47 protein-coding genes are annotated in these 50,398 nt (G+C 64.6%); 33 read left to right on the top strand and 14 right to left on the bottom strand.

Going from position 1 to position 50,398, the window contains the following annotated elements:
• Nucleotides 1–67: 67 nt before the first annotated feature.
• The 3 genes from ACE039_RS30555 to ACE039_RS30565 all read right to left on the bottom strand — a co-directional run bounded on the left by ACE039_RS30555 (nt 68) and on the right by ACE039_RS30565 (nt 3,333).
• Nucleotides 68–1,054 (bottom strand): Bug family tripartite tricarboxylate transporter substrate binding protein, encoded by a 987-nt coding sequence (locus ACE039_RS30555; RefSeq protein WP_485824256.1) that lies wholly within the window; start codon nt 1,052–1,054, stop codon nt 68–70.
• 127 nt (nt 1,055–1,181) lie between these two features.
• A complete protein-coding gene (locus tag ACE039_RS30560; protein WP_485824221.1) occupies nt 1,182–2,666 on the bottom strand; it encodes a sensor histidine kinase in 1,485 nt (494 codons plus the stop codon).
• The gene (locus ACE039_RS30565; RefSeq protein ID WP_332008068.1) at nt 2,656–3,333 is read right to left on the bottom strand and encodes a response regulator; all 678 of its coding nucleotides are present in this window, start codon (nt 3,331–3,333) and stop codon (nt 2,656–2,658) included. Before ACE039_RS30565 ends, ACE039_RS30560 begins: the two co-directional genes overlap by 11 nt.
• Before the next feature lie 489 nt (nt 3,334–3,822).
• Between ACE039_RS30565 and ACE039_RS30570 the strand changes: the two genes are divergently transcribed.
• Complete coding sequence (locus ACE039_RS30570) at nt 3,823–5,190, top strand: ClcB-like voltage-gated chloride channel protein (RefSeq protein ID WP_485824222.1); 1,368 nt, start codon at nt 3,823–3,825, stop codon at nt 5,188–5,190.
• 37 nt (nt 5,191–5,227) lie between these two features.
• Here ACE039_RS30570 and ACE039_RS30575 read toward each other — a convergent pair whose 3' ends face one another.
• Entirely contained in the window at nt 5,228–5,671 is a 444-nt protein-coding gene (locus tag ACE039_RS30575) for a GNAT family N-acetyltransferase (RefSeq protein ID WP_485824223.1), read from the bottom strand.
• Between the two features lies 1 nt (nt 5,672).
• Nucleotides 5,673–7,025 (bottom strand): tRNA uridine-5-carboxymethylaminomethyl(34) synthesis GTPase MnmE, encoded by a 1,353-nt coding sequence (gene mnmE / locus ACE039_RS30580; protein WP_485824224.1) that lies wholly within the window; start codon nt 7,023–7,025, stop codon nt 5,673–5,675.
• 115 nt (nt 7,026–7,140) lie between these two features.
• On the opposite strand from mnmE, the gene ACE039_RS30585 reads away from it, so the two are divergent.
• The 10 genes from ACE039_RS30585 (at nt 7,141) to ACE039_RS30630 (ending at nt 17,923) form a co-directional block, all read left to right on the top strand.
• The gene (locus ACE039_RS30585) at nt 7,141–8,727 is read left to right on the top strand and encodes an ABC transporter substrate-binding protein (RefSeq protein ID WP_105555655.1); all 1,587 of its coding nucleotides are present in this window, start codon (nt 7,141–7,143) and stop codon (nt 8,725–8,727) included.
• A 22-nt stretch (nt 8,728–8,749) separates the two neighbouring features.
• Nucleotides 8,750–9,724, top strand: a complete 975-nt coding sequence (locus tag ACE039_RS30590; protein WP_310035404.1) for an ABC transporter permease — start codon at nt 8,750–8,752, stop codon at nt 9,722–9,724.
• Nucleotides 9,721–10,641, top strand: coding sequence for an ABC transporter permease (locus tag ACE039_RS30595; RefSeq protein WP_448711836.1), 921 nt, complete (start codon nt 9,721–9,723; stop codon nt 10,639–10,641). Before ACE039_RS30590 ends, ACE039_RS30595 begins: the two co-directional genes overlap by 4 nt.
• Before the next feature lie 11 nt (nt 10,642–10,652).
• Nucleotides 10,653–11,663 (top strand): ABC transporter ATP-binding protein, encoded by a 1,011-nt coding sequence (locus ACE039_RS30600; RefSeq protein WP_485824225.1) that lies wholly within the window; start codon nt 10,653–10,655, stop codon nt 11,661–11,663.
• Entirely contained in the window at nt 11,660–12,685 is a 1,026-nt protein-coding gene (locus tag ACE039_RS30605; protein WP_485824226.1) for an ABC transporter ATP-binding protein, read from the top strand. Before ACE039_RS30600 ends, ACE039_RS30605 begins: the two co-directional genes overlap by 4 nt.
• Before the next feature lie 78 nt (nt 12,686–12,763).
• Nucleotides 12,764–13,963: a M20 aminoacylase family protein gene (locus tag ACE039_RS30610; RefSeq protein WP_310035414.1), complete on the top strand. Its 1,200-nt coding sequence runs from the start codon at nt 12,764–12,766 to the stop codon at nt 13,961–13,963.
• A 204-nt stretch (nt 13,964–14,167) separates the two neighbouring features.
• The gene (locus ACE039_RS30615; RefSeq protein WP_485824227.1) at nt 14,168–15,076 is read left to right on the top strand and encodes a TauD/TfdA dioxygenase family protein; all 909 of its coding nucleotides are present in this window, start codon (nt 14,168–14,170) and stop codon (nt 15,074–15,076) included.
• Nucleotides 15,077–15,123: 47 nt separating this feature from the next.
• A complete protein-coding gene (locus ACE039_RS30620; RefSeq protein WP_313459491.1) occupies nt 15,124–16,167 on the top strand; it encodes an ABC transporter substrate-binding protein in 1,044 nt (347 codons plus the stop codon).
• Nucleotide 16,168: 1 nt separating this feature from the next.
• Nucleotides 16,169–16,996 carry an ABC transporter ATP-binding protein gene (locus ACE039_RS30625; protein WP_313459493.1) on the top strand — a complete coding sequence of 276 codons (828 nt, stop codon included), beginning with the start codon at nt 16,169–16,171 and terminating at the stop codon, nt 16,994–16,996.
• A gap of 48 nt (nt 16,997–17,044) precedes the next feature.
• Nucleotides 17,045–17,923: an ABC transporter permease gene (locus ACE039_RS30630; protein WP_448711829.1), complete on the top strand. Its 879-nt coding sequence runs from the start codon at nt 17,045–17,047 to the stop codon at nt 17,921–17,923.
• A 59-nt stretch (nt 17,924–17,982) separates the two neighbouring features.
• On the opposite strand, the gene ACE039_RS30635 is transcribed toward ACE039_RS30630, so the two are convergent.
• The 5 genes from ACE039_RS30635 to rpmH all read right to left on the bottom strand — a co-directional run bounded on the left by ACE039_RS30635 (nt 17,983) and on the right by rpmH (nt 22,328).
• Nucleotides 17,983–19,428 (bottom strand): catalase, encoded by a 1,446-nt coding sequence (locus tag ACE039_RS30635; protein ID WP_310035422.1) that lies wholly within the window; start codon nt 19,426–19,428, stop codon nt 17,983–17,985.
• 282 nt (nt 19,429–19,710) lie between these two features.
• Nucleotides 19,711–21,390: a membrane protein insertase YidC gene (yidC, locus tag ACE039_RS30640; RefSeq protein ID WP_313459498.1), complete on the bottom strand. Its 1,680-nt coding sequence runs from the start codon at nt 21,388–21,390 to the stop codon at nt 19,711–19,713.
• A 48-nt stretch (nt 21,391–21,438) separates the two neighbouring features.
• The gene (gene yidD / locus ACE039_RS30645; protein WP_233213807.1) at nt 21,439–21,711 is read right to left on the bottom strand and encodes a membrane protein insertion efficiency factor YidD; all 273 of its coding nucleotides are present in this window, start codon (nt 21,709–21,711) and stop codon (nt 21,439–21,441) included.
• The gene (locus ACE039_RS30650; protein ID WP_105555642.1) at nt 21,711–22,082 is read right to left on the bottom strand and encodes a ribonuclease P protein component; all 372 of its coding nucleotides are present in this window, start codon (nt 22,080–22,082) and stop codon (nt 21,711–21,713) included. Before ACE039_RS30650 ends, yidD begins: the two co-directional genes overlap by 1 nt.
• Before the next feature lie 111 nt (nt 22,083–22,193).
• On the bottom strand, nt 22,194–22,328 hold the full coding sequence (gene rpmH, locus ACE039_RS30655; RefSeq protein WP_006228069.1) for a 50S ribosomal protein L34: 135 nt from the start codon (nt 22,326–22,328) through the stop codon (nt 22,194–22,196).
• 404 nt (nt 22,329–22,732) lie between these two features.
• Between rpmH and dnaA the strand changes: the two genes are divergently transcribed.
• From dnaA to ACE039_RS30675, 4 genes are all read left to right on the top strand, one after another.
• Nucleotides 22,733–24,187: a chromosomal replication initiator protein DnaA gene (dnaA, locus tag ACE039_RS30660; protein ID WP_105555641.1), complete on the top strand. Its 1,455-nt coding sequence runs from the start codon at nt 22,733–22,735 to the stop codon at nt 24,185–24,187.
• A gap of 2 nt (nt 24,188–24,189) precedes the next feature.
• Complete coding sequence (gene dnaN / locus ACE039_RS30665; RefSeq protein ID WP_006227714.1) at nt 24,190–25,299, top strand: DNA polymerase III subunit beta; 1,110 nt, start codon at nt 24,190–24,192, stop codon at nt 25,297–25,299.
• Between the two features lie 95 nt (nt 25,300–25,394).
• Nucleotides 25,395–27,842, top strand: a complete 2,448-nt coding sequence (gene gyrB, locus ACE039_RS30670; RefSeq protein ID WP_105555640.1) for a DNA topoisomerase (ATP-hydrolyzing) subunit B — start codon at nt 25,395–25,397, stop codon at nt 27,840–27,842.
• A 75-nt stretch (nt 27,843–27,917) separates the two neighbouring features.
• The gene (locus ACE039_RS30675; RefSeq protein ID WP_485824228.1) at nt 27,918–29,750 is read left to right on the top strand and encodes a WG repeat-containing protein; all 1,833 of its coding nucleotides are present in this window, start codon (nt 27,918–27,920) and stop codon (nt 29,748–29,750) included.
• 7 nt (nt 29,751–29,757) lie between these two features.
• Here ACE039_RS30675 and ACE039_RS30680 read toward each other — a convergent pair whose 3' ends face one another.
• Nucleotides 29,758–30,663, bottom strand: coding sequence for a LysR family transcriptional regulator (locus ACE039_RS30680; protein WP_485824229.1), 906 nt, complete (start codon nt 30,661–30,663; stop codon nt 29,758–29,760).
• Nucleotides 30,664–30,825: 162 nt separating this feature from the next.
• Here ACE039_RS30680 and ACE039_RS30685 point away from each other — a divergent pair, with 162 nt between their 5' ends.
• Both ACE039_RS30685 and ACE039_RS30690 read left to right on the top strand, forming a co-directional pair.
• Nucleotides 30,826–31,314 (top strand): VOC family protein, encoded by a 489-nt coding sequence (locus tag ACE039_RS30685; protein WP_448708992.1) that lies wholly within the window; start codon nt 30,826–30,828, stop codon nt 31,312–31,314.
• 18 nt (nt 31,315–31,332) lie between these two features.
• Nucleotides 31,333–32,001 carry a flavin reductase family protein gene (locus ACE039_RS30690; protein ID WP_485824230.1) on the top strand — a complete coding sequence of 223 codons (669 nt, stop codon included), beginning with the start codon at nt 31,333–31,335 and terminating at the stop codon, nt 31,999–32,001.
• Between the two features lie 22 nt (nt 32,002–32,023).
• On the opposite strand, the gene ACE039_RS30695 is transcribed toward ACE039_RS30690, so the two are convergent.
• Nucleotides 32,024–32,956 carry a LysR substrate-binding domain-containing protein gene (locus ACE039_RS30695; RefSeq protein WP_448708990.1) on the bottom strand — a complete coding sequence of 311 codons (933 nt, stop codon included), beginning with the start codon at nt 32,954–32,956 and terminating at the stop codon, nt 32,024–32,026.
• A gap of 171 nt (nt 32,957–33,127) precedes the next feature.
• On the opposite strand from ACE039_RS30695, the gene ACE039_RS30700 reads away from it, so the two are divergent.
• The 6 genes from ACE039_RS30700 to ACE039_RS30725 all read left to right on the top strand — a co-directional run bounded on the left by ACE039_RS30700 (nt 33,128) and on the right by ACE039_RS30725 (nt 38,382).
• Nucleotides 33,128–34,039 carry an amino acid ABC transporter substrate-binding protein gene (locus ACE039_RS30700; protein WP_105555635.1) on the top strand — a complete coding sequence of 304 codons (912 nt, stop codon included), beginning with the start codon at nt 33,128–33,130 and terminating at the stop codon, nt 34,037–34,039.
• Between the two features lie 84 nt (nt 34,040–34,123).
• Entirely contained in the window at nt 34,124–34,873 is a 750-nt protein-coding gene (locus ACE039_RS30705; RefSeq protein ID WP_105555634.1) for an amino acid ABC transporter permease, read from the top strand.
• A gap of 9 nt (nt 34,874–34,882) precedes the next feature.
• Nucleotides 34,883–35,572: an amino acid ABC transporter permease gene (locus ACE039_RS30710; RefSeq protein WP_105555633.1), complete on the top strand. Its 690-nt coding sequence runs from the start codon at nt 34,883–34,885 to the stop codon at nt 35,570–35,572.
• Nucleotides 35,573–35,635: 63 nt separating this feature from the next.
• Nucleotides 35,636–36,370 carry an amino acid ABC transporter ATP-binding protein gene (locus ACE039_RS30715; RefSeq protein ID WP_105555632.1) on the top strand — a complete coding sequence of 245 codons (735 nt, stop codon included), beginning with the start codon at nt 35,636–35,638 and terminating at the stop codon, nt 36,368–36,370.
• Between the two features lie 5 nt (nt 36,371–36,375).
• Nucleotides 36,376–37,434, top strand: coding sequence for a threonine aldolase family protein (locus tag ACE039_RS30720; RefSeq protein ID WP_485824231.1), 1,059 nt, complete (start codon nt 36,376–36,378; stop codon nt 37,432–37,434).
• A 42-nt stretch (nt 37,435–37,476) separates the two neighbouring features.
• Nucleotides 37,477–38,382, top strand: a complete 906-nt coding sequence (locus ACE039_RS30725; protein WP_105555630.1) for an EamA family transporter — start codon at nt 37,477–37,479, stop codon at nt 38,380–38,382.
• An 85-nt stretch (nt 38,383–38,467) separates the two neighbouring features.
• Here ACE039_RS30725 and ACE039_RS30730 read toward each other — a convergent pair whose 3' ends face one another.
• Nucleotides 38,468–38,764 (bottom strand): acylphosphatase, encoded by a 297-nt coding sequence (locus ACE039_RS30730; RefSeq protein WP_105555629.1) that lies wholly within the window; start codon nt 38,762–38,764, stop codon nt 38,468–38,470.
• A gap of 163 nt (nt 38,765–38,927) precedes the next feature.
• On the opposite strand from ACE039_RS30730, the gene ACE039_RS30735 reads away from it, so the two are divergent.
• Both ACE039_RS30735 and ACE039_RS30740 read left to right on the top strand, forming a co-directional pair.
• A complete protein-coding gene (locus ACE039_RS30735; protein ID WP_313456544.1) occupies nt 38,928–39,824 on the top strand; it encodes a phytanoyl-CoA dioxygenase family protein in 897 nt (298 codons plus the stop codon).
• A gap of 206 nt (nt 39,825–40,030) precedes the next feature.
• The gene (locus tag ACE039_RS30740) at nt 40,031–41,194 is read left to right on the top strand and encodes an alpha-hydroxy acid oxidase (RefSeq protein WP_416026837.1); all 1,164 of its coding nucleotides are present in this window, start codon (nt 40,031–40,033) and stop codon (nt 41,192–41,194) included.
• Nucleotides 41,195–41,263: 69 nt separating this feature from the next.
• Here the strand turns inward: ACE039_RS30740 and ACE039_RS30745 are convergent, their stop codons facing one another.
• The gene (locus tag ACE039_RS30745; protein ID WP_485824232.1) at nt 41,264–42,106 is read right to left on the bottom strand and encodes an IclR family transcriptional regulator; all 843 of its coding nucleotides are present in this window, start codon (nt 42,104–42,106) and stop codon (nt 41,264–41,266) included.
• A gap of 216 nt (nt 42,107–42,322) precedes the next feature.
• On the opposite strand from ACE039_RS30745, the gene ACE039_RS30750 reads away from it, so the two are divergent.
• From ACE039_RS30750 to ACE039_RS30785, 8 genes are all read left to right on the top strand, one after another.
• Entirely contained in the window at nt 42,323–43,390 is a 1,068-nt protein-coding gene (locus ACE039_RS30750) for an ABC transporter ATP-binding protein (protein ID WP_485824233.1), read from the top strand.
• A gap of 1 nt (nt 43,391) precedes the next feature.
• Nucleotides 43,392–44,279: an ABC transporter permease gene (locus ACE039_RS30755; protein ID WP_105555625.1), complete on the top strand. Its 888-nt coding sequence runs from the start codon at nt 43,392–43,394 to the stop codon at nt 44,277–44,279.
• A gap of 18 nt (nt 44,280–44,297) precedes the next feature.
• Complete coding sequence (locus ACE039_RS30760) at nt 44,298–45,092, top strand: ABC transporter permease (RefSeq protein ID WP_105555624.1); 795 nt, start codon at nt 44,298–44,300, stop codon at nt 45,090–45,092.
• A 34-nt stretch (nt 45,093–45,126) separates the two neighbouring features.
• Entirely contained in the window at nt 45,127–45,465 is a 339-nt protein-coding gene (locus ACE039_RS30765; protein WP_310035442.1) for a (2Fe-2S)-binding protein, read from the top strand.
• On the top strand, nt 45,462–46,847 hold the full coding sequence (locus ACE039_RS30770) for an FAD/NAD(P)-dependent oxidoreductase (protein WP_485824234.1): 1,386 nt from the start codon (nt 45,462–45,464) through the stop codon (nt 46,845–46,847). The genes ACE039_RS30765 and ACE039_RS30770 overlap by 4 nt, the downstream gene beginning before the upstream one ends.
• On the top strand, nt 46,844–48,016 hold the full coding sequence (locus ACE039_RS30775; RefSeq protein ID WP_485824235.1) for an NAD(P)/FAD-dependent oxidoreductase: 1,173 nt from the start codon (nt 46,844–46,846) through the stop codon (nt 48,014–48,016). Before ACE039_RS30770 ends, ACE039_RS30775 begins: the two co-directional genes overlap by 4 nt.
• Nucleotides 48,013–49,083, top strand: coding sequence for an ABC transporter substrate-binding protein (locus ACE039_RS30780; protein WP_105555620.1), 1,071 nt, complete (start codon nt 48,013–48,015; stop codon nt 49,081–49,083). The genes ACE039_RS30775 and ACE039_RS30780 overlap by 4 nt, the downstream gene beginning before the upstream one ends.
• Nucleotides 49,084–49,174: 91 nt before the next feature.
• Nucleotides 49,175–50,110, top strand: a complete 936-nt coding sequence (locus tag ACE039_RS30785) for a 2-hydroxyacid dehydrogenase (protein WP_485824236.1) — start codon at nt 49,175–49,177, stop codon at nt 50,108–50,110.
• The last annotated feature ends 288 nt before the right edge of the window (nt 50,111–50,398 follow it).

The following is a 50,398-nucleotide window of genomic DNA, read 5'->3' on the forward strand; positions in this document are numbered from 1 at the left end:
CGCCGGAACCGTCCGGCGGCGAGGAGCCCGGGTGGGCGCGATCGGGAGGGAAAGCCTTGCGGCCCGCTTACTTCTTCAACAAGCCGAAGGAATCGGCCAGCTCGCCGTAGACCTTGACCTGGTTCTTCACGTAGGCGTCCAGTTCGGGGCCCGTTTTGTTGAACGGGAACAGGCCCTGTTGCTGGCGCAGCTTGTCGAACTCGGGCGACGCGGTCGCGGTGTTGAAGGCCTTGACCCAGAACTGATAGTCGTTGTCCGACACCTTCGGGCCGACGTAGAAGCCGCGGATGATCGGCCAGACGATGTCATAGCCCTGCTCTTTGGCGGTCGGCACGGTGCTCAGCTTGCCCGGCAGGCGCTGGTCATTGAACACTGCCAGCACGCGAATGGGCGCGCCGCCCTCCAGCATCGTGAAGGCTTCCGCCGCATCGCCCATGTAGGCCTGGATATGGCCGCCGCGCAATGCGGTGACGGCTTCGCCGCCGCCTTCGAACGCCACGAAGCGCATCTTCTTGAAATCCACGCCGGCGGCCTTGGCCGTCAGCGCTGCCTTCATCCAGTCCTGGCTACCCACGGTGCCGCCCGCGCCCAGCACGATCTTGGTCGGATCCTGCTTGAAGGCATCCATCAGGCTCTTCAGGTCGGTGTACGGGGAATCGTTGCGAACCACGGCAACGCCATAGTCGGTGCCGATGGCGGCCAGCCAGCGCACGTCGTCGACGTTGTACTTGCCGAACTTGCCCTGGGCCAGGTTCAGCAACGATCCACCCGAAAACGCGACGATGGTGCCGGGCTCGTTGGGGTGCTGGGCCACGATGTTGTTGTAGGCCACCGCGCCGATGCCGCCCGGCATGTAGACGGTGCGCATGGTGCTTTTGAGCGCCCCGCTCTGCTTCAACCCCTCGGTGGCCAGACGGCAGGTCAGGTCGAAACCGCCGCCGGGCTGCGCCGGCGCAATGCACTCGGGGCGACGCGGCTCGTCGGCCGCATGGGCGGCGCCCAGGGAAAGGGTGATCGCGCCAAGCGCCGCCAGGGCGGCCGTGCGCAGCTTCATGCTGGTCTGCATTCTTGTGTCTCCGAGATTTATAGGTCTTGGTATGGCTGGATGGCCGCGCGGTGTGGTGACGCCTGATCGGACCCAGCGGACGCTACCGTACAAAATCGAAGCTTTCCAACACCTTTCAAAAACTGCCGTTTTCGTGATGCGGCGCAGCATCGGCCGCCGCTTCAAGGGAAAACACCAAGGCTGCCCGCAAGCCGGGCAATGGGGCGCGGTTTTCCAGAACCAGCCGGGCCCCCAGGATATCGGCGATGGTTCCCACGATGGCCAGGCCCAATCCGGCCCCGGGCTTATTCTTGCCCGCCGCTCCTCGGCGAAAGCGCACGCAGGCGCGGGCGATGTCTTCGGCCGACATGCCGGGGCCATCGTCCTCGACAACCAGGCGGGCCAGGCCATCGCCGGCTTGCACGGTCACCGTGACCTCGCCAGACGGCGATGCGTAGCGGATCGCGTTATCGACGAGATTGACGGCGGCTTCGCGCAGCAGCCACTCGGTGCCGATGACTTGGATCGGGCGCTCGGCGGCCTCCAGGCCGATGTCCAGTTGGCGAGCACGAGCCGCCGGTAACAATCCACGGATCACGCCGTCCGCCAATTCCACCAGGTCGACGGTTTCGGCGGTGAACCCCCCTTCCGCCAGGGAAGCGTCCTTAGCGCGCGCCAGAGCCAACATCTGGTTGGTGGTGCGCACAGCCCTGTCCAGCCCCTCTTGCATCGCCAGAAGGGCTGTACGGACCTCCTGGGGGTCTGTTTCGCGCAGGGCGTATGCCGTCTGGGTCCGCAAAACCGACAACGGCGTGCGCAACTGGTGAGACGCGTCGTCCAGGAACTGACTCTGGACCCTCGCCTGGGCCGCAAAACGGGCCATGTGGAGGTTTACAGCCGCAACCAGGGGCAGGACCTCACCTGGCATCTCGGACGCGCTGACGGGGCTTAAATCGTCTCCAGAACGCCCTTCCACCTCTTGCCGAAGCCGGACCAGGGGGCGCAGCGCCATGAAAACCCCCAGGATGATCACCAGAACGCTGATGAGAATCACCGCCAGGTCCCGCTCCACCGAGCGCAGCAGCACCTTGTGCAAGAACGCCTGGCGGCTTTCCAGGCCTTCGGCGACCTGCACGATAACCCGTCCCCCTTTGTTGGCGTACAGCGGCGGATCCATCGGGCGCGCCAGCGCCGCAACCCTGACGGGGGCGCCCTGATAGTCCGCGTAGAAAAAGCGCGGTTCGCCAGATACCAGGGGCTCGTCCGGCAGCGGAAGGCCCGGATGGCCGATTTCTGCCAGCCCGTCCTCTGTCGCCACCCGGTAGAACACGCTGCCATTGGCCGTCAGCTCGAAAAATTCCAGCATCAGGTAAGGCTGCTCCATGGCTAATCCACCGCTAGCTGTGGATATGTTGTGGTCGATCGCGCGAAGCGCTCCGGAAAGCGATCGGTCGTAGGCAATGTCGACCTGGTTGCGCAACTGGTGGTTCGACAACCACAGCGCCGCCATCATCACGAACACCAGCGTGGGGATCAACCACCACAGCAACTGCGTTTTCAGGGTGCGATTACGTTTTTTTGCCGCAAAAAAAGCGATTTTTTTCGGACTTCTAGTTGTCAACAAGGTTCTCCAGGCAGTAGCCCATGCCGCGCATGGTCACGATCTGAACACCGGTTTCCGCCAATTTTTTGCGCAAACGGTGAACCAGGACCTCGATGGCCTCCAGGTTGATGTCCGCGTCGTCCGTGACGATGCGGTCAAGAATCTGCTGCTTGTTGATGGGTTCGCCGCTTTTCTGGATCAGTACCCGCAGAACGGCATGTTCACGTGGGGATAACTGCAAAGCGTGTCCCGAGGCCGTGAATTTTTGCGCTGCAGAGTCGAAAACCAGGTTTCCCAGCGCCAAACGCGGATGTTCGCGTCCACGGCTACGCCGAATCAGTGCGATCAAACGCGCTTCCAACTCTTCCACAACAAAGGGTTTCGGCAGGAAATCGTCCGCTCCCTGGTGCAAGGTGCCGATTTTTTCGGCTAGCGAATCGCGCGCGGTCAAGACCAGCACCGGCGTACGGTCGTCCCGCGCGCGAATTTTCGCCAGCAAAGCATGCCCGTCCATGCCCGGAAGTCCCAAGTCGAGGACGACGGCATCGAATTCTTCGATTGCCAACCTTCTTTCGGCGACCAATCCGTCGTCAGCCCATTCAACGACAAAGCCCGCATGTCTGGCCAGGCTTCTGGAAAGCCAACGGGCAAGTTCGGCTTCGTCTTCTATCAGGAGGATGCGCATGGACGGAGTCCGGGGGGGAGTGGCTGGGCGGAATGGGAAAGCATGTTTGGCTTTTCCTTTATTTCTCTTTATATAAAGACTAATGATTAATAAGGCCTGTGGATAACTACCTTAACCTTGAAAACCTCATTCTTTTCATCAGCTTGCAGCCGTTTTTGCCTGTGCAAGAACTCTGTGTGGGAAAAAAGTTGAAGTTGGACAACATTTCGGCCACCCCCAAAAACCCCCGCTTGTTCAACTTGCCTCCACACAATGTGCACAACCTGGCTACTTAGGAGTTATCCACAGGGCGATTTCTGGAAACGGGGTTGAAGAGGGGCACTTTTACCCCGAAAAACTGCCCGTTGCCTACCCGGTTTTTCGCCCTTGCAGCGGCCTCAAAACGGCCTCAGAGGCGTCCGCGAAACCCGGGATTCGAGGGGGTAGCCCGGCGTTTTGTTGACAGGGGACTGAACAAAAAGTGAGCAACTTCCGCCGTAGAATCCGGCTATGGCGACAGAAATCAGAATCAGGAAATGGGGCTGGGCGAACGCCCTTCGAGCCCGTTTATTGACCAATAATCTGCCCGCAACCTTGTTCGCGGCGGCATTGACGGGGCTGTTTGGCGCATTGGCCACGGTGGTGTTCCGGGAACTGCTGGGATGGCTGCAAATGCTGCTTACCGGTGAAGATGTTCCCCGCGGCATGGTGTCGTTAGCCCGTGGACTGGATTCCTGGCAACGCTTGCTGATGCCTGCCGCAGGCGGGGCGATCGCCGGCGCCATCTTGCAAATGGCCGCGCGATGGCTGCCTAAACGGGGCGCGGCGGACTATATGGAGGCCATTTCCGTTGGCCGGGGCGTCATTGGCCTGCGGCAGACGCTTGCCCGCAGCCTGTCGTCCATTTTTTCGATCGGATCGGGTGCTTCCATCGGCCGGGAGGGCCCCATGGTGCAGCTGGCGGCCATGTTTTCATCGCTGACCGGGCGATTCCTGCTGCTGCCGCCCCGGCATTTGCGTCTGCTGGTGGCTTGCGGGGCGACGGCAGGCATTACCTCGGCCTATAACGCGCCGATCGCCGGCGCGTTGTTCATCTCTGAAATCGTATTCGGCGTTATTTCGTCCGATACGTTAGTGCCGCTGGTGGTGTCGTCGGTGGTCGCCAACATCGTCACGCGGCAGATCCTGCATTACGACGCGGTGTTCCATCTGCCGCACTTTGAATTCGTGTCGGGCTGGGAGGTGGCCAACTATCTGGTGCTGGGCATCGTGGCCGGCCTGGTAGCGCCGCAATTTCTCCGGTTCCTGGACCTGTCGCGCGCCGCCTTTTCCCGCATGCCGTGCCCGCTGTGGATCCGCATGGCGCTTGGCGGGTTGCTGGTCGGCGCGCTGTCGGTGATCAACCCGGAGGTCTGGGGCAACGGCTACAGCGTCGTCAACAGCATGCTGCACACGCAATGGGCGTGGCAGGCCGTGGCGGCCATTTTGCTGATGAAAATGTTGGCAACCGGCGCCAGCGTGGGATCGGGGGCGGTGGGCGGCGTTTTCACGCCGACCTTGTTTGTGGGGGCGGCGCTGGGCGCGCTATATGCAAACGGACTGCAGGCTGTGCTGCCTGCGGGCGACGTGTCGGCGGTGTCCAGTTATGCCGTCGTGGGCATGGGCGCACTGCTGGCTGCCACGACGCATGCGCCGTTGATGTCGATTCTGATGATTTTCGAGATGACGCTGAGCTATGAAGTGATGCTGCCGCTGATGCTGGCTTGTATTACCGGCTACGTGGTCGCGCATCGAATACGGCCGGAATCGGTGTACGCGAAATCGTTGGTGAACAACCGTCGTGCGCAGCGGGCGGCGGGGAAAGTGGCTTCAAAATAAAAGCGAGTAAAGACTCGCATATTGGCGGATGAGGCGTTTAGCTCAGCCGTTTTTTCATGAAGACGCGATGCAATCCAGACTCTTGCGCGCGATGCGTTTCCACGTAGCCGTATCGCAAATAGATGGCGATGTTCTCGGTCATTTTTTCTTGCGTGTACAAGCGGATGACTGAATAGCCCTTCTGGCGCGCAAAGGTTTCGGCGTACTGCATCAACACGCGTCCATGCCCCCTGCCTTGCGCGGCCGGAGATACCGCGATGTTGTCCAGCAGCAGACAGTCCTGCTCGGGAACCAGAACCAGCACGGCCTGTATGGCGTCGTCTTCCTGCAAGACGTGCACCACGCCTTGCGCGACGCGCGCCACATAGTCATCGCGCATGGGACCCGGCGTGGCGCCGATGCGTGCAATATATGGAAAGTAAGCCTCGGCGACGATCCGTTCGATGACCGGAATATCGTCGGACGCAGCGAGTCTTATCACTTCACTTTCCAATGCAGAAGCTGGAGAAAATTTCGCCCAGCAGGTCGTCGCTGGTGAATTTTCCGGTGATGCTCGACAGGCTGTCATGGGCCAGCCGCAGCTCTTCGGCGAACAGGTCAAGCACCCGGTCGTCCTGCCCCGCGTGTTCACCCGCAAGCGCCAGATGTTCGGCCGCGTCCTGCAGCGCATGCAGGTGGCGTTCGCGCGCCAGCCAGGGGGATTCAGCGCCCGGGTTCCAGCCGGCGATGTTCAGCAACTCGGCGCGCAATGCATCCAGGCCGGCGCCGCGCTTGGCGGAGATACCCAGTTCACCCGCGCCCGGCGTGAACGCTGTGGATAACAGGTCTACCTTGTTGAACACTTTCAACACCGGGGTACGTGGCGGCAGGCGCGCGGTGATCTGCGCGTCCAGTTCGTCGCCCGGCTGCGTGGCATCCTGCAGATGCAGAATGACGTCGGCGCGTTCGATTTCCTGCCAGGTGCGGGCGATGCCGATGCTTTCGACGGTGTCCTCGGTTTCGCGCAGGCCGGCCGTGTCCACAATATGCAGCGGCACCCCGTCGATATGGATTTCCTGCACCACTTTGTCGCGTGTCGTGCCCGCGATCGGGGTGACGATGGCGATGTCGTCGCCCGCCAGCGCATTGAGCAGGCTGGACTTTCCGACGTTGGGCTGGCCAGCCAACACCACGTGCAAGCCTTCCCGAAGGATGACACCCTGGCGCGCTTGCGCGATCAGGTTGGACAGGTCTGCCGTCAGCGCATCCAGCGTGGGCCGGGCCTGGTATTTCTCAAGGAAGTCGATTTCTTCTTCAGGAAAATCCAGCGTCGCTTCAACCAGCATCCGCAGGTGGATGATGCGGTCGGACAGGTCGTTCACGCGCGCCGAGAATTCGCCGGACAGCGAGGCCACCGCGCCGCGCGCCGCGGCCACCGACGAGGCTTCGATCAGGTCCGCCACGGCTTCGGCCTGGGCCAGATCCATGCGATCGTTAAGAAAGGCGCGGCGCGTGAATTCGCCGGGTTCGGCCAGACGCAGGCCAAGGTCGCGGCCTGCGGCAAGGCAGCTGTCCAGCACGCGGCGCAGCACGGCGGGGCCGCCGTGGCCTTGCAGTTCCAGAACGTCTTCGCCGGTATACGAATGCGGCGCGCGGAAGTAGATCGCGATGCCTTCGTCCAGCAGTTCGCCATCGACGGATTTGAACGGCAGGTAGTGCGCGTGACGCGGGGTGAGCTCGCGCTGGAACAGGCGCCGCACCAATTCGGACAGGTCCGCACCAGAAACGCGCACGACGCCGATGCCGCCTCTTCCGGGGGCGGTGGCAATGGCGGTAATGGAGGAATAAGCGGACATATCTGAACGGGGGCGAGACAAGGACAATAGGGGAATATAACTGTTGCGCGGCCCCTTGTTTGCTGGTTAATGTGCCCCAGAGGTTCAAAACCCGAAACAACTCTGGGAGATCACGATGGCATCTCGGTTTTCGCGTGTCTTGGCCTGCGGCTCGGCCGCGGTGATGTTGGCCTTTGGCACCTTCAGTTCCGCATTGGCTCGCGATCTGGTGATCGCCCTGAAGACCGAGCCCTCATCGATGGATCCGCAGTACCACGCGCTGACGCCGAATACGCAGATCTCCCAAACCATTTTCGACACGCTGGTCGCCACCGATGCGCAATTGAAGCCGCAGCCCGGCTTGGCGGAATCGTGGACCGTGGATGGCAAGGTCTGGACGTTCAAACTGCGTCCCGGCGTGAAGTTCTCGGATGGCACGCCGTTTACCGCCGAAGACGTGGTGTTTACGTATGACCGCGTGCCGAAGGTGCCCAACAGCCCGTCGCCTTTCACGCTGTATTTGGGATCGGTGGCCAAAACCGAAGCGGTCGATCCCATGACCGTGCGCATCACCACCAAGGAAGTCGCGCCGAACCTGCTCGTGAACCTGGCGCAGTTGCCCATCATGTCGAAGAAGGCCGCCTCTGGCCCCGCGGCCGAAGGCAAGACCACCACCGAACTGAACAGCGGCGATGGCCTGGTGGGAACGGGCCCGTACAAATTCGTATCGTGGAAGCGCGGCGCGGAATTCGTGCTGGCCCGCAATGACAATTATTGGGGCAAAAAACCGGAATGGGATCGCGTGGTCTATCGCCCGATCAGCAATGCCGCGGCGCGCGTGGCCGCGCTGTTGGCGGGCGACGTGGACATGATCGAAGATCCCCCCACCGACGATCTGCCCAAGCTCAAGGGCGACAAGAAGCTCTTTGTCGAGGAAACCCCATCGGTGCGCGTCGTGTACGTCGCGCTGGACCAGCACGCGGAGCCTTCGCCCGGCATCCAGGGCACGGACAAGAATCCGATGAAGGACAAGCGGGTACGCGAAGCGCTGTCGCTTGCCATCAACCGCGACGCCCTGGTGGAACGCGTGATGGGCGGTGTGGCGCTGCCTGCCGGCAACCTGCTGCCCTACCCAATGTTCGGTTCCAGCAAAGAGCATTCCAAGGCGCCCAAGGCTGACGTCGAGAAGGCCCGCGCCCTGCTCAAGGAGGCCGGCTATCCCAATGGCTTTTCGATCACGCTGGGTTCGCCGTCGGGCCGTTACGTGAACGATTCGAAGGTGGCGCAGGCCATCGCATCGATGTGGACCCGCATCGGCGTGAAGACCAGCGTGGACGCGATGGCGCCTCCGGTGTTCTTCAAGAACCGCGACAGCTACGCGTTTTCGGCCTATCTGGCGGGCTGGTCGGTGACCAGCGGCGAGATGTCCAATGCGCTGACATCGCTGTTGGTGACGCGCAATCCGGAAGCCGGACTGGGAACGACCAACCGCAGCCGCTATTCCAACCCCAAGATGGACGAGCTGGTGAAGGAAGCGTCGTCCACGATGGACAACGCCAAACGCGCCGAACTGCTTGCGAAGGCCAGCAATATGGCCATGGACGATTACGCCATGCTGCCGGTGCACTTCGAGCTGTCGGTATGGGCCATGAAGGGCGATATCCGCTATCAAGGCCGTCCTGACCAGGTCACGCTGGCGCAGTTCGCGACCTTGAAGAAGTAACGCGCATCGCGGGCGGTCTCCAGTGCTGGCAACAATCGTAAGAAGACTGCTGCAAACCATCGTCGTCATGCTGGTCATGTCGGCGTTGGTTTTTGCAGGCATTTACATGGTGGGCGATCCGGTGTCGATGCTGGCCAGCCCCGAGGCCACCGAGGCGCAGCGCGCGGCGATCAGCGCATCGCTGGGCCTGGACCTGCCGTTGTGGCGGCAGTACCTGATCTTCATGGGCCAGGCGGTGCGCGGCGATTTCGGCAACAGCTTCCTGACCGGCGAGCCCGCCATGCATCTGATCCTGGAGCGCATGCCGGCCACGGTCGAACTGGCCTGTGTGGCCATGCTGCTGTCGGTGCTGATCGGCGTGCCGCTGGGCATTCTGGCCGGGCTCAAGCCTCAGGCGCCGGGCTCGCGCGCCATCATGACGGGGTCGGTGCTGGGCTTTTCGCTACCCAATTTTTGGGTCGGCCTGATGTTGATCATGGTGTTCGCCGTGATATTGGGCTGGGTGCCCGCAGGCGGGCGTGGCAAGACGGTCAACATCGGCTCGCTGGAACTGAGCGTCCTGACGTTCAACGGCTGGCTGAGCCTGGCCTTGCCCGCGGCCACCATCGCGTTCGCCAAGTGCGCGATGATCATTCGCGTGACGCGAGCGGCCACGCGCGAAGCGCTGCCCATGGACTACATCAAGTTCGCGCGCGCCAAGGGCTTGTCGGAAAAGCGCGTGCTGGGCGTGCATCTGTTGAAGAATATCCTGATCCCCGTGGTCACGGTCGCGGGGTTGGAATTCGGACAGGTGATGGCGTTCGCGGTCGTGACGGAAACGGTGTTTTCGTGGCCGGGCATGGGCAAGCTGCTGATCGATTCCATCATCAATCTGGATCGGCCGGTGGTGGTCGCGTATTTGCTCCTGATCGTGTTTTTCCTGGTCATGTTGAATCTGGTGGTGGACATCATCTACACGGTGCTGGACCCCCGCGTACGTTTGGATAGCCGCCGATGAACAGCCCTGCCACCACGGCCGCGCCTGCCGCGGCATCCAGGGAACAGACGCCCTGGCGGCGTTTCGTTTCGGATTTCTTCGCCAGCAAGCTGGCCACGCTGGGGCTGGTGATGCTGGTTGTGATCGTGGGCGCCGCGTTGCTGGCGCCCTGGATCGCGCCGCAGAATCCCTATGACCTGGCGTCGCTGGACATCATGGACTCCAAGCTCAAGCCGGGTAGCGAAAGCGGCGACGGTTCCATGCGTTATTTGTTGGGCACCGATGGGCAGGCGCGCGACCTGTTCTCGGCCATCCTCTACGGCATGCGAACCAGCCTGTTGGTGGCGACCGTATCGGTGTTGGCGGCCTTCGGCATCGGCGCCACCGTGGGCTTGATCGCGGCCTACTTCGGTGGCCGCATCGATGCGTTGCTGATGCGCATTGTGGATATCCAGCTGTCGTTTCCCGCCATTCTTGTCGCGCTAATGCTGCTGGCGATTCTGGGCAAGGGTGTGGATAAGGTCATCATTGCGCTGATCGTCGTGCAATGGGCGTATTTTGCCCGGGCGGCGCGTGGCGCGGCACTGGTGGAGCGCGGCAAAGAGTATGTAGAGGCCGCGCGCTGCATGTCCTTGTCCTGGGGGCGCGTGCTGTTCCGCCACGTGTTGCCCAACTGCATGCCGCCGCTCATTGTCATCGCCACCATCGATTTGGCGCACGCGATTGCGCTAGAGGCCACGCTGTCGTTTCTGGGCGTGGGCGTGCCGGTCACTGAACCGTCGCTGGGCATGCTGATCTACAACGGGTTTGAATACCTGTTGTCGGGCCAGTACTGGATTTCGTTCTTCCCCGGCATCGCCCTGGCGCTGGCCATCATCGCCATCAACCTGGTGGGCGACCACCTGCGCGATGTGCTCAACCCGCGCCACGCGAATTGAAGGCGGACGCGATGCAGACGCAAGCTGTGGATAAACCGTTGGCGGCGGCCCGGCCCATCCTGGAAGTTCAAGGTCTGAAGACGCATTTCTTCACGCGCAACGGCGTCGTGCGCGCGGTGGATGGCGTGGACCTGACGCTTGCGGAAGGCGAGATCCTGGGCCTGGTGGGCGAGTCGGGATCTGGAAAGAGCATCACCGGATTTTCGTTGATGGGCTTGCTGGACGAGCCCGGACGCATCGTGGACGGGCAGTTGCGCTTGAACGGCGAAGACCTGCGCGGTGCGACGCCGGCGCGCTGGCGACAGTTGCGGGGGCAGGAGATCGCGATGATCTTCCAGGACCCGATGATGACGCTGAATCCGGTGCTGCGCGTGGATACACAGATGATTGAAGCGGTGCAGGCACACCATAAGGTGTCGCGTGAGCAGGCGCGCCAGCGCGCCCTGCAAACGCTGACGATGGTGGGCATCCCGTCGCCGCAGGAACGCCTGCGCACGTACCCCCATCAGTTGTCGGGCGGCATGCGGCAGCGCGTGGCCATCGCGATCGCGTTGCTGAATTCGCCGCGTCTGATTATCGCGGACGAACCCACGACCGCGCTTGACGTGACGATCCAGGGCCAGATTCTTTTCGAAGTACAAAAGCTGTGCCGCGAGACGGGCACGGGCCTGATCTGGATCACGCACGACCTGGCGGTGGTGGCCGGGTTGGCGGACCGGGTATCGGTAATGTATGCCGGCCGTGTCGTCGAGACCGGAAGCACGCGCGATGTGATCACCCATCCCATGCATCCGTACACGCACGGGCTTATTGCTTCCATCCCCACGCCGGAATCACGCGGCAGGCCGCTGGTGCCGATTCCGGGCATGACGCCGTCATTGTTGAACCTGCCGCAGGGCTGTGCGTTCCGCGGGCGTTGCCCGCGCGCGACCGACGCCTGTCTGATCGAACCGCAGCCCGTGGAAGTCCGCCCGGCGCAATGGGTGCGCTGCTGGCATGCCGGAGACCCAGACATCAAATGAGCGCAGCAGAACGCGGCGCCGCCGCCCCCGCCCCCATCCTGTCCCTGCGCGGCGTTGAACTTCGCTTCGTGCAGCCCGTGGACCTGGCCGGACGCATCGCGAACCTGCTTGGCGCGGGGTTGAAGACGCAGGTGGTGCACGCGGTGGCCGGCGTGGACCTGGAAGTGCAGCGTGGCGAAGTGATTGGCATCGTCGGCGAATCGGGCTGTGGGAAGTCCACCCTGGGCCGTATCGTGTCGGGCATCCTGCCGCCTTCGGCGGGCGATGTGCACTACCACGGCAAGGCGGTCAAGGCGATGACGGGCACCGAGCGGCGTGCCTACGAGCTGGGCGTGCAGATGATCTTCCAGGACCCCTATGCATCCCTGAATCCGCGCATGCGAGTGCGCGAGATCATCGGCGAGGCGCCGGTGGCGCACGGCCTGATTCGCGCGCGAGACAAGGCGGAATATGTAGCGGGCCTGATGCGCCAGGTGGGGTTGGATCCGACGTTCGCACAGCGTTATCCGCACCAGTTCTCGGGGGGGCAGCGTCAGCGCATCGGCATCGCGCGGGCCCTGGCGCTGAAGCCGTCGGTAATCGTCTGCGACGAGGCCGTGGCCGCGTTGGACGTGTCCATACAAGCCCAGGTATTGAATTTGTTCGAGCAGCTGCGCGATGACCTGGACCTGACGTATCTGTTCATCAGCCACAACCTGAGCGTGGTCAGTCATATTTCTGACCGCGTGGCCATCATGTATCTGGGCCGTGTGGTGGAGCTTGCGCCCACGGACACCGTATTCCAGCGCGCGAACCATCCTTACACGCAGGCGCTGCTGAAAGAACTGCCGACGTTGACTCCCGGACGCCGCAACTACCAGCCCATCAAGGGCGAGCTGCCATCGCCGCTGGACCCGCCCAGTGGTTGCGCGTTCCACCCGCGATGCCCGCACGCCATGGCGCGCTGCAAGACGGAACGCCCGCTGCTGCGCGAGATCGCGCCTGGCCAGCAAAGCGCCTGCCATTTGAATGATGCGGCGTAGACCCGTCCGCATGGGTACTGGACGCGGAATGGGTGAAGCGCGAGAATTCCCGATCACACCTACTGTTTATCCACCGCCATGAAAACCATTGCCGAAATCGAACGCGCGCACCCCGAACTGACGGCGTTGCGCCGGGATATCCATGCCCACCCTGAATTGGCCTTCCAAGAGACGCGCACGTCGAATCTGGTAGCCGAACGCCTGCGGGAATGGGGCCTGGAAGTTCACACGGGCTTGGGCAAGACCGGCGTGGTGGGCGTGCTGCGCGCGGGTAGCGGCAAGGCGACGGTGGGGCTGCGTGCCGACATGGACGCGCTGCCCATGCCAGAGCACAACCGCTTCGCGCACAAGTCCACCATCAGCGGCCGCATGCACGGCTGTGGCCACGACGGCCACACCGCCATGCTGCTGGGGGCGGCGCAATACCTGTCCACGCACCGCAATTTCGACGGTACCGTCGTGTTCATCTTCCAGCCCGCCGAGGAAGGCGGCAATGCGGGTGCGCGCGCCATGATGCAGGACGGCCTGTTCGAAAAATTCCCTTGCGACGCGGTGTTCGGCATCCACAACATGCCCGGCATGCCGGTGAACCAATTCGGTTTCCGCGCGGGGCCGACGATGGCGTCCAGCAACCGCTGGGACATCGTCATCAAGGGCGTGGGCGGCCACGCGGCGCAGCCGCACGCGTCGGTGGACCCGATCATCGTGGCGGCCGACATGGTGCATGCCCTGCAGACGGTGATTTCGCGCAGCAAGAACCCGCTGGATCAGGCCGTGCTGTCGATCACGCAGATCCATGCCGGCGACGCGTACAACGTGATCCCCGGCGAAGCCGTGCTGCGCGGCACGGTACGCACGTACTCCGTCGAAACACTGGACAAGATCGAAGCCGACATGCGCCGCATCGCCACGACATTGCCGCAGGTGTACGGTGGCACGGGCGAACTGGACTTCGTGCGGGCTTATCCGCCGCTGGTCAACTGGGAAAAGGAAACGGCCTTCGCGGCCCAGGTCGCCGAAGACGCGTTCGGCGCCGAGAACGTGCTGCGCGACATGCCGCCTTTCATGGGCGCGGAAGACTTTTCCTTCTTCCTGGAAGCGATTCCGGGCGCCTACCTGTTCCTGGGCAACGGCGATGGCGACCACCGCATGGAAAGCTATCACGGCATGGGCCCGTGCCAGTTGCACAACCCGAACTACGATTTCAATGATGCCTTGCTGCCGGTGGGCGCAACGTACTGGGTGAAGCTGGTCGAGGCCTATCTGCCGGCCGCCTGACGGGCCGGCGCAGGCCGACGCTTAACATCGATCGATGCGCTATTTGCTTATGGGCATCCGGCATGAGGCCGCGGGGTTTCCCCCTGCGGCTTTTCTATATGACGTGGAGCTTTGTTCAAACGCCGATAACTTCGTTTGAGATACAAGGCGCGCTTTCCATAATCGATCGTTCCAGACATGCCGCAAGGCGAACCGGAGCGATCGATGTCCCAGAGCAACGCCTTGCGGCGCGAAGTAGACGCCGCCCCCGTCCCCCAGGCGCAGGCCTTTGAGCTGCGCCCTCTGCCCGGCCCCGTGGGCGCCGAGATCATCGGCCTGGATTTGTCGCGCGAACTGGCGGCGGCCGATTTCGCCCGCGTGCACCAGGCGCATCTGGACCATCACCTGCTGGTGTTTCGCGACCAGCGCATCACGCCGCAACAGCACATCGATTTCAGCCGCCGGTTTGGCCGCTTGATGATCCATGTGCTGCATCAATTTCACCTGGCGGGCCACCCCGAGATCCTGATCGTTTCCAACATCGTGGAAGACGGCAAACCGATTGGGTTGGGCGACGCGGGCAAGTACTGGCATTCAGACATCTCGTACAAGGAACTGCCCAGCCTGGGCTCGTTGCTGCACGCGCAGGAACTGCCGGCCGAAGGCGGCGACACCTTGTTCGCCAACATGCACCTGGCCTACGACACCTTGCCTGCGGCGCTGCGCAATGCGGTCGAGGGCAAACGCGCCGTGCATTCGTATCTGGCGCAATACGGGCAACTGCAAAAAGAAGGCAATTGGCGTCCCACATTAAGCGCGCAGCAGATCGCGCAGGTGCAGGAGGTGGTGCACCCGGTCGTTCGCACGCACCCCGAGAACGGCCGCCGCGCGCTGTTCGTGAGCGAAGGCTTCACGACGCGGATCCTTGATGTGCCGGAAGATGAAAGCCGCGCATTGCTGGACGAGTTGTTTGCCCACAGCGTGCGCGCGGAGAACACGTATCGCCACCGCTGGCAGCCGCATGACCTGGTGTTCTGGGACAACCGTTCGCTGATCCATCTGGCGGGCGGCACGCCGGACCATCTGCGGCGCAAGCTGTACCGGACCACCATCGAAGGCGATACGCCCTTCTGAGGCCATACGCGGTATTCGACGCCAAGCACTTATCCACAAGGAATTCCATGCGCATGTCCTCCGCCCTACGGGATCGTCTGGTCCAAACCGTTACCGCCGCCGGCCTGGCGCTGATTCTGGGGGTGCTGGCGTTGGCCTCGCCCACGCCCGCCCTGGCCGAAGGCCGCATCCGCATCGCGGAGCAGTACGGCATCGTGTACCTGTTGCTGAACGTGGCGCGCGACCAGCAACTGATCGAAAAGCACGGCAAGGCCGAGGGTGTGGATATCTCGGTCGAGTGGGCCAAGTTGTCCGGCGGCTCGGCCGTGAACGATGCGCTGCTGTCGGGTGCCGTGGATATCGCGGGGGCGGGCGTGGGGCCGCTGCTGACGATCTGGGACCGCACCCGCGGCAAGCAGAACGTGAAGGGCGTGGCGTCGCTGGGCAACTTTCCCTACTACCTGGTCACGAACAACCCCAATGTGAAGAGCATCGCGGACTTCACGGACAAGGACCGCATCGCCGTGCCGGCCGTCGGCGTGTCGGTGCAGTCGCGCGTGCTGCAGCTGGCGTCCGCCAAGCTGTGGGGCGATGCGCAGTTCAATAAGCTGGACAAGATTTCGGTGGCGCTGCCGCATCCGGACGCAGCGGCGGCCATCATCGCCGGCGGCACCGAAATCACGGGCCATTTTGGCAACCCGCCCTTCCAGGAGCAAGAACTGGCCGAGAACCCCAAGGCCCGCATCGTGCTGAATTCCTATGACGTGCTGGGCGGCCCCAGTTCGTCCACCGTGCTGTTCGCCACCGAGAAATTCCGCAAGGAAAATCCCAAGACGTACAAGGCATTCCAGGAAGCGCTGAAGGAAGCGGCGGCTTTTGCCACGGCCAATCCGGAAAAGGCCGCGGACATTTACCTGCGTGTCACGGGCGCCAAGCAAGACCGCGATTTCCTGATCAAAGTGATCAAGAACCCCGACGTGCAATTCAAGCTGGAGCCGCAGAACACCTTTGCGCTGGCCGAATTCATGCACAAGGTGGGCGCCATCAAGAATGCGCCGGCCAACTGGCGCGACTACTTCTTCGACGATGTGCTGACGGCCAAGGGCAGCTGAGATGCCGGTAACCGCCGCCAGGCCTGTGGATAACGTTGAAAAGGCGTCGCCGCTGCTGGCTGTGGATAAGGTGACGATCGAATATAAGACGCGCGAACGGCGGGTACGCGCCACGCATCAGGTCAGTTTTGACGTCCATGGCGCGGACCGTTTCATCTTGCTGGGGCCTTCCGGTTGCGGCAAATCGACGCTGCTGAAAGCGGTGGCCGGCTTCATGCCTCCTACCGAAGGACGCATCGCGATCGACGGGCAGGCGGTGCAGGGTCCCGGGCCGGACCGTATCGTCGTATTCCAGGAATTCGACCAGTTGCCGCCGTGGAAAACGTTGCGGCAAAACGTGGCGTTCCCGCTTGTGGCGGCGCGCAAGCTCAGCCGCCGCGAGGCGGACGAGCGCGCCATGCACTATCTGGACAAGGTCGGCCTGGCCGCGTTCGCCGACGCCTATCCCCACACGCTTTCCGGTGGCATGAAGCAGCGCGTGGCGATCGCGCGGGCGCTGGCCATGCAGCCGCGCGTGCTGCTGATGGACGAGCCCTTCGCCGCCCTGGATGCGCTAACCCGCCGCCGCATGCAGGAAGAGCTGATGGCCTTGTGGGAAGACGTGCGCTTCACCTTGTTGTTCGTCACGCATTCGATCGAAGAGGCCCTGGTGCTGGGCAGCCGCGTGTTGCTGCTGTCGCCGCATCCCGGACGGGTGCGCGCTGAATTGAACGCGCACGCCTTCGGGCTGCACAGCCAGGGCTCCGCCGCCTTTCAATCGGCGGCCCAACGCATCCACGACCTGTTGTTCGAATCGCCCCCGCCGCTGGCCGAGCGCGCGGCGGCTTGAACGCATTGCGCGCCCTTTCTTGCGCGCCCCTTCCATGAGTCCTGTCCGATGAGCAGCGCCTATCCCGCGACGCCCCCCATCCGTCCCGAAGTCGAATACGTCCTGCCACCGTTGCCCGCGCAGGCGGCGGAAACGCCGCTGCCCAGGCTTGAACGGCTGTGGCAGCACGCCAGCCTGCGCAAGCTTGTGATCCTGGTGCTGCTGGCCGGATTATGGGAATTGGCCGCGCGTTATACCGACAACGATCTGCTGCTGCCGGGCGCGTGGCAAACGGCGCAGGCCTTTGCGCAAGGCATCGCCACCGGCGAGCTGCTGGCGCGCGCGGCCCAGTCGCTGCGCGTGCTGGTGCAGGGATATCTGGCCGGCGTGACGCTGGCGTTCGTGCTGACGACGCTGGCGGTGTCCACGCGGTTCGGACGCGACCTGTTGTCCACGCTGACGGCCATGTTCAATCCGCTGCCGGCCATCGCGCTGTTGCCGCTGGCCTTGCTGTGGTTCGGGCTGGGCGAAGGCAGTCTGGTGTTCGTGCTGATCCACTCCGTCCTGTGGGCGCTGGCGCTGAACATGTATGCCGGCTTTCTGGGCGTGTCGGAAACGTTGCGCATGGCGGGCCGCAACTATGGGCTGACGGGCTTGCGCTACGTGTTGCAGATCCTGGTGCCGGCTGCGCTGCCGGCCATCCTGGCGGGCTTGAAGATCGGCTGGGCGTTCGCATGGCGCACCCTGATCGCGGCGGAACTGGTGTTCGGCGCGTCCAGCGGCAAGGGCGGGCTCGGCTGGTACATCTTTCAGAACCGCAACGAGTTATACACAGACCGTGTGTTCGCGGGCCTCGCGGCCGTGGTCATCATCGGCCTGCTTGTGGAAAACCTGGGGTTCGATACGCTGGAGCGGCTGACGGTGCGCCGCTGGGGGATGCAGCGTTGAAGTAATGACAGCGGCCCCTTGTCGGGGCCGCTTTGCTACCTGCCGGGGTTACCCGGGGCTTAGATCTTCAAGCCCAGCGCACGGGCCACGCCGGCGGCGTATGCCGGATCGGCCTTCCTGAAGTGTTCCAGCTGGCGGCGCTGGATCTCTTCCGGCACGCCCGCCATGTGGCGGCCGATGTTGCCGAACAGCAATTCCTGCTGGGCGGGCGTCATCAACCGGAACAGAGCACCCGGCTGCGAGTAGTAGTCGTCGTCCTCGCGGTGGTTCCAGCGCGCGGCGGCCTGGCCGTCCAGCGCCAGCGGCGGTTCGCCGGCGGACGGGGTTTCCTTCCACTCGCCTGCGCTGTTGGGCTCGTAGTTCAGCGTGCCACCCGCGTTACCGTCCACGCGGCCGGCGCCGTCGCGGTGGAAGCTGTGGACCGGGCAGCGCGCGGCATTCACCGGGATCTGATGGTGATTGATGCCCAGGCGGTACCGGTGCGTGTCGCCATACGAGAACAAGCGCCCCTGCAGCATCTTGTCCGGCGAGAAATCGATGCCGGGGACGATGTTGGCCGGCGTGAAGGCGGCCTGTTCGACTTCCGCGAAATAATTTTCCGGGTTCTTGTTCAGTTCCAGCACGCCCACGTCGATCAGCGGGTAGTCGCCATGCGGCCAGACCTTGGTCAGGTCGAACGGGTTGATGTGATAAGTCTGGGCTTCGGCCTCGGGCATGATCTGCACTTTCAGCGACCACTTCGGGAAGTTGCCTTGCGCGATGTTGTTGAACAGGTCGCGCTGCGAGCTTTCCCGGTCGTGAGCGACCACCTGCGCCGCTTCCTCATCGGTCAGACAGGCGATGCCCTGCTGCGATTTGAAGTGGAACTTCACATAGAAGCGTTCGTTGCTGCTGTTCACGAAGCTGAAGGTGTGCGAACCGAAACCATGCTGCTGGCGCAGGTTGGCGGGAATGCCGCGGTCGCTCATCAGCGTGGTGACCTGGTGCAGCGATTCGGGGCTGTGCGACCAGAAGTCCCATGCGGCGGTGGCGCTGCGCAGGTTGGTCTTGGGGTCGCGCTTCTGGGTGTGGATAAAGTCGGGGAACTTCAGCGGGTCGCGGATGAAAAAGACCGGGGTGTTGTTGCCTACCAGGTCCCAGTTGCCCTCTTCCGTGTAGAACTTGATGGCGAAGCCGCGCACGTCGCGTTCGGCATCCGCCGCCCCGCGTTCGCCGGCAACGGTGGAAAAGCGCAGGAACAGCGGGGTCTGTTTGCCCACCTGGGAGAAGATATTGGCGCGCGTGTAGCGCGAGATGTCGTGCGTGACGGTGAAGGTGCCATAGGCGCCGGAGCCTTTGGCGTGGACGACGCGTTCCGGAATCCGTTCGCGGTCGAAGTGGGCAAGCTTTTCAATCAGCCAGAAGTCCTGCAACAGCGCGGGACCGCGAGGGCCGGCGGTCAGCGTGTTGTTGTTGTCCGCCACCGGCGCGCCTGCTGCGGTGGTCAGATGCTTCTTGTCGGTCATAGCTCACTCCCTGCGTGATTCTGGAATGCGCCGGGCCGGGTCGGCCCGCGCGGTGTTGTCGATGCCTCCGCGTTACCGCCTGGGGGACATGTCCGACACATCATAGGGGTCAAGGTGATGTTTGTGAAGTTGATTGAATGGTAAATCTTAATAGATATTAACTATTGTGGTGACGCAATGATGTCTCGGTGCAGCAACAGGATCGGGCCGTTGGCGCGGGCGTGGGCACAAAAAAAAACCGGCCCCTCAAGGGCCGGTTCTTCGTGCTTGCAAGCGTCAGGCTCAGCGGTTCGCCAAGGCTTCCGTCTTGCGCTGCATGGCGCGGGTGATGGACCACTGCTGCGCGATCGACAACGTGTTGTTGACGCACCAGTACAGCACCAGGCCGGCCGGGAAGAAGAACATCATCCCGCCGAACACCAGCGGCATGATCATCATGACCTTGGCCTGGATGGGGTCCGGAGGCGTCGGGTTCAGTTTGATCTGCAGGAACATGGTGGCCATCATGATGGCGGGCAGAATGAAGAACGGGTCGCGGATCGAGAGGTCGTGCACCCACAGGATCCACGGCGCGCCGCGCATTTCCACGCTGGCCAGCAGCACCCAGTACAGCGAGATGAACACGGGGATCTGCACCACCATCGGCAAGCAGCCGCCCAGCGGGTTGATCTTTTCGGTCCGGTACATCTCCATCATGGCGGCGTTGAGCTTCTGCTTGTCGTCGCCGTACTTTTCCTTCAGGGCCTGCAGGCGCGGGGCCACTTGCTTCATGCGGGCCATCGAGCGGTAGCTTGCGGCGGCCAGCGGGTAGAAGATGGCCTTGATCAGCACGGTCAGCGCAACGATCGTCCAGCCCCAGTTGCCCAGCAGGGAATGCAGCCAGGTCATCAGCGTGAACAGCGGCTTGGCGATGATGGTCAGCCAACCGTAGTCCACCACCAGTTCCAGGCCGGGGGCGAGCGCCGCCATGGCCTTCTGGTCTTGCGGGCCGACCCACAGGTGCGAGTCCACGCGGGACGCGGCGCCCGGGGCGATTTCGCCGACGGCTTCGATGCTGCGGGCGGCGTACAGGTTCTTCTGCACTTCCAGCAGTTCGTTCGTGCGCGGCTTGCCTTGCGGCGGAACCCAGGCGGTGGCGAAGTAGTGCTGAACCACGGCGATCCAGCCGTTGTCCGCCTGCTTGACGTAGTTGGCCTTCTTCTTTTCGATGTCGCTGAACGTGCTCTTCTGGAACTTGTCCTGTTCGGAGTAGACGGCGAAACCGGTGAACGTGTGATAGAAGCTGGACGTATCGGCCGGGTCGTTGCCGTCGCGCTCAAGCTGCAGGTACAGCGCGGGCGTCACGGGGGCGGAACCGACGTTGGCCAGGTCGTGGCGCACGTCGATGTCGTAGCGGCCCTTATGCAGCGTGAACGACTTGGTGACCTTCACGCCGCCCGATTCGCCTTCGAACGAGACGACCAGGTTGTCGCCGGTCAGTTGGCGTTCCGACGTCACCAGGCGGAAAGGCGTCTGGTGCGTGGGGAAGCTCTGGCCGTTGGGGGCACCGACCACGCCGGATTGCACGACGTAGTTCAGGCCGGCGGAACGGTCCAGCAGCACCGTGGGCTTGTCGGCCTGGCCGGTTGCCGGGTACTTCAGCAGCTCGGCGCGCACCAGCTGGGCGCCCATGGTGTCGAACGTCAGGCGCAGCACGTCCGTGGTGATGACGATTTCTTCCGAACGCGCGGCAGCGGGAGCGGTGGCGCCAGGCACGGCCGACGGCGTGGTGGCCGTGGAAGTGGGAGCGCTGGGCACCGAAGGCGTGGCGTTATTGGCGCCGGCCTGCGGTTCAGCCGTGCTGGCCGCGGGCGTCGGGCCCCCGAACAGCGACGGCTTGCCGTTATGGATTTGCCAGTTGTTCCAAAGGAGCAACAGCGAAAAGGAAAAAATCATCCAGAGGACGGTTCGTCGGATATCCATGGTGCCTACTGAAGTGAATACGGGCCAGCAAAGCCCGCCAGTTTAGCGTCAATCGTGCTCGGTGCGGTGGCTGTGGGAGCAGCAAGCGGGGCCTTTGGTTCCCGGGCCCGGCGGAACCGGATCCCAGCCCCCGGGCGACCACGGATGGCATCGGCCAATGCGCCGGGCGCCCAGCCAGAAGCCCCGCCAGGCGCCATGGCGTTCGATTGCTTCAATCGCGTACGCCGAGCAAGTCGGGGTGAAACGGCACTGCCTGCCGATCCAGGGACTCAGGAAGAACCTGTAGAACCGGATGGGAGCGATGAGCAGTGCTTTGAAAATCATCGCGCGATCCGCTCGAAGTGAGCGTCCACTTCGGCTCTGACCAAGCGTTTAAGCGAGGTAAGCGTGGTGGGAGCGACCTTGCTATGCAGGCGCACGACGTAATCCTTGGCGGGCAGCGCCAGACGCCGGTGGCGAAACGCTTCGCGGATGACCCGCTTGATGGCGTTGCGCGTACTGGCGTGGGCGGCGAACCGCTTGGCAATGATGAGCCCCAAGCGGGCACAGGCATCCTGGCCGGGGGGCAGATCATTGGGAGCCGAAGTCACAATGAATAACGCCCCTCGGGCAAGACGCCGGCCTTTTAGGGCAGCGGCGAACTCGGAGGGGCGATGCAGCCGCGCCTCCGGGGGAAGCGTGGAGCGCGGCATGGACTGCGGGTCAGGCGTTTGCGCGGAACCGGAACGAGATTGCGAGAGGTCTTGCAATATGGCCGGTCCGTGCAAATAGTCAGGTTTTCCGGAAAACCGGAAATCCAGGACTTAGACGGCCAGACGCTTGCGGCCCTTGGCGCGACGGGCGCTCAGGATGGCGCGGCCAGCGCGGGTTTTCATGCGCACGCGAAAGCCATGGGTGCGCTTGCGGCGGGTAACGGAAGGTTGGTAGGTACGTTTCATGGACGATCCACAAAAAGAACAAAAGTCAGAAGGGACCTGCCCGGAGGGTTCCAGGTCGCGCATTCAGAAGCGGGTATCTCGTACGCATTTTTGCAACAGGTGCAAAAACAACGCATAGACGGGGCTCTGTACTGGGAATTACTTCCCAGGCGACCTATTCAGCAAAGCTAAAAACCGGACAGTGCGGTAAGCGCCCCGACCTATGAAAGGAGGGTACTTGCCACAACTCCGGCTAAGCTCTCTGTGAAACCTTCTGACAGACAGAATTCGGAAAAGCCCACCATTTCAGCAAGTTTTCCCTGTCTTGTCAAACAGTTAAGCCTGAGCAGTGTAGACGCTTATGTCCTACCCTGTGGATAACCCGTGCCCAGGCAAGGTAGAATCGAGGTTTGAATAAGAGCGACATGAAAGAATTCTGGCAGACCTGCGTCAGTCGTCTTGAGCAGGAACTCCCCCCCCAACAAATCAGCGCGTGGATACGGCCGCTGGTCCCGCTTGCGTACGACGAAACGCAGGCGGTGCTGCGCGTTGCCGCGCCCAACCGCTTCAAGCTGGACTGGGTGCGCAAGAACTTTTCCCACCAGATCGAAGCGTTGGCCGCGGAGTGGTTCAAGCGACCGGTACAGGTCTTGTTCGAGTTGCCGTCCCACGGCGCCGCGCCCCGCATGCCGGTCGCGCCCGTGCGCGCCCAGGCGCCCGAGCAAACGCACCTGTCCGCTGCACAGCCCTCAGGCGGCGCGCCGCCCATGCAGGCCGCGGCACCGGCCGCCCCGCCCCCCGCCACCACCGTGGCGGCGCAGGCGGTGACGGCGGACGCGGCCAACATCGTGTACGAGCGCTCGCGGCTGAACACGGACCTGACGTTCGAGAACTTCGTGACGGGTAAGGCCAACCAGCTGGCGCGCGCTGCTGCGCTGCAAGTGGCCGAGAACCCGGGCACCTCGTACAACCCGCTGTTCCTGTACGGCGGCGTGGGCCTGGGCAAGACCCACCTGATCCACGCCATCGGCAACGCCATGGTGGCGGCGGGCACGGGGGTGCGCGTGCGCTATGTGCATGCGGACCAATACGTGTCCGACGTGGTGAAGGCGTACCAGCGCAAGGCGTTCGATGACTTCAAGCGCTACTACCATTCGCTGGACTTGCTGCTGATCGACGATATCCAGTTCTTCTCCGGCAAGAACCGCACGCAGGAAGAGTTCTTCTACGCGTTCGAGGCGATGGTGGCCCAGCGCAAGCAGATCATCATCACCAGCGACACGTATCCGAAGGAACTGTCGGGCATCGACAGCCGCCTGATCTCGCGCTTTGATTCCGGCCTGACGGTGGCGATCGAGCCGCCGGAGCTGGAGATGCGCGTGGCGATTCTGCTGCGCAAGGCGGAATCCGAAGGCGTGCCCATGCCCGAGGAAGTGGCGTTCTTCATTGCCAAGCATCTGCGCAGCAACGTGCGCGAACTGGAAGGCGCGCTGCGCAAGGTCCTGGCCTACGCCCGCTTCCACGGCCGCGACGTGCTGACGGTGGATGTCTGCAAGGAAGCCCTGAAGGACCTGCTGTCCGTGTCCAACGGCCAGATCACTGTGGAAAACATCCAGAAGACGGTTGCGGATTTCTACAAGATCAAGGTCGCCGACATGTACTCGAAACGCCGGCCCGCCAATATCGCATTGCCGCGTCAGGTCGCGATGTACCTGGCGAAGGAGCTGACGCAGAAAAGCCTGCCGGAAATCGGCGATCTGTTCGGTGGTCGTGATCACACCACCGTGCTGCACGCCGTCCGCAAGATTTCCGACGCCCGCGCAAAGCAAGCGGAGCTCAACCATACCCTGCACGTGTTGGAACAAACTCTAAAAGGATGAACATGCAACTCGTACAAACCACACGCGATGCATTGCTGAAACCGCTGTCGACCGTGGCGGGCATCGTCGAAAGACGCCATACCCTGCCCATCCTGGCGAACATCCTGATGCGCAAGGAAGGCAACAAAGTTGCCTTCATTGCGACTGACCTCGAAGTACAGATCACCACGCACGCCGACTTCGGCGTGGGCCAGGACAACGAGTCCACCACGGTCGCGGCGCGCAAGCTGCTGGACATCCTGAAGGCGTTGCCGGACACCGGTGACGTGCGCCTGGCGCTGGCCAGCAACAAGCTGTCGGTGCAGTCGGCCAAGAGCCGTTTCGCGTTGCAGACGCTGGCCGCCAGCGAGTTCCCCACCGTTGCTCAGCCCGAGCAGTGGGACGTCTCGCTGACCATGCCGCAACGCACGCTGCGCCACCTGTTCAACATGGTGCACTTCGCCATGGCGCAACAGGACATCCGCTACTACCTGAACGGCATGCTGCTGGTGTTTGAACCCGGCCGCGTGCGCGCCGTCGCTACCGATGGCCACCGCCTGGCGCATTGCTCGACCGAAGCCGACGGCATCGCCGAACGCCACGAAGTGATCGTGCCGCGCAAGACCGTGCTGGAAATGCAGCGCCTGCTGGAAGACTCCGACGAGGTGGTCTCCATTGATGTGGCGCCGGGCCAGATCCGCTTCCGCTTCGGCGACGTGGAACTGGTGTCCAAGCTGGTCGAAGGCAAGTTCCCCGATTTCACGCGTGTGATTCCCACGAACTACACGCGCCATTTCATGGTGGGCCGCGAAGCGCTCCAGGGCAGCCTGCAGCGCGCCGCCATCCTGACCACCGACAAGTTCAAGGGCGTGCGCCTGCAATTGGCGCAGAACCAGATGAAGATCTCGTCCTCCAACGCCGAGCAGGAAGAGGCGCAGGAAGAAATCGACATCGATTACGGCCATGAAGCCCTGGACGTGGGCTTCAACGTGGGCTACCTGCTCGACGTGCTGGCCAACGTGAAGGTCGACAACATCCAGTGGTCGGTCATGCCTGATGCGAACGCGTCGGCGCTCATCACCTTGCCCGAAGACGACCAGTTCAAGTACGTCGTCATGCCCATGCGGATCTGATCCGCGCCCCATTTGTGGGTTTGTGCCGCTAGCGGGCCTTGGCCCGCGAGCGGTCCGGCCGCCAGGCCGTTCTTTAAAGCGTTATCGAACCAGACATGTCAGATCAGCAGAACACTACTTCCGAGAACAGCGGCTACGGCGCTGACTCGATCAAGATGCTCAAGGGGCTGGAGGCCGTGCGCAAGCGCCCCGGCATGTACATCGGCGACACGTCCGACGGCACCGGCTTGCACCATATGGTGTTCGAAGTCGTGGATAACGCCATCGACGAAGCCCTGGCCGGCCATTGCGACGATATCGTCGTCACGATCCACACCGACAATTCCATCTCGGTTACCGATAACGGCCGCGGCATCCCGACCGATATCCACAAGGAAGACGAATTCCACCGCAGCGCGGCGGAAATCGTCATGACCGAGCTGCACGCTGGCGGCAAGTTCGACCAGAACTCGTACAAGGTGTCCGGCGGCCTGCACGGCGTGGGTGTGTCTTGCGTGAACGCGCTGTCCGAATGGCTGCGCCTGACCATCCGCCGCAACGGCCAGGTCCACCAGATGGAATTCCGCCAAGGCGCGCGCGTTGCGCCGCTGGCGGTGACCGGCACGACGGACATGCGCGGCACGGAAGTGCGCTTCCTGGCCGACCCGGTCATCTTCAACAACATCGAATACCACTACGAGATCCTCTCCAAGCGCTTGCGCGAGCTCTCGTTCCTGAACAACGGCGTGAAGATCCGCCTGGTTGACCAACGCCAGGGCAAGGAAGAGAACTTCGCGTTCTCGGGCGGCGTGAAGGGCTTTGTCGAATACATCAACCGCACCAAGACCGTGTTGCACCCGAACGTGTTCTCGGTCACGACCGAGTCCGCCGCCGGCGGCGTGTCGGTCGGCGTGGAAGTGGCGATGCAATGGAACGACAGCTACAGCGAAAGCGTGCTGTGCTTCACCAACAACATCCCGCAGCGCGACGGTGGTTCGCACTTGACCGGCCTGCGCGCGGCCATGACCCGCATCCTGAACAAATACATCGCCGACAACGAGCTGGCCAAGAAGGCCAAGGTCGAAACGTCCGGCGACGACATGCGCGAAGGCCTGGCTTGCGTGCTGTCGGTGAAGGTGCCCGAGCCCAAGTTCAGCAGCCAGACCAAGGACAAGCTGGTGTCCAGCGAAGTGCGTCCGGCCGTTGAAGAAGCCGTGGCCCGCACGCTGGAAACCTGGCTGCTTGAAAACCCGAACGACGCCAAGGCGTTGTGCAACAAGATCGTCGAAGCCGCCCGTGCGCGCGAAGCCGCGCGCAAGGCGCGCGAAATGACGCGCCGCAAGAGCGTGCTGGAAGGCGCAGGCCTGCCCGGCAAGCTGGCCGACTGCCAGGAAAAAGACCCGGCGCTGTGCGAGCTGTACATCGTCGAGGGTGACTCCGCAGGCGGCTCGGCCAAGCAAGGCCGCGACCGCAAGTTCCAGGCCATCCTGCCGCTGCGCGGCAAGGTGCTGAACGTGGAAAAGGCGCGCTTTGACCGCCTGATCGCCAGCGAACAGATCGCCACGCTGATCACGGCGCTGGGCACCAGCATCGGCCCTGATTTCAACGTGGAAAAGCTGCGCTACCACCGCCTGATCATCATGACTGACGCGGACGTGGACGGCGCGCACATCCGCACCCTGCTGCTGACGCTCTTGTATCGCCAGATGCCCGAGCTGGTCCAGCGCGGCTACGTGTATATCGCCCAGCCGCCGCTGTACAAGGTGAAGGTTGGCCGCGAAGAACGCTATCTGAAGGACGACCAGGAAGAAGCGCAGTTCATGCTGCAGCTGGCGCTGAAGGATGCCGAGATCATCTCGGGCGGCAACATCATCCGTGGCGAAGAACTGACCGACCTGGCCAGCCAGTACGTGGCGGCCGACGGCGTCATCGCCCGGTTGGCGAAGGTGTTCGACGTGGGCGCGCTGTCGGCCATGGCGGAAGGCGTCGAGATCAACCTGGAAACGGCCGAGTCCACCGCGGATTCCGCCAAGCGCCTGGCCGATGCCATGCGTGACCCGGTCAGCGGCAACGGCGTGGAAGTGGTGCCGCAGTTTGATGAAGCCACCGAACGCCATCGCCTGTCGGTGCAGCGCATGCACCACGGCAACGTGCGCGTCAGCATCATCGATGCCGACTTCGTCAACGGCACCGACTACACGATCCTGTCCAAGGCCGCCAAGAGCTTCCTGGGCAAGGTCGGCGCGCGATCGCTGGCCGCGCGTGGCGAGGGCGACAAGCGCAAGGAACAGACTGTGTCCGACTTCCGCGAAGCCATGCAGTGGCTGCGCAGCGAAGCCGACCGCAGCATCTCGAAGCAGCGCTACAAGGGTCTGGGCGAAATGAACCCGGAACAGCTGTGGGAAACCACGATGGACCCGAAGGTGCGCCGCCTGTTGCGCGTGCAGATCGAAGACGCCATTGCGGCGGACGAAGTCTTCACGACGCTGATGGGCGACGACGTCGAACCGCGCCGCGCGTTCATCGAACGCAACGCGCTGTCGGCGGGCAACATCGACGCTTGATCGCGGACGCGGTTGCATGAAGAAGGCCAGCCTGTCGGGCTGGCCTTTTGTTTTTTCTGTTGCAAGGATGCAGTGATGGGGAATCGGGCGTGGTTGGTGTTGCAGCGGGAACCGGTTGGCCGGACGCCGTCGGTGGCGATCGCCAGCGCCAATGGCAATCTGCCGACGTTGTGGCAGGTGCTGCTGGCCAACGGCGAATGCGTGGAGGCGGACGCGTCGCAGCGGGTGTTCGGCGATGCCGGCACGGCGGGGCTGGCCGCAACCGCGCACGCGGCGCATGACCGCTTGTGCGAGGTCGCGGCGTTTTTGCTGTCGCATGCCGCCAGCGCCGACGCGGCCTATTGCCTGCAATTGGATGCCGCCGCGACATACCTGGCGGAACGGATTGACCAGGAGCCTGAGGGCGCGGGCTTGTGGATAAGCGCGAATCTGGACGAGTTGGCATGGATGCATGAGGGGGGCGCGGCGGCGTATGTGGGCCACGCGCGGGCGTTGTGCGATGAGCGCTGGCAGGCCTTGCGCGAGGGCATGGCGGCCCACGATGTGCCGACCGTCCTGCGGCTGTTGGAGGTGAGTGACGTGGCGGATGACGCCGGCTGGGCCTGGCGGTTTGGGTTGGGCGGCCTGGGTCATCCCTATTTTGCCCAGCAGGAGCCGCCGCGCGCCGTTCGTTATGACGACTTCGAGACGGATGACGGTGAAGAAGAAGACGGCGACGACGGTGACGGCACGCACCTGGGGGGCGGTTTGCATCGCTTCCTTGTGGACAACCTGTGGGGCGTGCGCGTCGGCCCCGTCGAGGGTGGCAAGGTGGTGGTGGCGCCGCGGTTTGACATGATCTGGGCATTTGAAGACGGTGTCGCAACGGTGTTGAAGCACGACAAGCTGGGCTTGATCGACACCGACGGCCGCGAGCTGATGCCGTGCGTGTTGGACGAGGTGTGGAGTTATTCACAGGGCTTGGCGATGGCGCGCGTTGGCGGGCAAATCGGATTTGTGGATAACCTGGGGGCGTGGGCAATCTCGCCGCGTTTTGAATCCGCGGGCGATTTTTCGCCGGGCAGCCTGGCGCCTGCATACGAAGACGGCCATTGGGGGTTGATTGACCGGCATGGCGCGTGGACGGTGCCGCCGCAATGGGACGACATCAATTGGGACGATGCGCTGCACGCCTACGTGACGCAGCGCGGCGACTTGCACGGCTTGATCGACCCGCATGGCCGACAGGTGTTGGACGCGTTGTACGCGGCCATGGCGCCGGCGGATCCGGTTACGGAGGGGGCGGCGAATACCGCGGAACGGTGGACCAACAATCTAATACGGATGCGCGTGCTGACCGACGACGGCAAGCGCGGCATTATCGATGGCGGGGGCGAGGCGATCGTGCCCGTGGCGTATACCGATCTGGGCGACATCGTATGGCTGCCGTCCGATGACCCGGCCGAGATTCCGCCGCCGCCGCGCGGGCAGGAAGGCCGTTATGTGCGCGTGCTGCAGTGCGTGGACCAGGGAGAGTGGGAAGAATGGTCCCAGGGTGTCTATGACATGCTGGAACGCCGTGAAGTCCTGCCCTGCGCGCAGCAAATGGTGTTTGGGTTGAAGTGGGCAGAGCGCTACGGCTGGCTGTGCGCGGTGTCGCCTGACGCCGCCGGGCATAGCGATGATGGCCTGCATATCGGCATCGCGGATGCCCAGGGCGCATGGCTGCATGAACCGGTCTATGCGTGGATCGGCGCGCCGGCGTCGTTGCGTACCGCGGACGGCGTGCACGGCGGGCCGCCGGCGATCGCGACGTGCTGGGCCCAGGGCTTGCCCGTCCAGGCGCGGCGGGCCGACACGGGCGAGGCGGCGTGGCTGTATTCGGACGGGCGGACCGGCGCGCAGCCGGTGCTCGAGCCTGCCGGCTAGGGCCGGGTCAGGCCCCGGTGTCGCATACCTGCTTGATCGTCTGCCTTAGCCATCGGTGGGCGGGATCGCTGTCTAGCCGGGGCGGCCACGCCTGCACCACCCGGACGGGCGCCATCGGGACCGGCACGGCGAAGCTGCGCAAGGCCAGCCCCAGGCGTTCGATGCCCGGCATCAGATGCTGCGGCATGGACGGCAGGATCATGTCGGAATCGGCCAGGGCGAAGATGGCCGCATGGAAGGTAGGGGTGATCAGCGCGACGCGCCGGGACAGGCCCAGATCGCCCAGCGCCAGGTCGATGGGGCCTTGCGCGCGGCCGCGCCGCGACACGCTGATGTGGTCGTAGGCGACAAAGCGCTGCGGCGTGATGTCGCCCTGGAAAATGGCGTGGTCCGCGCGGGCCAGGCCACGGAAGGACGTGGTGAACAGCGTCTGCACTTTGATGTCGGCCCCGAATTTCTGCGACGAACCAATGTACAGGTCGGCGTCGCCGGTCAGGGCGTCGCCGTCGTCTTCGGCTTCCGACAGGAAGCGCAGCACGGTGTGGGGAGCATAGCGGCGCAGGTGTTCGCGCAGCCGGCCGCCATACGCCCCCACGAATACGTCGTTGGACCGCAGGGTGAAGATGCGCGTCAGCGTTCCCAGGTTGACGTCCTGGCTGAATGCCGAGAACACGGTTTGCGCCTGTTCCACCACGCTGCGTACCTGATCGCGTAGTTCCAGCGCGCGCGGCGTGGGCGCAAGCCCGCGACCCGATCGCACCAGCACAGGGTCGCCCACGGCTTCGCGGATACGCGCCAGGGTGCGGCTCATGGCCGGCGTGCTGAGGTTGAGGCGGCGCGCCGCGCCGGCGACGCTGCCTTCCTGGATCAACACGTCCAGCGTCAGCAGCAAGTTGAGGTCTGGCGTAGTCATGCCGCCAAGCATAGCGTGCCTGCCCCGCCGGATAGCGGCATTTGGGTTGCGTGGCGAGCAATCGTGAATTGCACGATACGGCATTCCTCAGGCCGTCCGGCAGCGCCACTATTTCGCCCTTGGCGGCGCGTGGGCGCCAGCCAGAGAACCAAGGAGAGAGACATGGCGCTGGACGTTCTGGAGTTGCACCATCATGCGGTGCGCATGCCGCTTGCCAAAGTGGCGGCCATGGGCGCGTTTTATGGAAACGTGCTGGGGCTGGATACGGATAAAGGCCGCTGGGAAATCCCGGGTATTGCGGGGTACTTCCTGGACATGGGCAACGATTGCCAGATCCATCTGCTGGGCAGCGACGGCCCGTCGCCCTATTCCCAAGGGCCGGGCTGCGATCCGGTGGAAAACCACGTGGCGCTGGCCGTGCGGGATATCGCCGAGGCCGAGGCCGAGCTTCGGCGCCAGGCGGTGGACTACTGGAAGCTGGACAACGTGGCGGCCCCCGAATTGATGCAGCTGTTTTTGCGCGACCCGGTGGGCAACCTGATTGAATTGCACCAGATCGGGCGTTGCCGCTGCAAACGCAGCGACCGCCTGTTTGCCGATGCGAAGGCGGCGGCGGGCGCGGCGCCGACGCAAACCGCGCCGCAAGACTGACGCGGCTGGGGATAAGCCATGTTCATCGATTTGAATGCGCTGGCGGGCCCCGCCCGCTACAAGCTGCTGACCGCGGCGATCGTGCCGCGCCCCATCGCCTGGATCGTGTCGCGCGACGGGCGGGGGGCGACGAACGTGGCGCCCTTCTCGTTCTTCAACCTGATGTCGGGCGATCCGCCGCTGATTTGCGTGGGCATCGGAATGCGCGATGGCGCGCCCAAGGACACCGCCCGCAACATCGCTGAGCGCGGCGAGTTCACCGTCAATCTGGTGTCGGTGCGCCTGGCGGCCAGAATGAACGTCACTGCCGTGGATTTTCCTGCCGGCGTGGACGAATCGGTCGAGGCAGGCCTGGTGCTGTCGCCGTCCGAGCGCATCGGCGTGCCGCGGGTGATGCAGTCGCCCGTGGCGTTCGAGTGCCGGGTGCATGAATTGCTGCGCATCGACGGGCGCAGCCTGGTGGTGGCCGACGTGGTGGCGATGCACGTGCAGGATGACCTGGTGGCCGACCGGGAACACCTGTATCTGGATGGCCCGAAAATGGACTTGCTGGCCCGCCTGCATAACCCGGGCTGGTACAGCCGCCCGCAGCCGGCCTTCCAGATGCCGCAGATGAGCCTGGCCCAGTGGGAGGCCTTGAAGCAGTCGGGCGAGGCGGACCGTTATCTGGAGCAGCCGCTGATATAAGGCGGCGCGCGCCGCCCGCGCTTCAGCGCGGCGGCCGCGCCTTCAGGTCGGCCATCTCTTCGGCCATCAACTGGTGCGCATAGCGCGAGAACACGCTGACCAGGCGCGTGCGGGTATGGTACGGCGGGTACAGCAGCGCCACCGTGACCGGCACCGACGGGCTGAAGGGGCGCACCTCGACGCCGTTGGCTTCGTATTCTTCGCGGGCGGCCAGCGGGTTGATCAGGGCCACGCCCAGGCCGGCGCCCACCAGCGCGCATACCGACGAGCCCAGTCCGGCTTCGGCCACCGTCTGCCGTTCCACCTTGGCGGCTTTGAAGACGGCGTCGATCTTCTCGCGCAGCGGCGTGGCGCTGGGGAAGGCGATGAACGGCTCGCCAGCGAAGTCAGCGGGTTTCAGCTTTTTCAGCTTGGTCAGGCGGTGCCCTTTGGGCAAGACGGCCACGCAGCTCATCGTCAGCACCGGTTCGACCTGGATGCCGGGGCTGTCGCCCGACAGCATGGCCAGCCCCGTGTCGCAGAACCCCGAACTGATCCAGTTGTGAACCGCGCTGGCGTTGCCGGAGTGAATGGAAACCATCACGTCCGGGTACTCCGTCTTGAAGGCCGCGACGATGCGCGCCAGGATTCCGCCGGCCAGCCGCGGCATGGCGGCCACGCTCAACCGGCTGGCGCTGAACGAGCGGATGCTGGCCGCCGCCGACTCCAGTCCGGCCAGGCCGATGAAGGTCTTTTCGACCTCCTGGAAGAAGCGCGATCCGTCCTGCGTGGGGCTCAGGCGGCTGCCATTGCGGTCGAACAGGGGAAACTGGGTGATTGCTTCCAATTGCGCTATTAAGCGGCTAACGTGCGGCTGCGAGGTATGCACGCGCCGCGCCGCGGCCGTCATCGAGCCGGTCATCATGACGGCTCGGAAGGCCTCGATGTGTCTTAAGCCCATCCGTGGAATGGCCATATCAAATCCGTATAGAGGAATACCTGATTGGAACTGGATAAAACCATACTGCTAGTTGATACTTTTTGCCAGCCGCGGGGCTCATCGCGGGACGCGGCGGACGCCAAACTTTTTGGCGCCGCCGATCGTGAATACAAACACGCGCCGCACGCACGGCGCCAAGGGAATCAGATGAAAGCATTTGCCGCGATCTCCGTCGCCGCCGCCCTGCTGGGCAGCGCCGCCACCGTTCACGCCGAGGGCCCCAGCCGCCTGGACAAGATCCGGGAAACCGGCGTGATCACCCTCGGCCATCCTGAGACCTCGGTCCCCTTCGCGTACCTGGACGGCAACCAGAAGCCGGTCGGTTACACGGTGGAGATCTGCCAGGAAGTCGCCCAGTACGTGAAGACGGCGCTGAAGCTGCCCAAGCTGGACGTGCGCTACAACCCGACGACCTCGGCCACGCGCATCCCGCTGTTGGCCAACGGCACCATCGACCTGGAATGCGGCAACACCACCAATAACCTGGACCGCCACAAGCTGGTGTCGTTCGCGCCCACGACCTTCGTGGCGCAGGTGGTGCTGGTGGCGCGCAAGGACGGCGGCGTGGACCCCAACAACCTGGAATCGTTCCGCGGCAAGACCATCGCGGCCCAGGCCGGCGGCCAGACCTTCCGTCTGATTTCGGGCCTGAACGCCAAGGGCAGCCTGGGCATCACCATGGCGCCCACGAAGGATACCGCCGAGACCATCCTGATGGTGGAATCGGGCCGCGCCGCGGGTTCGGCCAATGACGATGGCATCGCCTATGGCGCCGTGGCGTCCTCGAAGAATCCGGACGCGTTCGTGATCGGCAAGAAGGGCCTGGAAATGGCTCCCTACGGCATCATGGAGCCCAAGGACGACCCGGCCTTCAAGAAGGTGGTGGACGACGCCGTGCGTGACCTGATCAAGACGGGCAAAGTGGCCGCGATCTACGACAAGTACTTCAATTCGCCTATCCCGCCCAAGCAGATCAACCTGAAGTATCCGATGAGCGACGCCCTGAAGCGCGCGCTGGCCAACCCGACCGATTCGGGCGACCCCAAGGCATACGAGTAAGCAGGTTATCCGCGGGACGCCACGCGCGTCCCGCGGCGGTTTTGGGGCAAGGCGCCGCGGCCGGCGCCGATCTAGGGCACAGGCATGAATTACAACTGGAGTTGGAGCGTCTTCCTGGAGATGTCGCCGGACGGCGTGCATACCTTCCTGGAAACGATCCTGATCGGCGTGGGGTGGACGCTGGCGCTGGCATTGACGGCGTGGGTATTTTCGCTGCTGCTGGGGTCGTGGCTGGGCGTGATGCGCACGGCGCAGTCCCGCCTGATGAACGTGCTGGGCGCGACGTATGTGGAGATCTTCCGCAACGTGCCGCTGCTGGTTCAGATGTTCCTGTGGTATTTCGTGCTGCCCGAACTGTTGCCGCATGCCTGGGGCCTGGCGATGAAGCAGATGCCGCAGCCCTGGGGGCAGTTCGTGCCTGCCGTGCTGTGCCTGGGTTTTTACGGGTCGGCGCGGGTGGCCGAGCAATTGCGCGCCGGCATCCAGTCGTTGCCGCGCGGCCAGTTCCAGGCGGGCACCGCGCTGGGGCTGACCGAGGTGCAGGTGTACCGCTACATCATCCTGCCGGAGGCGTTCCGCATCGTGCTGCCGCCGCTGACGTCGGAATTCATGGGCACCATCAAGTATTCGTCGGTGGCGCTGACGATCGGCCTGTTGGAACTGACCGGCCAGGCGCGCTCCATGCAGGAATTCAGCTTCCATATTTTCGAGGCGTTCTCCGCCGCCACGGTGATCTACCTGATCATCAATGGCATCGTCGTGCTGGGCATGCGCCTGCTTGAGCACCACGTCGCGGTTCCCGGGCTGATCGGTTCGACCGGAAAGAGCCGCTAGGGGGGCGCCATGGGTAAATTCGATTTCGATGTGATCTGGACCGCCCTGCCCTATCTGTTCCAGACGGGCATGACGTTCACCCTGACGCTGACCGCGCTGGCTGCGGTGATGGGCCTGGCACTGGGCACGCTGCTGGCCATGATGCGGCTGTCGCGGTTCAAGATCCTGTCGGTGCCCGCGGGCATCTATGTGAACGTGATGCGGTCGATCCCGCTGCTGTTGGTGATCTTCTGGTTCTATTTCCTGGTGCCGTACATCGCCGCCTGGGTGGTCGGGTCGCCCACGCCGCTGCGCGTGGGGGCGTTCAATTCGGCGGTGATCACCTTCACCATGTTCGAAGCCGCGTACTTCTGCGAAATCATGCGCGCGGGCATCCAGTCGATCGCGCGCGGCCAGGTGTCGGCCAGCATGGCGATCGGCCTCTCGCCCTGGCAGGGCATGCGCTACGTGGTGCTGCCGCAGGCCTTCCGCAACATGGTGCCGGCGCTGTTGACGCGCGTGATCATCCTGTTCCAGGACACGTCGCTGGTCTACGTGCTGTCGTTGACGGACTTCCTGGGCGCGGCGTCCAAGATCGGCCAGCGCGACGGCCGCCTGGTGGAACTCTATCTCTTCGTGGCGGTGGTGTATTTCGTGATCTGCTTCACGGCATCCCGTCTGGTCAAGCTACTGGAAAAGCGCACCCGGGTGTTGCGCTGAGCGCCCCGGCACCGCTATCCGTTATCCACAGGTTCTACGATGCAACTCTCTTCGACGCCTCCGATGATCGAGATCAACCAGGTCAGCAAGTGGTATGGCGCTTTCCAGGTGCTGGATGAATGCACGACGAAAGTCGGCAAGGGCGAGGTCGTGGTCGTCTGCGGGCCGTCGGGCTCTGGCAAGTCGACCCTGATCAAGACCGTGAACGCGCTGGAACCTTTCCAGAAGGGCGACATCACGGTCAATGGCATTTCGGTGGGCGATCCGCGCACCAACCTGCCCAAGCTGCGCTCGGTGGCCGGCATGGTGTTCCAGCATTTCGAGCTGTTCCCACATTTGTCGGTAACCGAAAACCTGTGCCTGGGCCAGGTGAAGGTGCTGCGCCGGAGCAAGGACGAGGCCCGCGCCCGGGCGCTGTCGCTGCTGGAGCGCGTGGGCCTGTCCGCGCACAAGGACAAGCACCCCGGTGAATTGTCGGGCGGGCAGCAGCAGCGTGTCGCGATCGCGCGCGCGCTGTCGATGGATCCGGTGGTGATGTTGTTCGACGAGCCGACCTCGGCCTTGGACCCTGAGATGGTCAACGAGGTGCTGGACGTGATGACGGACCTGGCCGGCGAAGGCATGACGATGATGGTGGTGACCCATGAAATGGGATTCGCCCGCCGCGTCGCCGACCGTGTGGTTTTCATGGACGGCGGCAAGATTGTGGAGGATTGCGCGAAAGACGCATTCTTCGGCAATGTAGAGGAGCGTGCCCCGCGCACGCGCCAGTTTCTTTCCAAAATTCTGCAGCACTGAAAGCCATGACCCAGCGGACCCCCGCCGACCTTCCCAGCGCCCCTGTCGACCTGCGCAGCGATACGGTCACCCACCCCACCGCGGCCATGTACGAGCGCATGCGCACCGCGCCGATCGGCGATGACGGCCTGGACGGCGACCCCACGGTGCGCGCGCTGGAAGCCCACGTGGCGGCGCGCCTGGGCAAGGAGGCCGGACTGTTCGTGCCCAGCTGCACCATGGCCAACCTGCTGGCCGTGCTGGCCCAGACGCAGCGCAACGAGCAAGTCGTGCTGGAGTCGTCTGCCCACATGTTCACGTCCGAGCGCGGCGCCGCCACCTTCACCGGCCTGTTCTACCAGGGCGTGTCCGGCACCGGCGGCGCGATGGACCTGAACCGGCTGGACGACGCGCTGCTGTCCGGCGGCCACCGCCTGAAGACGTCGCTGGTGGCCATGGAGACCTCGCACAACAATGCCGGGGGCGCGGTTCTGCCGCTGGACCACATGCGCACGGTGTACGGCATGGCCCACGCCGCCGGCATCCCGGTGCACCTGGACGGCGCGCGCCTGTTCAACGCGGCCGTGGCGCTGGACGTGCCGGCCGCGGAGATCACACAATTCGCCGACACGGTGTCGCTGTGCCTGTCCAAGGGCCTGAGCGCGCCCGTGGGCGCGGTCCTGACGGGCAGCAAGGCGGTGATGTCGCGCGCCCGCACCTTGCGCCGCATGCTGGGCGGCACCCAGCGGCAGTCGGGCATCATGGCGGCGGCCGGCCTGGAGGGCGTGCAGTCGATGACCGGACGCCTGGTCGAAGACCATGCCCGCGCGCGCCGCTTGAGCGACGGCATCAACGGGCTGGCGCCTGCGCTGTCGGCCACCGTGCCGCAGACCAACATCGTGCAGGTCGAGACGGCGGGAACCGGCATGACCAATGCCGAATGGGTAACCGCGCTGCAGGCGCAAGGCCTGCTGACCCGGCCCTGGGGCCGCACGCGCCTGCGCTGCGTGACCCATCGCCATATCGATGACGAAGACATCGACATCGCCGTGCAGGCGTTCGCGAGGGTGCTGGAAAAGCAGTGAAATCGCACCGCCGGCAAGGGCCGGCGATGCGATAATGCATAGATGTCCACGACCCACCTGACCCGAAAAGACTATTTCTGCGCACTCGCGGTCGTGGTCATCTGGGGCCTTAACTTTGTTGTCATGAAGGTCGGCATGCGGGGCTTGTCCCCCATGATGCTGGGCGCGCTGCGGTTTGCGCTGGCGGCCTTCCCCCTGATTCTCTTCGTGCGCCGGCCGCAGCTGCCGTGGCACTGGATCGCGGCCTACGGGCTGGTGCAGGGGCTGGGACAATTTGGCCTGTTGTTCACCGCGCTGAAGTTCGGCATGCCCGCGGGCATGGCCTCGCTGGTCATTCAGACGCAGGCGTTCTTCACCTTGCTGCTGGCCGCGCCCGTGCTTGGCGAGCGCGCCCGCCGCCATCACTGGATCGGGCTGGGGGTGGCCGCGGCGGGCCTGGCGGTGATTGCCGGCGGCCGCGGCGAAGGGCCCGGCCAGATGACGATGCTGGGCTTTGCGCTGACGCTGGGCGGCGCGTTCATGTGGGCGGTGTCCAACATGATCGTGCGGCTGGCCAGCCGTAAATCGCCCGGCTACGACCCCTTTGCCTTCATCGCCTGGAGCAGCGCCGCGCCTGTGCTGCCGTTCCTGCTGCTGGCCGTGCTGATCGACGGCTGGGAACCCGTGGTGGGCATGGTGACGGGCATTGGCTGGGGCGAGGCGCTGTCGGTGTTGTACCTGGCGGTATTGGCGACGCTGGTGGCCTACACCTTGTGGACGCAGTTGCTGACGCGCCACCCCGCAGCCAAGATCGCCCCGTTTTCGCTGCTGGTGCCCGTGGTGGGCCTGTGGGCCGCGTCCATGGCCTTCGGCGAGCGTCTGCAGCCGTTGCAATGGATAGGGGCGGCCTGCGTGCTGGCCGGTTTGGTCATCAACCAGGTGGGCGGGCGCTGGATGCGTACCCGCTGACCTTACGGCTGACCGCTAGACCGATGGGATTACGCCATTGCGCCGAGACGGCGCGAGGCGGCCCCGCCTATGCCCACCGCTTCGCCTACACCTGTTCGAAACGAATGTAACGCTTGTCGGTGTATTCCCGGCGCGTGGTGATTTCCTGCACGGTGGCGCCCGGCGGGCCGCGCCGCAACCATTCCAGCATGTGATCCACCTGGTCGGGCGACCCCTGCACCAGGGCTTCGACCGTGCCGTCCAGCAGATTCTGCACCCATCCCGTCACGCCCAGCAAGTGGGCGCGGCGCACGGTGGCGTGGCGGTACCCCACGCCTTGGACCGTGCCGCTGACGGTGACGAGGACGGTTTCGATATGGGTGTCGGAGCGAGGGGCTTGCATGGATATTTTCCTTCGGATGATGCGCCGCCCGACGCGATGAGCGTAGGCGGTTATGGCTACGGCGGATGGTCTATAGGCCCGGTGGGCATCGAAGCGATACGTTAGAGCACATGTCAAAACGTGCCAACGGGAACGCCCGCTACCAGAGCTTGGAGAAGCCATTATGGAAGAGACCAGTTTGTTGTCGGAAGCAGAGACAGCGCGCTACAGGGACCAGGGGTACCTGGCCCTGAAGGACATGTGCCCGCAGGACGAGGTCGGGTACATCCGCCGGACGCTGCTGGACCTGTTCGCGAACAAGACCGGCTACAACGAGGGTGCGCAGTACGATTTCGTGAGCCGCGACGATCCCTCCAAGCCGGCCAAGTTTCCCAGCCTGCACGATCCGCGCCATTATGCCCCCGGTCTGCTGAAGACGGTGTATCACGAGCGCACGCTGGATCTGGCGCGGCAACTGCTGGGCGACGACGCCGCGCTGTACGGCGAACACGCGCTGCTCAAGCCCGGCCCGCACGGTCCTGAAACGCCGTGGCACCAGGACGAGGCCTTCCGGTCGCCCGACTTCATCTACAACGAATTGAGCATCTGGCTGGCTCTGCAGCCTGCGACCATCGAGAACGGGTGCATGCAGTTCATCCCCGGGTCGAACAAATGGGATGTGCTGGAGCACCGTTCGCCCGGCGGCGACAAGACCCTGCACCCGCTGGAATGCTGCGGCGATTTTTCCCGCGACCAGGCCGTGCCTGAACCGCTGGACCCGGGCGGCATCACCGTGCACGATGCCCGCACGCTGCACTTCACCGGCCCGAATACGTCGCCGTCGCCGCGGCTGGCCTACATCCTGATCTACAACACGCCGCCCGTCTACAAACCGGGCCGGCGTGAATTCCCGTGGCTGGAAGGCCGCTGGACCGACAGCCAGACCCGCAAGAAGCAATGGCATAAGCGCGGCGGCCTGGCCGTCGACGTGATGCGGCGGCTGCCTGGCGCCCGGTTGACCAGTCCGCGCTGGGTGGCTTGGGCCACGATTCGGGCGGTCAGCAAGGTCTGGCCAAGATAGCTTGGGTGGGCAGGGGCCGCAGAGCTCCGGTCCGAGGGGGGCGAACGAGGCCGGCAAGCGACGCTTGCCGGCCTCGGCGCGTATACTGAGCGGCGCCGCGGGGCGTTGCCGCCCCTGCGCAGTGGCGAAGCCGCCGCAGCCGGCGGCACCAGACTCCAGAAAAACGAAACGCAGCTGGCGCACCTCTATCACTCCTCAGACCTCCCATGACCGCTAACCTTTCTACGATCACCTGCATCGAAGATTTGCGCGCCGTTGCGCAAAAGCGCGTGCCGCGCATGTTCTACGACTACGCCGACTCCGGCGCCTGGACCGAAGGCACGTACCGCGCCAATGAAAGCGATTTCCAGAAGATCAAGCTGCGCCAGCGCGTGGCGGTGAACATGGAAGGCCGGTCGCTGCGCACCACGATGGCGGGCCATGATGTCGTGATGCCGCTGGCGATCTCGCCCACCGGCCTGACGGGCATGCAGCATGCGGACGGGGAGATCCTGGCGGCCAAGGCCGCGGCGGATTTCGGCGTGCCGTTCACCTTGTCCACGATGAGCATCTGCTCGCTGGAAGATGTGGCCGAAGCCACCAAAAAGCCGTTCTGGTTCCAGCTTTACGTGATGCGCGATCGCGAGTTCGTGGCCAACCTGATCGACCGGGCCAAGGCCGCGGGCTGCACCGCGCTGGTGCTGACGCTGGACTTGCAGATCCTGGGCCAGCGCCATAAGGACATCAAGAACGGCCTGTCGACGCCGCCCAAGCCCACGCTGCGCAACCTGATCAACCTGGCTACCAAGCCGCGCTGGTGCATGGGCATGCTGGGCACCAAGCGCCGTACCTTCGGCAACATCGTCGGTCACGCCAAAGGCGTCAGCGATCTGTCGTCGCTGTCGTCGTGGACGGCCGAACAGTTCGACCCGCGCCTGAGCTGGGACGACGTGGAATGGATCAAGCAGCGTTGGGGCGGCAAGCTGATCATCAAGGGCATCCTGGATGCCGAAGATGCGCAACTGGCGGCCAATAGCGGCGCCGATGCGCTGATCGTCAGCAACCACGGCGGCCGCCAGCTGGACGGCGCCATGTCGTCGATCGCGGCGCTGCCGTCCATCGCCGATGCGGTGGGCTCGAAGATCGAAGTCTGGATGGACGGCGGCATCCGTTCGGGCCAGGACATCCTGAAGGCCGTGGCGCTGGGCGCGCGCGGCACGATGATTGGCCGCGCCTTCCTGTACGGCCTGGGCGCTTACGGCCAGGCGGGCGTGACCCGCGTGCTGGAACTGCTATACAAGGAAATGGATACGACGATGGCGCTGTGTGGCCGCCGCAACATCGAACCGGGCGACCGCAGCATCCTGTTGCCGGGTACGTACCCGACCTGACCTGCCGCGAGTAACGCGCAACGGCCTGGGCATGGTGCCCAGGCCGTTTTGTTTTGCGACGCCGTGTCGTCAGCCGGCGTTTCCCGCGCCCAGGTACTGGCTGGGGCGGCGCAATGCCGGGTCGAAGGGGTTGATCTGCGCGCCGACGGCGTCGGCTTCGCGGCGCAGCATTTCCACGATCAGCGGCAGCCGTTCGTCATTGATGCGTTCGATGGGCGCGGCCACGCTCAGCGCCGCCACGGTTACGCCGTTGGGGTCGTAGACCGGCACCGCCAGCCCCGCGATGTTGGGGAACACGCCTTGCCCCTGGCTGCGCGCATATTGCAGATCGAGGCATTCCCGGATGCGCACGCGCATCGAGATTTCGTCCACGAAACCCAGATGATGCAGCCGGGGGATATTGAAGCGGATGACCTCTTCGCGCTCGGCTTCCGGCAGGCTGGCCAGCAGCACCAGGCCGCCCTGGCCCATGCCCAACGGCACGCGTCCGCCGATGTCGCCGGTGTGCGAGCGCACCGGAAACGCGCCGTCCACGCGGTCCACGCAGACGGCGTCGAACCCGCTGCGCACCAACAGGAAAATCGTGTCGTTCAGCATGCCCGACAGGCGCAGCATGGCCGGCCGGTAGAGCGAACGCAGGCTGGACTGATGCGTGCCGGCGGCGGCGGCCAGCGAGAAGAACGCCACGCTGAGCTGATAGCCCTTGCTTTGCGCGGGCTGCTCCACCACGCCCTCCTGCATCAGGCCTTGCAGCACGCGATGCACCGTGGCCTGGGCTTGGCCGGTGCGGGCGGCGATGTCGGTCAGGCGCAGCTTTTCGCCTTTGGCGTCTGCCAACACGCGTAACACGGCAAAGGCCCGCTGCAAGACGCCCTGGCCGCCGGATTCGTCGCTTGTCTCTGATTTCTTCATTCTTCGGTTCCGATAATCAAAATTGCTAGCCGTATTTTTATCAGGAAATTCTATTCAATGGAATTAATGGATAAAAAATTCGATTCTTCGGAAAACCCTAATTGACCCCAGGTTTTGGCGAAACCTAGACTGCCCCATCAAATAAGCCGCCAGGGCGCCGGGAAACCGGCCCGCCTTGGGGGCGCAAAGCCCGCCATGGGCGACGGGGTTTGGAATATGTCATTTCTGCGGCTGGACAACGTCTCGAAGAACTACGGCGACCTGCGCGTCGTTTCCGATCTGAGCCTGGCGGTCGAGCAAGGCGAGTTCGTTTCGCTGCTGGGGCCCTCCGGTTGCGGCAAGACGACGACCCTGCAGATGATCGCCGGCTTTGCCGACGTGACCCGCGGCACCATTACGCTGGACGGGCGCGACATCACGCACGCCAAGCCCAACACGCGCGGTCTGGGGATCGTGTTCCAGAGCTATGCGCTGTTTCCCCACCTGACCGTCACCGACAACGTGGCTTTCGGCCTGAAGATGCGCAACGTCGAGCGCGGCGAACGACAGGCGCGCGTGCGGGAGGCGCTGGCATTGGTCAAGCTGGACAAGCATGCCGACCGCTTTCCGCGCGAACTCTCCGGCGGTCAGCGTCAACGCGTGGCGCTGGCGCGCGCGCTGGTGATCCGGCCGCCCGTGCTGCTGCTGGATGAACCGCTGTCCAACCTGGACGCCAAGCTGCGCGAAGAGATGCAGTTCGAATTGCGCAGCATCCAGAAGAAGATCGGCACGACAACCGTGATGGTCACGCACGATCAGGCCGAAGCGCTATCCATCAGCGACCGCGTCGTGGTCATGCAGGACGGACGCGCCACGCAGGTGGATGCGCCCTTCCACATGTACGAGCATCCGCAAAGCGAATTCATCTCGCGCTTCGTCGGCAAGACCAATCTGCTGCCGGGCCGGGTCACGCGTTGCGGCGCGCAGGCCGAAATCGAGACCGGCGCCCTGCGCGTCATGGTCGACGGCGAAGGCCTGCGTCATGGCGATAGCGTGCAGTTGTCGCTGCGCCCTGAAAAACTGGTGCCGGTGCCGGCGGGCCAGGGCAAGCTGTCCTGTGTCGTCAGCACGCGTTACTTTCTGGGCAGCCAGTGGATGTACGACCTGGATTCGCCGGTGGGGGCGCTGACCGTCCTGACGCCCAACGACGGCCGCCGCCCGCACGACGACGGCGAGGCCATCGACCTGGACTGGGCCGAAGGCGTGTTGCGCGTGCTGCGCGCACCGGCGCAGGAAGAGGCCTGACATGGCGACGCTGACGCAATCCGGCGCCGCCGCCGGCCCCAAGCCGCGCAACGAAGGCTTGCTTGCCATTCTGGGTTCGCTGCCGCTTGCCATCGTCTTCCTGACGCTGGTCCTGACGCCGCTGGCGTTGACCTTCGTGCTGTCCTTCCGTCCGTTCGACTACGGCGCGGGCATCTTGCCGGGGCACACCTTCGAGCATTATCTGGCGGTCGTCACCGACAGCTATTTTCTGGAGATCTTCTGGCGCACGTTCTGGATCGCCGGCGTCACCACGCTGATCTGCGTGCTGATCGGTGCGCCCGAGGCCTACATCCTGTCGCGCATGGGCAAGCCGTGGCGGTCCATTTTCCTGCTGGTGGTGCTGTCGCCATTGCTGATCTCGCTGGTGGTGCGCGCTTTCGGCTGGAGCATGCTGCTGGGCCCGGGCGGGGCCATCGGCCGCGCGGCCGCCGCCCTGGGGATGGGGCCGCTGCTGTACACGCCCACCGCCGTCATCATCGGCCTGGTGCATGTGATGTTGCCGTTCATGGTGATCCCGGTCTGGACGTCGCTGCAGAAGCTGGACCCCACCGTGGAACACGCCGCGCTGTCGCTGAACGCGTCGCGCTTCCAGACGCTGACGCGCATCGTGCTGCCGCAGGCGATGCCGGGCATCCTGTCGGGCAGCCTGATCGTGTTCGGTCTGTCGGCCAGCTCGTTCGCGATTCCCGCGTTGTTGGGCGGCCGCCGCCTGAAGATGGTGGCGACCGTGGTGTACGACGAATTTCTGACCGAGCTGAACTGGCCGCTGGGCGCAGCCATCGCGATCGTGCTGCTGGTGGTCAACGTCATCATCATGATGGCGTACAACCGCGTCGTGGAACGCTCCTACCGCCGCAGCCTGGGCTAGGCCGACAAGGAATTCAACATGCAGAAAAACGGCCCTTTCGCGCTGGCGTTCAACTTCCTGGTAGTGGCGTTCGTGCTGGCGCCGCTGGTCATTGTGTGCCTGGTCGCGTTCACGCCGGACACGACGCTTACGATGCCCACCACGAGCTTTTCGTTGCGCTGGTTCCGCGCCGTGTTCGAACACCCCAACTTCATGCAGGCGTTCCAGAACAGCCTGTGGCTGGCGTTCCTGTCGGCCACCATCGCGGTGTGCCTGGCGGTGCCCGCGGCCATCGCCATCACCCGCTACCGCTTTCCGGGGCGCGACGTGCTCAACGGCCTGTTCCTGTCGCCACTGATGATTCCGCATCTGGTGCTGGGCGTTGCCCTGCTGCGTTTTTTCGCGCTGATGGGCATGGCGGGCAGCTTCCCGTGGCTGGTGGCCGCGCACGTCGTGGTCATCACGCCGTATGTGATGCGGCTGGTGATCGGCGCGCTGGTGGGCTTTGACCGATCCATCGAGCATGCCGCGCTGTCGCTGGGCGCTAGCCGCGCCACGGTGTTCTTCCAGGTGACGCTGCCGTTGATCATTCCGGGCGTGTCGGGCGGCTGGCTGCTGGCTTTCATCAATAGCTTCGACGAACTCACGATGTCGGTGTTCATCACCGCGCCCTCGACGATCACGCTGCCTGTTCGCATGTACATGTACGCCACCGAATCCATCGACCCGATGATGGCGGCCGTGTCCGCGCTGGTGATCGGGCTGACGGCCGTCACCATGCTGCTGCTGGACCGCGTGTATGGCCTGGACCGCGTGCTGGTGGGGCAGAAATGAACAATCCCGGGGCGACAAGCGAGGCGCCCGCATCATGGCAATACTGAAACGCGTGGCGGAGACGGCCCGGCCTGCGGTCCCGTTCACGTTGGACGGCCGGGCCTGTACCGCGCTGGCGGGCGACACGGTGCTGACCGCCGTGCTGACGCAAGCGGACTGCGTGCGCCATTCGGAGTTCGGCGGCGCCCCGCGCGCGGGCTTCTGCATGATGGGCGCCTGCCAGGATTGCTGGATGCAGCTGGAAGACGGCGCACGCGTGCGCGCGTGCTCCACTTCCATCGCGCCGGGCATGCGCCTGCGGACCACGCCGCTGGCGCCCGCCGCAGCCCCCGACACGCTGGCCGCTGCCTGGCCGGAGGATGAGGCGCCATGAGCATGGTGATGCCCGTTATCGTCGGCGCCGGACCGGCCGGCGTGCGCGCCGCGCAGGCGCTGGTCGCGCAGGGCCTGCGGCCCGTGATCCTGGATGAAGCCCCGCGCGCCGGTGGCCAGATATACCGGCAGCCGCCAACCGGATTTCAACGCCCGAAATCGGCGCTGTATGGCTTCGAGCATCGCAAGGCCGACGCCGTGCACCGCGCCATGGACGCCTTGCTGCCGCAGGTTGACTACCGTCCCGGCAGCCTGGTGTGGAACCTGGAAGGCAAGACGTTGGACGTTCTGCAGGACGGCGTCAGCACGGCGGTGCCGTACACGCACCTGATCCTGGCCACGGGCGCCACCGACCGCGTGCTGCCATTTCCCGGCTGGTTGACGCCCGGCGTCTATACCCTGGGCGGCTCGCAGGTGGCCCTGAAGCACCAGGGCTGCGCCATCGGCGCGCGCGTCGCTTTCCTGGGCACCGGCCCGCTGCTGTACCTGGTGGCCTATCAATACGCCAAGGCGGGCGCGCAGGTGGCCGCGGTGCTGGACACGTCGCGTTTTGCCGATCGCCTGGCCGGCCTGCCGGGCTTGCTGCGCGCCCCTGGCTTGCTGGCCAAGGGCTTGTATTACATGGCGTGGCTGCGCGCGCGCGGCGTGCCGATGCGCAGCGGCGTGCGCCCGGTGGCGGCGCAAGGCAAGGACCGCGTGACGGGGCTGACCTACCGCCAGGGCGAACGCACGCACACCGTCGAATGCGACGCGCTGGCGTATGGCCTGGCCCTGCGTTCCGAAACCCAGTTGGCAAGCCTTGCCGGCTGCGAATTCGAATACCTCGCGCGGGATCGCAACTGGGTGCCGCGGCGCGACGCCGCCGGACGCAGCAGCGTGCCGGGCGTGTATGTGGCGGGCGACGGCGCGTCGATTGGCGGGGCCGATGCCGCGGAACTGGCAGGCGAACGCGCCGCGCTGGCGCTGTTGGAAGACAGCCGGCATCCGCACGACGCGGCGCGCGCCCGCGAGCTGGAAGCGCGGTTGACCGCCAATGGCCGCGTGCGTGCGGCGCTGGAACGCGCATTCCCTTTTCCCGAGGACTGGGCACGTGGCATCGCCGACGACACCGTCGTCTGCCGCTGCGAGGACGTGACGGCCGGCACGTTGCGCCAGGCCGTCACCGACACCGCCGCGCAGGAAATGAACCGCCTGAAAGCGCTGACGCGCGTGGGCATGGGACGCTGCCAGGGACGCATGTGCGGCGCGGCCGCGGCGGAAGTGCTGGCGCAAGCCTGCGGGCGGTCGCCGGCCGACGTCGGGCGCCTGCGCAACCAGCCGCCCGTCAAACCGGTGCCGGTGCGCGTGGTGTACCGGGAACGGCAAGACAAGGCGCCGTCATGACGCTGCGCATCGACACCGAAGTCGCCATCATTGGCGGGGGCATCGTGGGCGGCAGCGCGGCGCTGTTTTTGCGCCGCCAGGGCGTGCCCGTGGTGTTGCTGGAGGCTGCGCTGTGCGGCGCGCGCGCCAGTGGCGTGAACTATGGCGGCGTGCGCCGGCAGGGCCGCGGGCTGGAACAGATGCCGTTGACGCGGCGCGCCCATGAACTGTGGGGCCAGCTGCCGGAACTGATCGGCATCGATGGCGAGTACGTGCGCTCCGGCCACTTGAAGCTGGCGGCTTCCGCGTCCGACATGGCACTGCTGGAAGCCTACCGCGAACGCACGCGGGGCTTCGGCATGCACCTGGAAATGCTGGATCGGCGCGCCTTGGCACGCCGCTTCGGCTGGCTGGGCCAAGCGGTTGCGGGCGGATCCTTCTGCCCGGAAGACGGCCACGCGAATCCCCGTTTGGTGTCGCCGGCATTCGGCCGCGCGGCCGGCGCATTGGGGGCGGACGTGCGCGAAGGCGTGCGCGTGGCGTCGGCCGACCATGATGGATCGCACTTCATCCTGCGCACGGACGACGGGTTGGAGGTGCGCTCGAAATTCCTGCTCAATTGCGCGGGCGCCTGGGCCGGCCGGTTTGCCGAAGCCTTCGGCGAACCGGTGCCCGAAACCTCCATCCATCCGCTGATGATGGTGACCGAGCCGCTGCCGGCGTTCATGGACATCAGCTTGGGGATACAAGGCGGTGGCATCTATGCGCGCCAGGTGGCGCGCGGCAATTGCGTGATCGGCGGCGGGCGGGGCGAATCGTCGAACCCCGATTTCGCGCGGCCCGGCCGTGCCGGACTGGGCGCGCTGATGGCCAACGCCACGACGCTGCTACCGGTACTGCGCGGCGCGCAGGTCATCCGATTCTGGACCGGTGTGGAAGGCAATATGCCCGATCACAACCCGGTGCTGGGCCCGAGTTCCACCGTGCCTGGCCTGCTGCACGCCTTCGGGCTGTCGGGAGCGGGCTTCCAGATCGGCCCCGCCGTGGGCGAGGTGCTGTCCGAACTGGTCGTGCGCGGCCAGTCCTCCATTCCTATCGATGCCTTCCGCATTGAACGGTTCTCGGTCGCCGCTCACGGCGCCGCGGTCCGGCCTGAGAGTGTTCGTGAGCAAACGCTGGAGTCACCATGATGGATAAGAAACAGGGCGCATCGCGCCCCGGCAAGGGGAAGTGGCTGTTGGGCGCGGCGATGATGGCGTTGCTGTCCGCGGGCGCCATGGCGCAGCAGAAGACGTTGTACGTCGGCATGAACGGCGGCGACATGGAACGCGCGTTCACGCAGTACGTGTTCCCGGATTTTGAAAAGGCCAACAACGTCAAGATCGTCGTGGTACCTGGCACCTCGACCGATGTGCTGGCCAAGGCGCAGGCCTACAAGGACAAGCCGCAGATGCACGTCATGTTCCTGGACGACGGCATCATGGCGCGCGCGATTTCGATGGGCCTGTGCGAACAGTTGAACGACGATCCGGTGCTGAAAGAGCTGTACCCCACCGCAGTGATGAAGGACCGCATGGCGGCCGGCATCGACATCGGCATGACGGGCCTGGGCTACAACACCAAGATGTTCGCCGACCGCGGCTGGGCGCCGCCCACATCCTGGATGGACCTGGCGGATCCGAAGTACAAGGGCAAGGTCGTGTTCCAGTCGGCCTCCGGCAGCACCTTCGGCCTGCACGGCTTCCTGATGTTCAACCGCATCCAGGGCGGCGACGACAAGAACTACGAGCCCGGCTTCAAGAAGTGGCCCGACACCATCGGTCCGAATGTGCTGGAGTACATCCCCAATTCGGCCAAACTGGCCGAGATGATCCAGTCCAACGAGGCCGCGATCTTCCCGCTGACGCCCACGGCGATTGCCCGCTTGAAAAAACGCGACATCCCGGTGGAATACGCGCAACCCAAGGAAGGTTCGGTGATCCTGATGGTAGGCGAATGCGTCATCGCCAAGAACAGCGAACCCGAACTGGCGCAAAAGCTGGCGCTGTACCTGCTGTCGGCCAGCGCGCAGGCGAAGGCGCTGGAAATGGGCGGCCACTTCCCGTCCAACAAGAACGTCCAGGCACCGGCGGACAACGCCGAAGCGCTCAAGCGTTTCCAGGGCTATATGGCGAACGCCAAGATCCTGGACTGGGATCAGATCAACACGACCCGGCCCGCGTTCAACGCCCGCTGGAACCGCACCGTCGAACGTTGATAAGATCTTGCGGCGCGCCGCTAGCGGATAACCCGCCAGCGCGCGCCGCGCACAGCCCGGGCCTGCTCGCCCACAGAATCGAAGGACCCGCATGCGGCTCATCATCAATTCCGGCGGCCCGTCCGCCCTCGACGCCTGGCGCGAGCAGTTCCGCGCCTTCGCGCCCGAACTGGACGTGGTGGGCTGGCATGAAGACATCGATCCCGCCACCGTCGACTACGCGCTGGTCTGGGCCCCCGACGCCGGCCGGCTGGCCACCTTTACCCGCCTGAAGCTGATCATCAGCGCCGGCGCCGGCGTCGACCACATTCTGGCCGACCCGCAGCTGCCGCGCCACCTGCCCATCGCCCGCATGGTCACCGCCCGGACCCGCACTGAAATGGCCGAGTTCGTGCTGACGTCCGCGCTGATGCTGACCCGCGACATCAAGCGAGTCGTGGACAACCAGGCGCGTCGGCACTGGGAACTTTTCGACTCGCTACGCGTGGCCGCCGACATGCGCGTCGGCATCATGGGCCTGGGCCACCTGGGCGTGGCTGCCGCCGAATTGCTGTCCCGCGTGGGCTTCCCCGTCACCGGCTGGTCGCGGGGCGCCACCAGGCTGGAAGGCTTGCCCTCTTACGCTGGTCAGGCCCAGTTCGGCGAATTCCTGGCCGGCACCGACCTGCTCGTCTGCCTATTGCCCGCCACCGACGCCACCCGGGGCATCCTCAACACCGCCACACTGTCGCAACTTCCCCGCGGCGCCAGCCTGATCAACGCCGGCCGCGGGTCGCATATGGTCACGCAAGACGTCGTAGATGCCTTGGACAGCGGCCAGTTGCACCAGGCGATCCTGGACGTTTTCGAGCAAGAACCGCTACCCCAGGACTCCCCGTTGTGGACGCATCCCGGCATCATCATCACGCCCCACTGCGCCGCGATTCCGGACCGCAAGGAACGCGCCCGCCATACGGCATGGCTGATCGAAGCCAACGAGCGCGGCGCGGAATTGCCGAACATCTACGACCCGCAGCGGGGCTATTGACCCCCCACACGCCAGCCAGCCACATCAAGCATCACCCCAACGCAAGACGCCGCGTAAGCCCCAAAAGGCCGCCCGTGCGGCCGGGCTGGGGCGGGCCCCGCAAGATCCTCCCCGCGCCTCCGCCGCTTGCAAGAATCCCAAGCAAACCGTTCACCCCCGCTGACGCCAAATTGCCATGGACCGAGCCTGGCGTGGCGGTGTCGCGCGGTGCGCGGGGCGTCGATAAGCCCGAGGGAATCTGAAGGAACCGCCGAAGGCGGCGACGAAGATGACAAGGGGGAAGTCCGG

The organism is Achromobacter maghribensis (assembly GCF_057334215.1).

Excerpts from the sequence above, each read along its gene's own strand:
- ACE039_RS30730 (WP_105555629.1), bottom strand. The coding sequence starts at position 38,764 with ATGCAAGCCCCTCGCTCCGACACCCATATCGAAACCGTCCTCGTCACC.
- ACE039_RS30750 (WP_485824233.1), top strand. The coding sequence starts at position 42,323 with ATGTCATTTCTGCGGCTGGACAACGTCTCGAAGAACTACGGCGACCTG.
- ACE039_RS30585 (WP_105555655.1), top strand. The coding sequence starts at position 7,141 with ATGGCATCTCGGTTTTCGCGTGTCTTGGCCTGCGGCTCGGCCGCGGTG.
- rpmH (WP_006228069.1), bottom strand. The coding sequence starts at position 22,328 with ATGAAACGTACCTACCAACCTTCCGTTACCCGCCGCAAGCGCACCCAT.
- ACE039_RS30725 (WP_105555630.1), top strand. The coding sequence starts at position 37,477 with ATGTCCACGACCCACCTGACCCGAAAAGACTATTTCTGCGCACTCGCG.
- ACE039_RS30775 (WP_485824235.1), top strand. The coding sequence starts at position 46,844 with ATGACGCTGCGCATCGACACCGAAGTCGCCATCATTGGCGGGGGCATC.
- ACE039_RS30600 (WP_485824225.1), top strand. The coding sequence starts at position 10,653 with ATGCAGACGCAAGCTGTGGATAAACCGTTGGCGGCGGCCCGGCCCATC.
- ACE039_RS30740 (WP_416026837.1), top strand. The coding sequence starts at position 40,031 with ATGACCGCTAACCTTTCTACGATCACCTGCATCGAAGATTTGCGCGCC.
- ACE039_RS30770 (WP_485824234.1), top strand. The coding sequence starts at position 45,462 with ATGAGCATGGTGATGCCCGTTATCGTCGGCGCCGGACCGGCCGGCGTG.
- ACE039_RS30630 (WP_448711829.1), top strand. The coding sequence starts at position 17,045 with ATGAGCAGCGCCTATCCCGCGACGCCCCCCATCCGTCCCGAAGTCGAA.
- dnaA (WP_105555641.1), top strand. The coding sequence starts at position 22,733 with ATGAAAGAATTCTGGCAGACCTGCGTCAGTCGTCTTGAGCAGGAACTC.
- ACE039_RS30765 (WP_310035442.1), top strand. The coding sequence starts at position 45,127 with ATGGCAATACTGAAACGCGTGGCGGAGACGGCCCGGCCTGCGGTCCCG.
- gyrB (WP_105555640.1), top strand. The coding sequence starts at position 25,395 with ATGTCAGATCAGCAGAACACTACTTCCGAGAACAGCGGCTACGGCGCT.
- ACE039_RS30610 (WP_310035414.1), top strand. The coding sequence starts at position 12,764 with ATGAAAACCATTGCCGAAATCGAACGCGCGCACCCCGAACTGACGGCG.
- ACE039_RS30700 (WP_105555635.1), top strand. The coding sequence starts at position 33,128 with ATGAAAGCATTTGCCGCGATCTCCGTCGCCGCCGCCCTGCTGGGCAGC.
- ACE039_RS30595 (WP_448711836.1), top strand. The coding sequence starts at position 9,721 with ATGAACAGCCCTGCCACCACGGCCGCGCCTGCCGCGGCATCCAGGGAA.
- ACE039_RS30675 (WP_485824228.1), top strand. The coding sequence starts at position 27,918 with ATGGGGAATCGGGCGTGGTTGGTGTTGCAGCGGGAACCGGTTGGCCGG.
- ACE039_RS30705 (WP_105555634.1), top strand. The coding sequence starts at position 34,124 with ATGAATTACAACTGGAGTTGGAGCGTCTTCCTGGAGATGTCGCCGGAC.
- mnmE (WP_485824224.1), bottom strand. The coding sequence starts at position 7,025 with ATGTCCGCTTATTCCTCCATTACCGCCATTGCCACCGCCCCCGGAAGA.
- ACE039_RS30605 (WP_485824226.1), top strand. The coding sequence starts at position 11,660 with ATGAGCGCAGCAGAACGCGGCGCCGCCGCCCCCGCCCCCATCCTGTCC.
- ACE039_RS30755 (WP_105555625.1), top strand. The coding sequence starts at position 43,392 with ATGGCGACGCTGACGCAATCCGGCGCCGCCGCCGGCCCCAAGCCGCGC.
- ACE039_RS30555 (WP_485824256.1), bottom strand. The coding sequence starts at position 1,054 with ATGAAGCTGCGCACGGCCGCCCTGGCGGCGCTTGGCGCGATCACCCTT.
- ACE039_RS30625 (WP_313459493.1), top strand. The coding sequence starts at position 16,169 with ATGCCGGTAACCGCCGCCAGGCCTGTGGATAACGTTGAAAAGGCGTCG.
- ACE039_RS30760 (WP_105555624.1), top strand. The coding sequence starts at position 44,298 with ATGCAGAAAAACGGCCCTTTCGCGCTGGCGTTCAACTTCCTGGTAGTG.
- ACE039_RS30685 (WP_448708992.1), top strand. The coding sequence starts at position 30,826 with ATGGCGCTGGACGTTCTGGAGTTGCACCATCATGCGGTGCGCATGCCG.
- ACE039_RS30745 (WP_485824232.1), bottom strand. The coding sequence starts at position 42,106 with ATGAAGAAATCAGAGACAAGCGACGAATCCGGCGGCCAGGGCGTCTTG.
- ACE039_RS30780 (WP_105555620.1), top strand. The coding sequence starts at position 48,013 with ATGATGGATAAGAAACAGGGCGCATCGCGCCCCGGCAAGGGGAAGTGG.
- ACE039_RS30710 (WP_105555633.1), top strand. The coding sequence starts at position 34,883 with ATGGGTAAATTCGATTTCGATGTGATCTGGACCGCCCTGCCCTATCTG.
- ACE039_RS30690 (WP_485824230.1), top strand. The coding sequence starts at position 31,333 with ATGTTCATCGATTTGAATGCGCTGGCGGGCCCCGCCCGCTACAAGCTG.
- ACE039_RS30565 (WP_332008068.1), bottom strand. The coding sequence starts at position 3,333 with ATGCGCATCCTCCTGATAGAAGACGAAGCCGAACTTGCCCGTTGGCTT.
- ACE039_RS30635 (WP_310035422.1), bottom strand. The coding sequence starts at position 19,428 with ATGACCGACAAGAAGCATCTGACCACCGCAGCAGGCGCGCCGGTGGCG.
- ACE039_RS30615 (WP_485824227.1), top strand. The coding sequence starts at position 14,168 with ATGTCCCAGAGCAACGCCTTGCGGCGCGAAGTAGACGCCGCCCCCGTC.
- yidC (WP_313459498.1), bottom strand. The coding sequence starts at position 21,390 with ATGGATATCCGACGAACCGTCCTCTGGATGATTTTTTCCTTTTCGCTG.
- ACE039_RS30735 (WP_313456544.1), top strand. The coding sequence starts at position 38,928 with ATGGAAGAGACCAGTTTGTTGTCGGAAGCAGAGACAGCGCGCTACAGG.
- ACE039_RS30650 (WP_105555642.1), bottom strand. The coding sequence starts at position 22,082 with ATGCCGCGCTCCACGCTTCCCCCGGAGGCGCGGCTGCATCGCCCCTCC.
- ACE039_RS30785 (WP_485824236.1), top strand. The coding sequence starts at position 49,175 with ATGCGGCTCATCATCAATTCCGGCGGCCCGTCCGCCCTCGACGCCTGG.
- ACE039_RS30620 (WP_313459491.1), top strand. The coding sequence starts at position 15,124 with ATGCGCATGTCCTCCGCCCTACGGGATCGTCTGGTCCAAACCGTTACC.
- ACE039_RS30680 (WP_485824229.1), bottom strand. The coding sequence starts at position 30,663 with ATGACTACGCCAGACCTCAACTTGCTGCTGACGCTGGACGTGTTGATC.
- ACE039_RS30720 (WP_485824231.1), top strand. The coding sequence starts at position 36,376 with ATGACCCAGCGGACCCCCGCCGACCTTCCCAGCGCCCCTGTCGACCTG.
- ACE039_RS30570 (WP_485824222.1), top strand. The coding sequence starts at position 3,823 with ATGGCGACAGAAATCAGAATCAGGAAATGGGGCTGGGCGAACGCCCTT.
- ACE039_RS30695 (WP_448708990.1), bottom strand. The coding sequence starts at position 32,956 with ATGGCCATTCCACGGATGGGCTTAAGACACATCGAGGCCTTCCGAGCC.
- ACE039_RS30715 (WP_105555632.1), top strand. The coding sequence starts at position 35,636 with ATGATCGAGATCAACCAGGTCAGCAAGTGGTATGGCGCTTTCCAGGTG.
- dnaN (WP_006227714.1), top strand. The coding sequence starts at position 24,190 with ATGCAACTCGTACAAACCACACGCGATGCATTGCTGAAACCGCTGTCG.